A 57,671-nucleotide genomic window follows, 5' to 3' on the forward strand; every position below is an offset into this window, starting at 1 on the left:
AACCCAAAAAAGAATGGGGAAGGACTTGCGCCCTTCCCCATGCATTGCCTCTACCTGACACCGTTCACCGTGAACGGAAACGGCATCGGGAAGGACTTATGCCGCCAGTGCGCCCTTGGCCTTTTCGGCCAGCGCAGCAAAACCGGCTGCGTCGTGCACGGCGATGTCAGCCAGGACCTTGCGGTCCAGGGTGATGCCGGCCTTCAGCAGGCCGTTCATGAAGCGGCTGTAGCTCAGGCCGTTGATGCGGGCAGCCGCATTGATACGGGTGATCCACAGCGAACGGAAGTTGCGCTTCTTCTGCTTACGGCCGATGTAGGCGTACTGCTGTGCCTTGATGACGGCCTGCTTGGCAACGCGGAAGACCTTGCGACGGGCGTTGTAATAGCCCTTGGCCAGATCCAGAATTTTCTTGTGGCGGCGACGCGCCTGTACGCCACGCTTAACTCGTGCCATTTTTCAGTTCCTCAGAGGTAAGGGAGCATACGATCCAGACGGCCGGCGTCTTCTGCACGGACGTGGTTCGTCTGACGCAGGTTACGCTTACGCTTGGTCGCTTTCTTCGTGAGGATGTGGCTACGGTTGGCGTGGCCGCACTTGTACTTGCCCGAGGCGGTCTTGCGGAAACGCTTGGCCGCTGCCCGGTTGGTCTTGATCTTGGGCATTGCAATGTCCTTGATGGGGGTGACCCTGGTTTCTGACTGATCTGGCGGTGGCCATTGCCACTCTTTCCGTCCTGCCATGATCGGCGTACGACCCGTCCTGGGTGGGTCGAGCCGGGCATGATACAGGCAAATCCGCCCCGCCACCAGCCCTTTCAACCGTTTCCGTACATTGCCGCAAAAGCAAAGGGGCGCCCATGGCGCCCCTTCACCCTGAACCATTCAGCCAGGCGCCCCGAAGGGCGGCCTGCCAGGCCTCAGGTCTTCTTCTTCGGCGCGATCATCATCACCATCTGGCGCCCTTCCAGACGCGGACGGCTTTCGATGACGATGTCCTCGCCCAGATCGGCCTCGATGCGGTTGGCCATTTCACGACCCAGTTCCTGGTGGCTCATTTCACGGCCACGGAAACGGATGTTGACCTTGATCTTGTCACCGTCTTCAAGGAAACCACGCATCTTGCGCAGCTTGATCTGGTAGTCGCCCTCGTCCGTGACCGGACGGAACTTCACTTCCTTGATCTCGACCTGCTTGGTCTTCTTCTTGGCCTCGCTGGCCTTCTTCTGCGCTTCGAACTTGAACTTGCCGAAGTCCATGATCTTGCAGACCGGCGGATCGGCCTGCGGCTGGATTTCGACCAGGTCCAGGCCTTCATCTTCGGCCATGGACAGCGCTTCGTCGCGCGACAACACGCCGATCATTTCTCCGTCACTGCCGATCACGCGGACGCGCGGCACACGGATTTCCTGATTCCTGCGGTTCTGTTTGTTGTCAGGGGTGCTGATATTACGTTCTCCCAAGGGTATCGAACCGGCCCGGGTGCCTATGCCCCCGGACCGGACCTTTGCTTACGCGCCCTCGGCCTGCAGCCGTTCGATGAAGGCCTGCAGACTCATGCTGCCCAGGTCTTCGCCAGAACGCGTACGCACCGCCACAGCCCCATTTTCCTTCTCGCGGTCACCGATGACCAGCAGGTAAGGCACGCGCTGCAACGTATGCTCGCGGATTTTATAGCCGATCTTCTCGTTACGCAAATCCGAGCTGACGCGGAAGCCTTGCTCCGCAAGGGTTTGGGTCACGCCCGTGACGTATTCAGCTTGGGCATCGGTGATATTGGCCACCACTACCTGGGTCGGCGCCAGCCAGGCCGGGAACTGGCCGGCGTGGTGCTCGATCAGGATGCCCAGGAAGCGCTCCATCGAACCGACGATGGCCCGGTGCAGCATGACCGGGTGCTTCTTCTGGCTGTTCTCGTCCACGTACTCGGCGCCCAGGCGGCCGGGCATCATGAAATCGACCTGCATGGTGCCCAGCTGCCAGGTGCGGCCGATGGCGTCCTTCAGGTGGTACTCGATCTTCGGGCCGTAGAAGGCGCCCTCGCCCGGCAGCTCCTGCCATTCCACGCCACAGCTGGACAGCGCCGAGCGCAGCGCGCCTTCGGCCTTGTCCCAGGTGGCGTCGTCGCCCAGGCGCGATTCCGGACGCAGCGCGATCTTGATCTGGATCTCGTCGAAGCCGAAGTGCTGGTACACCGCCAGCGCCTGCTGGTGGAACGCGGTCACTTCCGATTCGATCTGGCTTTCGGTGCAGAACACATGGCCGTCGTCCTGGGTGAAACCACGCACGCGCAGGATGCCGTGCAGCGCGCCGGACGGCTCGTTGCGGTGGCAGGAACCGAATTCACCGTAACGGATCGGCAGGTCGCGGTAGCTGTGCAGGCCCTGGTTGAACACCTGCACGTGGCCCGGGCAGTTCATCGGCTTGACCGCGTAGGTGCGCTTCTCAGATTCGGTGAAGAACATGTTGTCCTGGTAGTTGTCCCAGTGGCCGGACTTCTTCCACAGGCTCACGTCCAGGATCTGCGGGCAGCGCACTTCGCCGTAGCCGCTGCTGCGGTAGACCTTGCGCATGTACTGCTCGACCACCTGCCACAGTGCCCAGCCCTTGGGGTGCCAGAACACCAGGCCCGGCGCTTCTTCCTGCAGGTGGAACAGATCCTGCTGCTTGCCGATGCGGCGGTGGTCGCGCATTTCGGCTTCTTCGATGCGCTTGATGTAGGCCTCGAGCTGCTTCTTGTCGGCCCAGGCGGTGCCGTAGATGCGCTGCAGCTGTTCGTTCTGCGCATCGCCGCGCCAGTACGCGCCGGAAATGCGGGTCAGCTTGAAGGCCTTCAGGAACCGCGTGTTCGGCACGTGCGGACCGCGGCACATGTCCACGTATTCCTGGTGGTAGTACATGCCCATGGCCTGGATGTCGTCGGACATGTCCTCGATCAGGCGCAGCTTGTAGTCCTCGCCACGCGCCTTGAAGATCTCGATCACTTCCGCGCGCGGGGTCATCTTCTTGATGACGTCGTAATCCTGGGCGATCAGTTCACCCATGCGCTTTTCGATGGCGGCCATGTCTTCCGGCGTGAACGGGCGCTCGGAATAGATGTCGTAGTAGAAGCCTTCGGCAATGACCGGGCCGATCACCATCTTCACGTCCGGGTACAGCTGCTTGACCGCGTGGCCAACCAGGTGGGCGCAGGAGTGGCGGATGATTTCCACGCCCTCCTCGTCCTTGGCGGTGATGATGCGCAGGCTGGCGTCCTTGGCGATCACGTCGCTGGCATCGACCAGCACGCCATCGACCGAACCGGCGATGGTGGCCTTGGCCAGGCCGGCGCCAATCGACTGGGCGACGTCCATGACGCTGACGGGGTTTTCGAATTCGCGGCGGCTGCCGTCGGGAAGGGTGATGTTGATCATCGATAGGGCTTCGTGCGGGGCCCGCGCTGCGGGCTGGAATGCAGTCCCGGGCGGACACCCGGGCAATAAAAAAGCGCCACGAGGGCGCCTGGAACAGGGCCTTCGGGGGCAGATCAGCGATGGGCGGTGGTAGTGCTCATGTCGCACGCTCGGCCGGCGCACGGGCGCGGGCCACCTTGTTCCAGAGAGTCAGGCACTGATCTTAAACCAGCGCACGACAAAGCCCAAGCGCCTGCGCGCAGGACTGAATGGGACCTGCTGGCGGGGTGAAATAGCAATGATTACCATGTGCGGTCGGCGCAGCCGATGCCCGCCCGCCCCGCTTGCCCAGGATCCCGTGATGCGCCACCCGCCTCGACCGGCCGCCGCCGGCCCCGCCTGTGTCCCGCAGCTGTCGGTCCTGCGCCAGCACGGGAACCGCCGATGATTACCGTGGCTCTGTCCAGCCTGGGCTTCTGCAGCCTCGGCCTGCTGGCGTCGATGTTCTCTGCCGTGGCCTTCTATGCCGCCTCGCCGCACTGCCGCTGGCCGCGCCTGCGCCGCGCCGGGCGCCTGGGCCGGCAGATCGGCCTGGTGGCGGCCGCTGCCGCGCTGTGGCTGTGGATGGCCGAACTGGGCTTCGCCACCGGACTGGTGGTAATGCTGTGCGCGTGGATGCTGACCGCCCTGCTGCTGCCGGCGCTGGCCGCCTGGCACCGGCCCGGCGTGGAGCCGCGCTGATGTGGATGCGCGCCTTCGCCGGCCTGCTGGCCGGATTCCTGCTGGCCGCCGCGGCCACCGGCCTGTTGACCTGGCTGCCACCCGGGCCGTGGACCAGCGCGCTGGTTCCGGGCCTGATCGCCTTCGTGCCCCTGTGGATGCTGGCGGCGTTGTGGGCCTTCAGCTTCCGCTCGCCCACCCGCGCCTGGCTGGTCCTGTCGGCGTGCGCCGCCGCCGGCTTCCTTGCCCTGTGGCTGCTGCGTCTGACCGGCGCGGTGCAGTGAGACTTTCCGCATGAAATTCAGTTCGCAGACCCTGCGCACCTTCACCACGCTGCATACCTGGGTCGGCCTGGTGGCCGGCTTCGGCCTGTTCGTGGCCTTCTACGCTGGCGCGCTGACCCTGTTCCACCACGATCTGCCGCTGTGGCAGACACCGGGCGCCGCCTCGGCCCTGCCGGCCGGGCTGGACGATGCGCAGTACCTGCTCGATGACGTGCTGGCCCAGCACGCCGAGGCCCGGCGCCATGTCGGCATGACCTTCCCCGGTGACGACCACCCGCGGCCGCTGGCCTACTGGCAGGCCGGCGATGGCAGCTGGCGCTACGCCTGGCCGGGCCATACCGGCGGCAGCGCCACGCCGCCGCAGACCGGCCTGGCCGAGCTGGTGAACGAGCTGCATTACAGCCTGGGCCTGCCGGTGGCCGGCCTGTACGTGATGGGCTTCGTCAGCCTGCTGTACGGCATGGCCCTGCTCAGCGGGCTGGTCATCCACCTGCCCAAGCTGCTGGGCGATCTGTTCGCGTTGCGGCCGGGCCGCAACCTGAAGCAGATGTGGCAGGACGCGCACAACGTGATCGGCGTGCTCAGCCTGCCCTTCCATCTGATGTTCGCGGTGACCGGCGCCCTGCTGTGCCTGGTGTTCATCCAGATTGCCCTGCTCAATCCGCTGATCTACGACGGCAAGGCGCTGCAGGCCGTGCCTGCGGCCATGGATACCGCACCAGTGCGCGAGGCCAGCGGCGTGCCGGCCGAACCGGGCAGCCTGCGCCTGCTGCATGCGCGCGCCGTGGAAGCCGCGCGCGCGCAGGGCGTGACCGATTTCGAACCGGCATACCTGAAGCTGGCCAACGGTGGCGACAGCCGGGCCACCATCGAGATCACCGGCGAATCCAGCGGCACGCTGGGCCCATTGGGTTCGGTCGCGCTGGACGTGGCCAGCGGCGAGGTCCTGGCCACCCAGTTGCCCGGGCGTCGCGATGCCAACCACGCCACGCTGAGCGCGGCCTATGCCCTGCACTTCGGCGAGTTCGGCAATGGCGTGGTGGTCTGGCTGTACTTCCTGCTGGGGCTGGGCGGCGCCTTCCTGTTCTATTCGGGCAACCTGCTGTGGATCGAATCGCGGCGCAAGCGGCGCCAGGTCGAGCAGCCGCGTTCGGGGGTGAACATGGCGCGGGCGACGGTGGGCGTGTGCATCGGCCTGTGCGTGGCGATCTCGGTCGCCTTCATCACCGCGCTGGTGCTGGAACGGGTGGCCCCGGCCAGCGTGGACCACGGTATCCGCTGGGCCTGCTTCGGCACGTGGGCGGCGTGCGCACTGTGGGCGGCACTGCGTCGCCCGGCCCAGGCCGCGCGTGAACTGCTGTGGGCCGCGGCGATCAGCACCGCGCTGGTACCGGTGGCGCATGGCGCGCTCAACGGCGATTGGCTGTGGTTGGCCGCCGGGCGTGGGCACTGGCCGCTGTTCTGGATCGACGTGGTGGCCCTGGCCATGGCCGCCGGCTTTGCGCGGTTGGCAGTGGCCAGCCAACGCCGCGCCCGCAGCGGCGACCCCAACAGCGTCTGGGCGAATTGATGAAACCGTCGGGCATGGCCCGGCGCGCTATGCCTCGCCCCGGTAGCGTCGAGCTTGCTCGACTGCTGTTGCTCCGCGCGAAAGGCAGTCGAGCATGGCTCGACTCTACAACGGCGGGTTTGTGGCCCACACGCATTACACGGCATATCGGGTCCGAGGGCGCGGCCCGGCGCTACCGGTCATCCGGCGTCGGGATAACGACTGACTTCGATCAGGTTGCCGTCCGGATCGCGGAAGTACACCGACTCGATCGGCCCCAGCGCGCCGGTCCGTGCAACCGGCCCCTCCTCCACGACAACGGCCTGTGATTGCAGGTGGGCCAGTACATCGGCCGTTGCCGCACGCGTGACCAGGCAGAGGTCGGCACTGCCCGGCATGGGGTGTGCGGCATGTGGCTGCAGTGGCGCACTGGCAGGGTGCAGATTGATCTTCTGCTGGCCGAACTGCAGCGCGGTGCGGCCGGCACCGAAGCGCACGACGTCCATGCCCAGCACGCGCTGGTAGAAATCGCAGCTGCGCTCGATATCGGCAACGGTAATGACCAGATGGTCGAGGCGGTCGATGATGATCATGCCCGCAGCTTAGCGCGACGGCCGCAGGCCCGATGTGCGCGGTTGGGCCGCTGGCCTTGCGCCATTCTGCCGGGCATGGTCCGGCGCGCTACGGCTCGCCCCGGTAGAGTCGAGCCATGCTCGACTGGTGTTGCTCTGCGCCCAGGGCAGTCGAGCATGGCTCGACTCTACAACAGCGGGTTCGTAGCCCACACGCATCCGACGACATACCTGGGCGGCTCAATCGCCGACGCGGGCCTTCTGCCACGGCGCCAGCATGGCATTGAGCAGGCTGGCCTGTTCGTCGTCGCCGGTCAGCTCCCACATGAACACGCCGGCCAGGCCCTGCGCACGCGCGAACTGCGCGCGCAGGCCGATCGAACGCGGGTCTTCGTAGCTGATGAACACCTTCTGTTCGGCGTTGTACAACCAGGGGCTCTGTGCCTGCGGCTGCCAGTGCTTCGCCCACCTGGGCTGGTCCAGATAACGCGCCTTGATCACCCGCCAGTCGCCGGCATCGACCGGTGCGCTGTAGGCCTGGTACAGACCGTCGGCGGCATCGCCGGTGACCTTGAAGCCGCGCCCATAGAACGGCACGCCCAGCACCAGCTTGTGCGCCGGCACGCCGTGTTCGCGGTAGTACTGCACCGCGCCGGCCACGTTGTTCCAGCGCCGCAGTTCCGGTGCCAGCGGGTCGGCCGGCACTTCATGCAACGGCGCATTGAAGGTGGACACCGCCGAGAAGCCCGTGCCCATGTCATAGCTCATCAGGTTGATGAAATCGAACACCGCGGCCAACGCCGGCAGGTCATAGCTCGCCGCCGGGTCGTAGGGCCCATCGGTCTGCAGGCGACCGGCGGCCAGCGCCGCGGTCAGCAGCATCGGCTGCCCTGCCTTGCGGCCGCGCGCATCCAGCGCCACGCGGAAGGCCTGCGCCAGCAGGGTCAGATTGGCGCGATCCTGCGGGCGATGGGCCAGCTCCTTCGGTCCACCGCTGACCGGGAATTCCCAGTCGATGTCCACGCCATCGAAGCTGCCTGCATGGCGTTCGAAGAACAGCGCCATGCATGAATCGACCAGGCGCTTGCGGCTGGCCGCGGTCAGCGCCGCGTCGGAGAACCCGCCTGCACCCCAGCCGCCGATCGAGATCAGCGTGCGCAGGTGCGGATGGGCTTTTTTCAGCTCGGCCAGCGCGGCGAAGTTCTGCGGCGCTTCCGCGCCGACCGTGCAGCGCCCGTCCTCGATGGTGGCGAACGCGTAGAACAGGTGGGTCAGGCGCTCGGCCGGAATGCGCGACACCGGGTAGCGCTCGGCCGAGCCTCCGGGATAGTACGCACCGAGAATGGGCGGCTGTGCCGGTGCGGCCCGTGCAACCGTGGGCAGTGCGCCGGCAATCAGCACGGCAAGGACGGCGACGGACTGGCGGAACATGGGATCTTCCAGATCAATGACGCAGCCACGTTAGCAAACGCTTGGCGCTGCGGCGCGGATGTCCGCTGATGTCGTCCGCTGGACATGCGCGGGTTGCCGCGAGCAGCCAGAGGCGGGGCCGGCCCGCGCAGAAAACCGGTCACTGCAGGACAGCATGCGACCCGTCTGCGCTATGGTGGCGCTGGAATTTCAACGGCGCATGGACATGACCGCAGACCACCCCACGGACGGCGAACTGCTTGACGACGAAACCCTGGAGAAGCTGCAGGCACTGGAAGCGCGTGCCTATGCAGCGTTCGACGACGGCGACCTGCGCGATGCAGCCAGCCTGTTCGGCGAACTCGTCGAACAGACGCCCGAGATTCCCCATCTGCACTACATGCGCGGATTGGCCCACAAATACCTGCGTGACTGGCACGCGTCGCTGCGCGACAACCTGCAGTCGGAACAACGGCGCGATGCGTTTGACGAAGCCACTGCATGGAATGCCGCTATTGCCGCGACCGGCGCCTGCGACTGGGCCGAAGCACGCCGGCAGTGGAACCGCTGTGGCATCACCCTGCCGGAAGGCGAAGGCCCGATCGAAGGCAACTTCGGCGTGGCCTGCGTACGCCTGGCGCCCTGGTCGGACGCCGAAGTGGTGTACATGACGCGCATCGATCCGGTGCGGGCACGCATCGACAACGTTCCACTGCCCGAAAGCGGCTTCCGCTTCGGCGACATCGTGCTGCATGACGGCGCATCGACCGGCCATCGCACCTACGGCGGACAGGACGTGCCGGTGTTCAACGCCATGCAGCGCCTGCAGCGGTCGGACATGGCGACCTTCACCGTGTTCGTGCACTGCGATTCAGCCGATGACGTCGCCGCCCTGGAGGCGATGACCCTGCCTGGCATCGGCATGGTCGAGGACTGGACTGCCAACATCCGCCGGTTGTGCCGCCGCTGCAGTTACGGCACCCCGCACCAGCACGACAACGAGGCCACGCCAGATGATGACGGCAGCTGGAAGCGCGAGCGCGATCTAGGCATCGCCGCCCAGGGCCGGGCTGCGGTGGAGAAGCTGCTGGCAACGTGGACAGCGGCGGGGCCGGGGCGCGTGCTGGAGGTCATCGAACAGCGCGAGCATCCGCTGAGTGATCCCGCGCCGGGCCAGGTCTGGTGGCTGGGCGAGGACGCGTAGCGTCGAGCTTGCTCGACTACTGTTGGCGCAATCTCAAGAGCAGTCGAGCAAGCTCGACGCTACCTGCAGAGGCCCGCCACATCAGGCTTTCAGAATTCTTCAGGCGGATTTCCAGCACTTCAGACGGCGCTCTGGCCGAATCAGGGCTCCCTTCAGCGGAGCCTTGCCGATGCGCACGATCACCCTTCTCATCCTGCTGCTGTGCACCACCCTGCCCTGCACCGCAGCCCCCTTGGATACGGCGCGCCTGAAGGCGCTGGAACAGGCCATCGCCCGCGATGAGCTCAAGCAGGTGCGCAGCGTGCTGCTGCAGGTCGATGGCAAGGTGGTCTACGAGGGCTACTTCAACGGTGCCGACGCGCAGACCCTGCATGACGTGCGTTCGGCCAGCAAGAGCGTGACCGCACTGCTGGTCGGCGCGGCCATCGGCCAGCACCGGCTTCCGGGCGTGCAGGCCCGCGTGTACGACTACTTCCCGGCCTACACCGCCAGCCACAGCGTTGACCCCCGCCTGCGCGCCACCACCGTGCAGGACCTGCTGACCATGAGCAGCCTGTGGGAATGCGACGACGAGAATCCGTTCTCGGCCGGCAACGAGGAGCGCATGTACGTGGGCGAACGCTGGCTGGACTTTGCCCTGGGCCTGCCGGTGAAGGGCTTCGCGCCGTGGATGCAGCGCCCCCAAGACAGCCCGCATGGCCGCGCGTTCGCCTACTGCACCGCCAATTCCTTCGTGCTGGGCGCGGTGCTCGAACGGGCCACCGGGCAGCCGTTGGCCGAATTCGCCGCCACCGCGCTCGAGCGCCCGCTGGGGATCACCGAGCGCCACTGGAACCGTTCGCCGGAAGGCATCGGCATGGGCGGCGGCGGGACCCGCTACCGCAGCCGCGATCTGGCCCGGCTTGGGCAGCTGGTGCTGGACCGGGGCCGTTGGCAGGGCCAGCAGCTGGTACCACAGGACTACATCGAGGCGATGGTGCAGGCGCAGGCGACCACCTCCGATGGCAGCGACTACGGCTACCAGTGGTGGGGCCTGAAACTGGACGCGCAGGGTGCACCGCGCACGGTGTGGGCGATGTCCGGCAACGGCGGCAACTACGTGTTCGTGCTGCCCGAACAACGCGCGGTGGCGGTAGTCACTACCCAAGCGTTCAACCGCAGCTTCGCCCACCCGCAATCGCGGCGCATCCTTACCGAGTTCCTGCTGCCGGCGCTGCACTGAGGCTGGCCAGGTCATCTGGCCGCCAGGCGGCGGCCAGTACCTGCGCGCGCTGGCGGGCGATGTCGGTATCCAGGCGCTGCAGCAGCGCCGGCCAACCGGGTGCGCCGCGCAGGGGCACGAACAGCGGCGTGGTACGCAGCCAGGCCACGTCGCGGAAACCGTCGTCGACGGCCCGCTGTAGTGCCGCCACGGCGTGGTCGGTCTGGCCCAGGGCCTGCAGCAGCAACGCCCGCTCGATGGCGGCATCGGGCCAGCCATCCCCTGCCCCTGCCTGGTCACCCAGCTGCTGCAGGCGCTGGCTGATCCACGCCGCCTGCGCCGGTTGCGCGCCATGCAGGGCCGCCAGGGTCTGGCCGAGCGACTGCTGCGGCCGCAGTTGCCGGCCCAGTTCGAAGGCCTGGGCCGCTGCTGCCGGGTCACCGGCCAACAGGGCCAGTTCCCCCTGCAGGCGGCGCAGCTGCGGGTGCGGCGTGCCACGTGCCAGGGCTTCGTCCAGCGCCTGCCGCGCCTGCTGCGGTGCGCCGGCCAGGTACAGGCTGCGCGGCCAGGCGATGTTCGAAAAGACATTGTCCGGGTACAGCTGGAAGTTGCGCGCGTGACGCTGCCCCGCCGCCTGGGTGAAGCCGAGCAGTTCCAGTTCGCGCGCGACCTGTACGTCACGGAAGCGCACGCGTTCGGGCGCCTTCAACGACAGGTTCTGGCGCAGCGCGGTGGCCAGCTCGCCGCGCTCCTGCTGCAGGTAGGCCAGCGACGCACGGCTGCGTTCGTCGCCAGGGTCCAGTTCGATGGCGTGGCGGTAGCCGGCCATGGCCTGGCGCATGTCACCCAGGCAATCCTGCGCGTAGCCCCAGAGCGCATGCGTGGCGGCCTCTTGCGGCGCCCGCTGGCGCTCCTGCTCTGCCAATGCCAGCGCCTCCCTTATCTGCGCAGGACTGCCATTGAACAGGCAGCCCTGCGCGGACAGAGCGCGTGACAGGCCGCGCCGGGCCGGCGCGGATTCCGGATCGGCCTGCAGGGCCTGCCGGTACAGGCTGATCGCCCGTTCGTTGTTGCTGGCCTGGCCGATGCCGGCGTAATAATCGGCACGCTGCAGCAGCGACTGCGCGGCGCCTGGTGGCGCGGGCCGTGACCAGAAGAACAGCCCTGAAGCGACGGCCAGCAGCGTGGCCGCCGAGGTAACCAGCGCGGTCCAGCGGCGCCAGCGGGCGCGCGGCGTGAGGGAAGTGACCGGCAGCGGCGGTGCACACAGCTGGTAGCCGCGCCCGCGCACCGAGCGGATGTAGCGGGGATTGCGGCCGTCGTCACCGAGCGCCTGGCGGAGCAGCTTCACCCGCTGGCTGATCGCGTCTTCGCCCACCACGGCCGGTGCCCAGACCTGGGCGGCCAAGGTGTCGAAATCCACGACGTCGGTGCCGTGGGCCAGCAGCACGTCCAACAGGGTCCAGCTCAGGCCGCTGACGGGCAATACCTCGCCGTCGCGGCTGACCCGTTGCGACGGGCGATCGATCTCCAGGTCGAGCAGGCGCAGGCTGTCCATGGGCGCAGCATAGCGGCAAGACCGGGGCGGAGCGCAGGCAAAGAAAAAGCGGGCCGAAGCCCGCTTTTTCATGATTGCGATGCCAGCGGTGGGGTGTCAACCAAGGTTGACACCTACCGGGGTGGCGGCGGTGTGGTGTCAACCACGGTTGACACCTACCGTCATCGACCGGAGGTCGATTACTCGGCGCTGGCGCCTTCGCCTTCTTCCACGGCCTTCATCGACAGGCGGATACGGCCCTGCTTGTCGACTTCCAGCACCTTGACCTTGACCACATCGCCTTCCTTCAGCACGTCGCCGACCTTCTCGACGCGATCGCTGGAGATCTGCGACACGTGGACCAGACCGTCCTTGCCCGGCAGGATGGTGACGAACGCACCGAAGTCCATGATCTTGGCGACCTTGCCTTCGTAGATGCGGCCCGGCTCGACGTCCGAGGTGATCTGCTCGATGCGGGCCTTGGCGGCCTGGGCAGCGATGGCATTGACCGAGGCGATGACGATGGTGCCGTCGTCCTGGATGTCGATCTGGGTGCCGGTTTCCTTGGTGATGGCCTGGATGGTCGAACCACCCTTGCCGATCACTTCGCGGATCTTGTCCGGGTGGATCTTGATGGTCAGCAGACGCGGCGCGTAGTCCGACAGCTCTTCGCGCGGAGCGGTCAGGCCGTGGGCCATTTCACCCAGGATGTGCAGACGGCCAGCCTTGGCCTGCTGCAGAGCCTGCTTCATGATCTCTTCGGTGATGCCTTCGATCTTGATGTCCATCTGCAGGGCGGAGATGCCCTCAGCGGTACCGGCCACCTTGAAGTCCATGTCACCCAGGTGATCTTCGTCACCCAGGATGTCGGACAGGACGACGAAGCGATCGCCTTCCTTGACCAGGCCCATGGCGATACCGGCCACCGGGGCCTTCACCGGCACGCCGGCGTCCATCAGGGCCAGCGACGAGCCGCAGACCGAGGCCATCGACGAGGAACCGTTCGACTCGGTGATTTCCGAGACGACGCGGATGGTGTACGGGAAGGCTTCCAGCGACGGCATGACAGCCAGCACGCCGCGCTTGGCCAGGCGACCGTGGCCGATTTCGCGGCGCTTCGGGCCCATCATGCGGCCGCACTCACCCACCGAGAACGGAGGGAAGTTGTAGTGGAACAGGAAGTTTTCCTTGTACTCACCGGCAACGGCGTCGATGACCTGGCCGTCACGGGCGGTGCCCAGGGTGATGGTCACGATGGCCTGGGTTTCGCCGCGGGTGAACAGCGAGGAACCGTGGGTACGCGGCAGCACGCCGGTCTTCACGGCGATCGGGCGGACGGTGTCCAGCGCACGGCCGTCGATGCGGACCTTGGTGTCCAGCACCGAGTCACGCATGGTGCGGTATTCCAGCTCGCCGAATTCCTTCGACAGCTCGGCCGGGTTCCAGCCCTCGGCGGCCACGCGGCCAGCCAGGCTTTCGACCACGTCCTTCTTGATCGCCGAGATGGCGTCGCGGCGCTGCAGCTTGTCGCGCACCTGGAAGGCTTCGCCCAGGCGCGGGCCGATGGCTTCCTTCAGGGCGCCGATCAGCACGTCGTTCTTGGCCGGGGCTTCCCAGGTCGACGGCTTGGTGCCGGCTTCGACGGTCAGCTCGTTGATCGCGTTGATGACCTTCTGCATTTCGCGGTGACCGAAGGTCACGGCGCCCAGCATCACTTCTTCGGACAGCAGCGCGGCTTCGGATTCAACCATCAGCACGGCGTTGGAGGTACCGGCGACGACCAGTTCCAGCTGCGAGTCAGCCAGTTCGCTGACGGTCGGGTTCAGGATGTACTCGCCGTTCTTGTAACCGACCTTGGCAGCGCCGATCGGACCCATGAACGGGGTGCCGGCCAGGGCCAGGGCAGCCGAGGCGCCGATCAGGGCCGGGATGTCGCCGTCCACGTCCGGGTTCAGCGACATGACCGTGGCGATGATCTGCACTTCGTTCTTGTAGTCTTCCGGGAAAAGCGGGCGGATCGGACGGTCGATCAGGCGCGAGATCAGGGTTTCCTTCTCGGTCGCACGGCCTTCACGCTTGAAGAAACCACCCGGGATACGGCCGCCGGCGTAGAACTTTTCCTGATAATCGACGGTCAGCGGGAAGAAGTCCTGGCCTTCGCGCGCGCTCTTGGCGGCGACGGCGGTGACCAGCAGTACGGTGTCGTCCATCTTGACGATGACGGCGCCGCTTGCCTGGCGGGCGACTTCGCCGGTCTCAAGCGTGACGGTGTGCTTGCCGTACTGGAAGGTTTTGGTGATTTTTGCCACGGAGGGTGTCCTTGGGGATGCTGTCTGCGAATTGGACCGTCGGCGACCCTTGCCGCCTGCGGGTGGCCGGATCGTTCCGGCCTGAATCGGGGATTGCGGTGCTACAAAACAAAACCGCGGCGCATCGCTGCGCCGCGGGGGATTCGTTGCTTAGCGACGCAGGCCAAGCTTTTCAATCAGGGCCTTGTAACGCTCGACGTCCTTCTTCTTCAGGTAGTCGAGCAGGCTGCGACGGCGGTTGACCATCTGCAGCAGGCCGCGGCGGCTGTGGTGGTCCTTCTTGTGGGTCTTGAAGTGGCCGGTCAGCAGCTCGATGCGGGCGGTCAGCAGGGCGACCTGCACTTCCGGGGAGCCGGTGTCAGCCGAGCTGCGCTTGTTGTCTTCAATGACCTTCTGGGTGTCGATCGACATTTCTTTTTTCTCTGTGATGCGTGGCCGGCAGGAACGCGCTTCGCGCACCGCCAGGCTCGCCGTGGACTACGAGGATGAAACCTGCCGGAGCAGGCTGCCGGAAAACGGCCGCGAAATTGTAACGGTCGGGGCCCGGCGGAACAAGGACCGGGGCTGAATGCGCCCCGCACCGGTTACAGGTTGAAGCGGCGCTGCGGCGCCAGCAGGCCACCGGCATCGACCTGGCCCAGACCCTGCGGGGTGCCGTCGGGCCCGTATACGGCCACCAGGCCCGGGGGCCAGGCGGCATCGCGCTGGCGCTGCCCGACACAGAAGCGGTGGGCCTGTTCGGCATCCAGCTCGACCCGGGGGTACTCGGCCAGGCCGGCCGCCAGCGGCAGCAGCAGCGCCTCCATGCCGGCCTCGTCGCCGGCCTCGACCATGGCGCGCAGCTGGTCCAGGGTCACCATCACCGGATCACGGAACGGTTCGACCCAGAGCCGGCGCAGCGCACTGATATGCGCGCCGCAGCCCAATGCCTCGCCCAGGTCACGGGCCAGGCTGCGGATGTAGGTGCCCGAGCCGCAGGTCACGCGCAGGCGCAGGCGCTCGGCCTGCTGCTCCAGCACCTCGATGGCGTGCACCTGGACCTCGCGCTCCGGCGCCTCGATGGCTTCACCGCGGCGGGCCTTCACATACAACGGCTCGCCGCCCTGCTTCAGCGCCGAATAGATCGGTGCGCGCTGGCGGATGCTGCCGGTCAACGGGGCCAGCGCGGCCTGCAGGGCGTCGGCGCTGATGGCCGGCACCGGGCGCTGCAGCAGCACCTGGCCTTCGGCGTCATCGGTGTCGGTGGTCTGGCCGAGCACGATCTCGGCGTCATAGGCCTTGGCAGACCCCAGCAGCAGGCCGGCGATCTTGGTCGCTTCGCCAAAGCACAGCGGCAGCAAACCGGTGGCCAGCGGGTCCAGGCTGCCGGTGTGGCCCCCCTTCTCGGCACGGAACAGGCGGCGCGCCACCTGCAGGGCGGCGTTGGAGCTCATGCCGGTCGACTTGTCGAGCAGCAGGATGCCATCCAGGCGGCGGAACTGAATTCGGGTCATGACAGCATTTCGTAGAGTCGAGCCATGCTCGACTGCCGCAGCGCGGTCTGCATCAGACATCGCGCAGCTGGAATGCAACAACGCCGGGCATGCCCGGCGTCGCGCGGTTATTCTTCGTCGCTCTTGCGACGCTTCTCTGCGGCCAGCGTATCGGGCAGGTCGCGCAGGATGTTGTCGATGTGCTCACCACGATCGACCGAGTCGTCGTAGTGGAAATGCAGTTCGGGCACGTGGCGCAGCTTCATCGCCCGGGCCAGGTCCATGCGCAGGCGATAGCCCAGCTCGCGCAGGCCCTTCACTGCTTCGGCCGAACGTTCCGGCATCAGCGCGGTGACGAACACCTTGGCATGGGCCATGTCGCGGGTGATTTCCACGTCGGACACGCTCACCGAGGGCAACCCGTGCTCGCGCACAGCGTTGTGCACCAGGGTGCCGAGTTCACGGCGCAGCTGGGCGGAGACACGGTCGGTTCGATGGAAGGTTTTGGGCACGCGGTCAGGCTCTTGATGTGAATGTGACCCGACCAAGGTCGGGCCCTACCAGGGATGGTAACCCGACCAAGGTCGGGCCCTACCAGGGGCGAAGACCCGACCAAGGTCGGGCCCTACCAGGGCGGTGACCCGACCAAGGTCGGGCCCTACCAGGGATGGTAACCCGACCAAGGTCGGGCCCTACCAACGGCGGTGACCCGACCGAGGTGGGGCCTTACCGGGGTGGCGGACCGGTCCGTGAGGACCGGCCCCTTGCAGCATTACAGGGTGCGCGGCACTTCGATACGCTCGAAGCACTCGATCTGGTCACCCGGCTTCACGTCGTTGTAGGCCTTCACCGCGATACCGCATTCGGTACCGTTGCGGACTTCCTCGACGTTTTCCTTGAAGCGGCGCAGCGATTCCAGCTCGCCTTCGAAGATGACCACGCTGTCGCGCAGCACGCGGATCGGCTTGTTGCGCTTGACCACGCCCTCGATGACCATCGAGCCGGCAACGGCGCCCAGCTTGGAGCTGCGGAACACGTCGCGGACTTCGGCGATACCGATGATCTCTTCGCGGATTTCCACGCCCAGCAGACCGGAGGCCACCTGCTTCACCTGGTCGATCACGTCATAGATGATCGAGAAGTAACGCAGGTCCACGCCGTTGGATTCGATGATGCGACGGGCCGAAGCATCCGCACGCACGTTGAAGCCGATGACGGTGGCCTTCGAAGCAGCCGCCGAGTTGGCGTCCGATTCGGTGATGCCGCCCACGCCGGAGTGGATCACGTTGATGCGGATGTCTTCGTTGGACAGCGCGACCAGTGCCTGGCTCAGCGCCTGCACCGAACCCTGCACGTCGGCCTTGATGACCAGGTTGAGGACCTGCTGGCCCTCGCCCTTGCCCAGGGTCGCCATGATGTCTTCCATGCGGCTGCCAGCGGTGGCCACCAGGCGCGATTCACGGCGCTTGGTCTCACGCTGCTGGGCAACGTCCTTGGCCAGGCGCTCGTCCTCGACCACCACGAAGTCATCACCGGCTTCCGGCACGCCGGACAGGCCCAGGACCTGCACCGGGATGGACGGCCCGGCGAATTCCGGCTGCTTGCCGGTTTCGTCGAACAGCGCACGCACGCGGCCGTACTGGATGCCGCACACCAGGTAGTCGCCCTTCTTCAGGCGGCCCTGCTGCACCAGCACGGTAGCGACCGGGCCACGGCCCTTGTCCAGCGACGATTCGATCACCACGCCCGAGGCGCGGCCTTCGTCGACAGCCTTCAGTTCCAGCAGTTCGGCCTGCACCGACACGGCGTCCAGCAGGTCATCGATGCCCAGGCCGGTCTTGGCCGAGATCTCCACCATCTGGATGTCACCGCCGAACTCTTCGGCCACGACCTGCTCGGACAGCAGCTCGTTCTTGACACGCATCGGGTCGGCGCCGGACTTGTCGATCTTGTTGATCGCCACGATCAGCGGCACACCGGCCGAGCGGGCGTGCTGGATCGCTTCCTTGGTCTGCGGCATGACGCCGTCGTCGGCCGCCACCACCAGCACCACGATGTCGGTCAGCTTGGCACCGCGGGCACGCATCGAGGTGAACGCGGCGTGGCCCGGGGTATCCAGGAAGCTGATGACGCCCTTGGGCGTATCAACGTGGTACGCACCGATGTGCTGGGTGATGCCGCCGGCTTCGCCGTGGGCAACCTTGGTACGACGGATGTAATCCAGCAGCGAGGTCTTGCCGTGGTCGACGTGGCCCATGATGGTGACCACCGGCGGACGCTGCACGGCTTCGCCCTGGTTTTCACCGGTCGAGGCCAGCAGTGCGTCTTCGGCGTCGTTGTCATTGGCACGGATCGCCTTGTGGCCGAGTTCTTCGGTCACCAGCGCAGCGGTATCGTGGTCGATGGACTGGGTGATGGTGGCCATCACGCCCATCTTGAACAGCGCCTTCACCACCTCGCCGCCCTTCAGCGCGAGCTTCTGCGCCAGGTCGGCCACGGTGATGGTCTCGCCGATCGCCACTTCACGCACGACCGGTGCGGTCGGACGCTCGAAGGCGTGCGGACCGGCGTTGTTGCCGCCACGCGACATGTCACGACGGCCGCCGCTCTGGTTGCGACCACCCGGACGACCACGGTTGTTGCTGTTGTTGCTGTTGCCACGACGCGCACGGTCGGCCGCCGACAGATGCATCTGGCCGGCAAAGCGATCGCCCGGGCCACGCTCGTTGCGCGGCGCGCTGCGGTTGTTGCGGTCGTCGCTGCGCGGCGGCGGCGGCGCACTGCGCGGCGCAGCCGGAGCGGCGGCCGGCGTGCGCGGCGGACGCGGCGCGGTTTCATCGATCGGTGCGCGCTTGGGCTTGGTGGCGGCAGCCGCCTCGGCAGCCTTGGCGGCAGCCGCGGCTTCTTCGGCAGCCTTCTTTTCGGCCTCTGCGCGTTCCTTGGCCGCAATCTCTTCCTCACGGGCACGGACGATGGCTTCGTCGCGCAGACGATCCTTCTCGGCCAGGGCCTGCTGTTCGGCAAGGTTGCGGGCGCGCGACTCTTCCAGCTTGCGCAGGATGTCGGCGCGCTCTTCGTCCGGTGTCATCGGGCGAGCACCATCCTTGACGTAGGTACGCTTCTGGCGCACCTCGACATTCACGGTCGTCTTGCTGCGACCGGAATTGACCGTCACTTCCTGCTGTTTCCGGCGGTTGAGGGTGATCTTCTTTGCAGACTGATCGGTCTCTTCCGGGGCCTGCTCGGGCTTGCCGTGCGAACGACGAAGGAAGCCCAGGAGCTTCACCTTCTCGGTGCTGGTCACGACCTGGTCGGGACCGCTGAACTTCATGCCGGCACCGGCCAGCTGTTCCAGCAGTTTCTCGACCGGTGTGTTGACCAGTTCGGCAAGCTTGCGGATGGTGGTTTGCTGCGACATTCGGATCCTATGATCTTGTGGGCGCCCCCCCGCAGATGGAGGTGGCGCGGATTCTACGCCCTGATCGGCTCAGGGCCCTGTTCATTGCCGGCTCATTCGCCGCGTTCCAGTCGGGCGATCTCCTCGGCACGCGCGGCCAGGATCAGCGCCGCGGCGCGCTCCTGGTCCAGCCCTTCAATGCCGAAGTCCATGACCTCGTCGGCGGCCAGGTCGGAAAGCTCCTCGCTGGTACGCACGCCGTGGCCGGCCAGCGCATACGCGGTGGCTTCGTCCATGCCCTTCAGGGACAGCAGGTCCTGCGCCGGCTGGCCGTCTTCAAGGCCTTCTTCGACTGCCAGGGCCTCATTGAGCAGCGCATCGCGGGCACGAGCGCGCAGCTCTTCGACGATGTCTTCGTCGAAACCTTCCACGGCCAGCAGTTCGCCGACCGGGACATATGCAATTTCTTCGACCGTGCCGAAGCCTTCGGTCACCAGGATGCCGGCGATTTCCTCGTCCACTTCCAGCTTGTCCATGAACAGCTGGCGGGCCGAAGCCTGCTCGGCTTCCGACTTGGCGGTGACCTGGTCCTGGGTCATCACGTTCAGCTGCCAACCGGTCAGGCGGCTGGCCAGGCGCACGTTCTGGCCACCCTTGCCGATGGCCTGGGCCAGACGGTCCTCGGCCACGGCCAGGTCCATCGAGTGCTTGTCTTCATCGACGATGATCGACTGCACTTCGGCAGGCGCCATGGCGTTGATGACGAAGTTGGCCGGGCTTTCGTTCCACAGCACGATGTCCACGCGCTCGCCATTGAGCTCGTTGGACACGGCCTGCACGCGCGAACCGCGCATGCCGATGCAGGCACCGATCGGATCGGTACGGGTATCGTGGGCCAGCACGGCGATCTTGGCGCGGTCGCCCGGATCGCGGGCACAGGCCTTGATTTCCACCAGGCCCTGGCCGACTTCCGGCACTTCCAGCTTGAACAGCTCGATCATGAATTCCGGAGCGGCGCGGCTGATGAACAGCTGCGGGCCACGGGGTTCCGAACGCACTTCGGCCAGGTAACCGCGCACGCGGTCGCCGGCGCGCAGCACGTCGCGCGGAATGCCCTTGTCCTTCGGAATGAAGCCTTCGGCGTTACCGCCCAGGTCCACGTAGATGTTGCCGCGCTCGGCGCGCTTGACCACACCGGTGATCAGCTCACCCACGCGGTCCTTCCACGCATCGACCACCTGCTGGCGCTCGGCTTCGCGCACGCGCTGCACGATCACCTGCTTGGCGGCCTGGGCGGCGATGCGGCCGAAATCGGGGTTTTCGATCTGCTCTTCGATGTAGTCGCCGACGTCCACGCCTTCGGCTTCGTCGACGGCGTCCATCAGGCGGATCTGCCGGTCCGGCGACTCCATGACCACGTCATCGGCCACCACTTCCCAGCGGCGGTAGGTTTCGTAGCTGCCATCCTTGTGGTCGATGACCACGCGGGTCAGCACTTCCTCGTCGGGATAGCGCTTCTTCGCTGCCGAGGCCAGGGCGGCCTCGATGGCATCGAAGATCACTTCACGCGGCACGCCCTTTTCGTTGGCGACCGCGTCCACTACCAGCAACAGTTCCTTGCTCATTGGCTCACTCCGCGCGCGGCTTCTTTGCCGCCGGCTCGTTGGAAGAAGAATTCTTGTCCGTCTTCGGACGCTTCGGCGCCGGGCCGGTCGGCTTGCTCGGGGCCAGGCCCAGGGCAACCCAGTCCGGCATGATCCGGGCCTTGTCGATGTTGTCTGCCGAGACCACCACTTCCGTCTTGTCGACGATGAAGGTGATGGTGTCTGCGGCCTCGTCGGTCGCCTCGATGCGGCCCTGCAGGCGACGACGGTTGTCCTGCGGCAGCTTCAGCACGACCTTGGCCATTTCGCCCAGGTGACGGCCGAACTGTTCCAGGTTGAACAGCGGGCGATCGACGCCCGGCGAAGACACTTCCAGCGTGTAGTTGCCGCTGATCGGGTCTTCCACGTCCATCTGTGCGGACACTTCGCGGCTGACCCGCTCGCAGTCGTCCACGTTGATGATGCGCTCGGGCTGCTCAGCCAGCGGCACGTCGATGTAAAGACGCAGGGTTGCACCGCCGGGGGCCGGCAGATATTCAACGCCCAGCAGCTCCAGGCCCAGCGACACAACGGTCGGGGCGAGCAGATTCGCGATGTCGGTTGCCTTGTCGCTCACAGCCTGCCTTGATCTCTTGGTTGGGTGCCGGCCACGGCCGGCGGGGAAACATGACGCCCCGGAAACGACAAAGGGCCCGCAGGGCCCCTTTTCCGGAAAGACTCCGGTGACTGGATTCCGGTTGCAGCGCCGTGTGTCAGCGCGCTGCGGCCCTCCTTCCGGGTCCGGACTCCCGATGGGAGACCGCCTTCAGGGGTAGTGCTAGGCCGCTGATGATAGCGGTTGCACCGCGCTGGTGCAAGGTACGGGCCAGGGGTCAGATCCCTTTTCCGCACCGGCAGTCGAGCATGGCTCGACGCTACAAGTACGCGGCCCCCAAAGAAAAACGCCCTCGAAGCAGGACTTCGAAGGCGCTCTCTTTACTTGGTAGCGGGGGCAGGATTTGAACCTGCGACCTTCGGGTTATGAGCCCGACGAGCTGCCAGACTGCTCCACCCCGCATCAGAAGCGGAATTATGAGCGATGGCTTCAAAACATGCAAGCCTTCCCTCATTCATCAAACCGGTTGGCGCCGATATGAAGTTGGTAGCGGGGGCAGGATTTGAACCTGCGACCTTCGGGTTATGAGCCCGACGAGCTGCCAGACTGCTCCACCCCGCACCGGAAGTGTTTGAACTGCTGCCCTGCTCTTTCGAGGAGGGCTACCGCAACGATGTTCTGGCTGAACCGCTGCAGTGACAACTCAGGCTGCGCATATTACACGAATCGCGCAGCTTTGTGTCAACTTTTATGCAAGATGCGCAAAAGCCTTCTGGCACCACAGCATGATCGGGTTCCAGGACAGGCCCAGGGCCAGCAGTGCCAGCGCGTTCACGCCCAGCACCACGCCCAGCACGCGGTCGTTGCTGCGCGGCATGGCCTCGCCCACCGGCTCATCGAAGTACATGACCTTGATGACACGCAGGTAGTAGAAGCAGCCCACCACGGCGCACAGCACGCCCAGGATGGCCAGCCACAGCAGGCCGCCGTTGACGGCAGCGCCCAGCACGGCCAGCTTGGTCCAGAAGCCCAGGAACGGCGGAATGCCGGCCAGCGACGCCATGATGCACAGCACCAGGCCGGCCATCCACGGGTTGCGGGCGTTCAGGCCCTTGAAGTCTTCGATGTTCTCGGCTTCAAAGCCCGCACGCGACAGGGCGATGATCGCACCGAAGGCGGCGGTGGACATGATGGCGTACGCCAGTGCGTAGAACAGCGCGGCGGCATAGCCCTGCGCGCCGCCACCGGCGATACCCATCAGCAGGAAGCCGATGTGCGAGACCGTGGAGAACGCCAGCATGCGCTTCAGGTTGCTCTGCGCGATGGCCATCAGGTTGCCCAGCACCAGCGACACCGCGGCCAGGCCGCCGATCAGCAGCTGCAGCTCGGTGGACAGCGGGCCCACGCCCATTTCCAGCAGGCGGTAGGCCATGCCGAACGCGGCCAGCTTCGGCGCCGAGCTGATGAACAGCGCGATCGGTGCCGGGGCACCCTGGTACACGTCGGGCAGCCACATGTGGAACGGCGCGGCACCGAGCTTGAAGGCGACGCCAGCGATCATGAACACCGCACCGGTGATCAGCAGCACGCGCTCTTCCGAGTGCGGGATGGCATCACGGATGACGTCCAGATGCAGGCTGCCGGTGGCGCCGTAGATCAGCGACATGCCGTACAGCAGCAGGCCCGAGGCCAGCGAACCGAGCACGATGTACTTCATCGCCGCTTCCGAGGCCAGGCCGTTGTCGCGGTTGCTGGCCACCAGAGCGTAGGAGCACAGGGCCAGCAGTTCCAGGCCCAGGTAGACCATCAGCAGGCTGCCGGCCGAAACCAGGATCATCATGCCGGCGGTGCCGAACAGGATCAGCACCGGAATTTCGCCCTGGAACAGGTTGCGGTCACGCAGGTAGCGCCAGCCGTACACCAGGGTCAGGCCGCTGAGCAGCACGATGCCGGTCTTCATGACGTCGGCGGCCGTGTCGCGCACGAACATGCCGTGGAAGACCTCGCCCTGCCCGCCCACGCCGGTAGCCAGCATGAACAGCACCACGGCCAGCGCCGCGAGCGAGAACAGATGGGTGACGATCTTGTTCCGGTTGCTGACGAACAGGTCGAGGATCATCAGGGCGAAAGCGCTGCCGATCAGCACCAGCTCGGGGGCGAGCGGTGGCAGGTCAGCGGCGGTCAATGGCAGCAGCGGCGAGGTGGTCATCATCAAATCCTGGAATTACAGCAGCTTGCTGGATGCGATCTGCATGGCCAGCTTGGCGATCGAGGGCTCCATCAGGTCGGTCAGCGGCTTGGGGTAGATGCCCAGAGCCAGCACGCCGACGGCGAACACGCCCAGCACCAGCCATTCGCGGCCGTTGATGTCCTTCAGTTCGGCCACGTGGCTGTTGGCCACTTCACCGAAGAAAATGCGCTTGTACAGCCACAGGGTGTAAGCCGCACCGATGATCAGGGTGGTGGCCGCGCCCAGGGCAATCCACGGGTTCCGCTGGAACGCCGACAGGATGACCATGAATTCACCGACGAAACCGCTGGTGCCCGGCAGGCCGGCATTGGCCATGAAGAACAGCATGGCGAAGGTGGCGAACCAGGGCATGACATTCACCACGCCGCCGTAATCGGCGATGCGGCGGCTGTGCATGCGGTCGTACAGCACGCCCACGCAGGAGAACATCGCACCGGACACGAAGCCGTGCGAGATCATCTGCACCATCGCACCCTGCAGGCCCAGGCGGGCGGCGTCGGCGTTGCCGGCCTCACGCACCAGCCACAGGGCAATGAAGGTGCCCAGGGTGACAAAGCCCATGTGCGCGATCGACGAATAGGCGATCAGCTTCTTCATGTCGTCCTGCACCAGGGCAACCAGGCCGACGTAGATCACCGCGATCAGGGACAGGGCGATGACCAGCCAGGCCCACTCGTTGGACGCGTCCGGCACGATCGGCAGGTTGAAGCGCAGGAAGCCGTAGCCACCGATCTTCAGGGCGATGGCGGCCAGGATGACCGAACCGGCGGTCGGCGCTTCCACGTGCGCGTCCGGCAGCCAGGTGTGCACCGGGAACATCGGCACCTTCACCGCGAAGGCGATCAGGAAGGCGAAGAAGATCCACGTCTGCTCGGTGGCCGACAGCTGCAGCGCGTACAGGTCGGCCAGCTGGAAGCTGCCGCCCTTCATGTACAGGTAGATCAGCGCCACCAGCATCAGCACCGAGCCGAGGAAGGTGTACAGGAAGAACTTCAGCGCTGCGTAGATGCGGCGCGGGCCGCCCCAGACACCGATGATCAGGAACATCGGGATCAGCATTGCTTCGAAGAACACGTAGAACAGCATCGCGTCGGTGGCAGCGAAGATGCCGACGGTGACGCCTTCCAGGATCAGGAAGGCCGCCACGTACTGGTTCACGCGCTTGTTGATCGCGCTCCAGGCACCGATCAGCGCGAGCACGCTGACCAGGGTGGTCAGCAGGATCAGCGCCACGGCAATGCCGTCCACGCCCAGGTTGTAGCCGATGTTGTACGCCGGGATCCACGCGTGGGTCTCGACGAACTGCAGGGCATCGATGCCCGGATCGTAGCCGGCCAGCAGCGGCAGGCTTGCCGCGAAGGTCAGCAGCGCGACGCCCAGCGACGCCCAGCGGGCGGTCTGCGCATCACGGATCGCAAGAATCAGGGCACCGCCGATGATCGGCAGCCAGATGAGGACACTGAGTAGGGGCCAGTTCGACACGTCTTCTTATTCCGTACAGGTCATCAACGCAGGTAATGCATCAGCACGCCCAGCAGGGCAATCAGGCCGATGATCATCGCGAAGGCGTAGTGATAGAGGAAACCGGATTGGGTACGACGCAGCACGCCGGCTGCAACGTCCACAACACGTGCCGAGAGATTGACCACGCCATCGACGATGTTGCTGTCGATCCAGCGCGACACCTTGCCGAGCTTGACGCTGCCGCCGGCAAAGCCATCGATCCACAGCTTGTCGAAGCCGTACTTGTTTTCCAGCACCGACACCAGCGGGGCGAAGGTCTTGCGTGCCTTGCCCGACAGGTCCGGCTTCCACAGGTAGAACAGCGCGGCCAGCAGGAAGCCCGCCAGGGTCAGCCAGAACGGCGGCAGCATCATGCCGTGCAGCGCGAACTTGACCGGACCGTGGAACTCTTCACCCAGGAAGGCCACGGTGTTCTTGGCCGGATCGTAGAAATCGACGATGCCGGTGAAGAACGTGTTGACCTGGCCCTTGATGGCCGCGTGCGCGTGGTGGCCGGCCCAGTCGGTGCCATGCAGCATCGGACCGATGCTGAAGAAACCGATGGCGATGGACGGAATGGCCAGCAGGATCAGCGGCAGGGTCACCACCCACGGGGTTTCGTGCGGCTCATGCGGACCGTGGCCATGGCCGTGGTCGTCATGGGCATCGCCGTGGTGCGCATCAGCATGATGGGCATCGGCCGCGTGGTGATCGTCATGGCCGTGGCCATGGTCGTCGTGGTGCGCGTCACGGAAGCGCTCCGGACCGTGGAAGGTCAGGAACAGCAGGCGGAAGCTGTAGAAGCTGGTGACCAGCACGCCACCCAGCACCGCCCAGTAGCCGTAGGTGGCCACCCAGGTGTGCTGCATGTGGGCGTGGATCTCGGCCGCCTCGATGATGGTGTCCTTCGAGTAGAAGCCGGAGAAGAACGGCGTACCGACCAGGGCCAGCGTACCGATCCACATGGTGATGAAGGTGATCGGCATGTACTTGCGCAGGCCGCCCATCTTGCGCATGTCCTGCTCGTGGTGCATGGCGATGATGACCGAACCGGCACCCAGGAACAGCAGCGCCTTGAAGAAGGCGTGGGTCATCAGGTGGAACACGGCGGCCGAGTAGGCCGACACGCCCAGTGCCACGGTCATGTAGCCCAGCTGCGACAGGGTCGAGTACGCGACCACGCGCTTGATGTCGTTCTGCACGATACCGATCAGGCCGGTGAAGAAGGCCGTGGTGGCACCGATGAACAGGATGAAGTTCAGCGCGGTCTGCGACAGCTCGAACAGCGGCGACATGCGGGTGACCATGAAGATACCCGCGGTGACCATGGTCGCGGCGTGGATCAGTGCCGAGATCGGGGTCGGGCCTTCCATCGAATCGGGCAGCCACACGTGCAGCGGAACCTGGGCCGACTTGCCCATGGCACCGATGAACAGGCTGATGCAGATGACGGTGGCGATCGACCAGACCACCGGCGCGCTCAGCAGCTGCATGCCGAACAGGGTGCCGTCCCAGATCTGCATCTTGGCTTCAGGGCTGGCCAGCACGCCGGCCTGCGAGAACACCTGCGAATAATCCAGGGTGCCGAACACCCACAGCACGCCGGCGATACCCAGCAGGAAGCCGAAGTCACCGACGCGGTTGACCAGGAACGCCTTCATGTTGGCGAAGATCGCGGTCGGGCGCTTGAACCAGAAACCGATCAGCAGGTACGACACCAGGCCCACCGCTTCCCAGCCGAAGAACAGCTGCAGGAAGTTGTTGCTCATCACCAGGGTGAGCATCGAGAAGGTGAACAGCGAGATGTAGCTGAAGAAGCGCTGGTAGCCCGGGTCTTCTTCCATGTAGCCAATGGTGTAGATGTGCACCAGCAGCGACACGAAGGTGACCACCACCATCATCATGGCGGTGAGCTTGTCGACCATGAAACCGACGTGGGCCGAGTACTGGCCGACTTCGAAGAAGGTGTACAGGTTCTGGTTGAACGGCTGCGCGCCGCCCCACAGCAGCTGGTACAGCGTGTACATCGACAGGGCGCAGCTGATGGCCACGCCGAGGATGGTGACGGTCTGCGCGCCGAAGCGCTTGACCTGGCGACCGAACAGGCCGGCGATGATGCTGCCGAACAGCGGTGCAAGCACCACTGCGATCAACAGACTCTTGGAGAGAGTGATTTCCATCTGTGGATCAGCCCTTCAACGAATCGACTTCGCCGACATTGATCGTGCGGCGGGTACGGAACAGGGTCACCAGGATCGCCAGGCCGATGGCGGCCTCGGCAGCGGCGACGGTCAGGATGAAGAACACGAACAGCTGGCCGGACGGATCACCCAGCTGGCGGGAGAACGCAACGAAGTTCACGTTCACCGACAGCAGCATCAGTTCGATCGACATCAGCAGCACGATGACGTTCTTCCGGTTCAGGAAGATGCCGGCCAGGCTGATGGCGAACAGCACCGCGCCCAGCGCAAGCATGTGGCCAAGGGTAATCACGGCTGGGTCTCCTCGCCGGCGGCCGGCTTGCTGTTGCTGTGCACGACCGGCTGTTCTGCGCCCATCTTGACCATGCGCAGGCGGTTGCCGGCCTTGACCATGGTCTGGTCGCCCGGGTTCTGGCTCTTCACGCCGGTACGGCGGCGCAGAGTCAGCATGACGGCGGCCACCACGGCCACGGTCAGGATGACGGCGGCGAACTCGAACGGCAGCAGGTATTCGGTGAACAGCGTGCGTGCCAGCCAGGTGATGTTGGAGCTGTCAGCCGCCAGCGCGGCAGCGTTGTCGGCCGGGAAGGCGTTGACCGCCCTGCCCTTCACGCCGATCAGGATGAGCATCTGCACCAGCATGGCCACGGCAACCACCAGGCCCACCGGCAGGTAACGCACCCAGCCTTCGCGCATCTTCGTGGGGTCGATGTCCAGCATCATCACCACGAACAGGAACAGCACCATCACCGCACCCACGTAGACCAGCACCAGCGCCACGCCGAGGAATTCGGCGCCCACCAGCAGCCACACGCAGGCAATGGAGAAGAAGGTCAACACCAGGCAGAGCACGGCGTGAACCGGGTTGCGCACGCTGATCACCGCACCGGCCGAAACCGTTGCCGCGATGGCGAACACCCAGAAAGCGATATTTACCCAATCCATCTCTCGACCTCAGCGGTAAGCGGCATCGGCGGCACGACGCTCGGCGATCTCGGTTTCGAGACGGTCGCCCAGGGCCAGCAGCTGCGGCTTGGTAACGATGTTTTCGCCACGCTTCTCGAAGTGGTACTCGAGGATGTGGGTTTCGACGATCGAGTCCACCGGGCAGCTTTCTTCGCAGAAGCCGCAGAAGATGCACTTGAACAGATCGATGTCGTAGCGGGTGGTACGGCGGGTGCCGTCTTCGCGCTTGGCCGAGTCGATGGTGATGGCCAGCGCCGGGCAGACCGCCTCACACAGCTTGCAGGCGATGCAGCGCTCTTCGCCGTTGGGGTAACGGCGCAGCGCGTGCAGGCCGCGGAAGCGCGGCGACTGCGGGAACTTCTCCATCGGGTACATCATCGTGTACTTCGGCTTGAAGCTGTACTTCAGCGTCAGCCAAAGACCGGCCAGCAGTTCGAGCAGCAGCAGGCTCTTGAAGTAATGGGTAATCCTGTTCATCACTTAGACGCCCTTTTGAATCACGCCGAAGAACACCATGACGGCGGTAACCGCGATCCACAGAATGGCCAGCGGAATGAAGACCTTCCAGCCCAGGCGCATGATCTGGTCATAGCGGAAGCGCGGGAAGCTGGCACGGAACCAGATGTAGGCACTGGCGAAGAAGAACACCTTGACGAACAGCCACGGTGCACCGCCCTTCCAGATCCAGTCGACCAGCGGCGAGATGTTGCCCAGGTCGACCCAGCCCTGGATCGGGCTCAGCCAGCCGCCGAGGAAGAAGATCGAGATCAGGAAGCTGATCAGGATCATGTTCGCGTATTCGGCCAGGAAGAACAGCGCGAAGGCGCCGCCGGAGTATTCGACCATGTGGCCGGCCACGATTTCCGATTCGCCTTCCACCACGTCGAACGGCGCGCGGTTGGTTTCAGCCACGCCCGACACCCAGTAGATGACGAACAGCGGGAACAGCGGCAGCAGGAACCAGTCGAAGAAGCCGGAGCTGCCGGCCTGCGCCATCACGATGTTGCTCAGGTTCAGGCTGCCAGCGGCGATCATCACGCCGACCAGGGCGAAGCCCATGGCGATTTCGTAGCTGATCATCTGTGCCGAGGCGCGCATCGCACCCAGGAACGCGTACTTCGAGTTGGATGCCCAACCGGCCAGGATGATGCCGTAGATGCCCAGCGAGGTCATCGCCAGCAGGTACAGCAGGCCGGCATTGGCGTTGGACAGCACGATCTGCGAATCGAAGGGCACCACCGACCAGGCCGCGAAGGCCGGGGCCAGGGTGATCAGCGGCGCCAGCAGGAAGATCGCCTTGTTGGCGCTGCTCGGCTGCAGCACTTCCTTGAACAGCAGTTTGAAGACGTCGGCGAAGGCCTGGAAGATGCCCATGCCCACGTACATCGGGCCGTGGCGGACGTGCATCCAGCCGATCAGCTTGCGTTCCCAGACCACGTAGAAGGCCACCGAGACGATCACCGGCACGGCGATCACCAGGATCTTCAGGATGATCCAGATCAGCGCGCCGATGTCACCCAGGGCAAGCAGCCACTGGTGCAGCGGGTCGACCGCGTTCAACAGCAATTCGTTCATGCAGCCACCACCGATACGCGAGCGGCACCCAGCGGCGCGGTCGCGCCGTGGCCCGATTCAATCCAGACCGAACCCGCAGCGACGCGGGCGTCGACCACCACCGGCAGGGTGGCCTTGCCGGCATCGGTGCCGACCTTGGCCATCTGCCCTTCCTGCAGCTGCAGGCGCGCGGCATCGTCAGCGTTCAGCACGATGCGCGGGGCGTTGTTCAGCGGGTGCGACTGCAACGCCGGCGCGCGGCGGACCACCGCATCGGTGCGGTAGATCGCAGCGGTCGAAGCCACTTCCAGACCTTCGCCGGCAACGGCCGGCTGGGCCGAAGCGGCCACGGCGACCGACACCGGGGCCAGGCTGGCGCGCAGGCCGGCCAGGTCGGTGAAGTCGAAACCGGCCAGGGCCATGTCACCGCCCAGCGCACGCAGCACGCGCCAGCCTTCACGTGCCTCGCCCGGCAGCTTGCCGCCGGCACGGGCCGACTGCTCGCGACCATCGAGGTTGGTCAGGGTGGCGTCGACTTCCGGCAGCGCGCCGATCGGCAGGATGACGTCGGCAACGTCGCGGGTGGAAACACAGGCGAACTGGCTGAAAGCCACCACCTTGGCACCGACCAGCGCCTTGCGCGCGGCCGGGGCGTCGGCGAAGTCCAGGCCCGGTTCCAGGCCGTACACCACGTAAGCCTGGCGCGGCTGCGCCAGCATGGCGGCCACGTCCTTGCCGGCCGGCAGCACGCCGGCGCGGGTCAGGCCCACGGCATTGGCGCCCTGCGGGATGCGGCACAGCTTGGCACCGGTGGCGGCAGCGAACTCACGCGCAGCGGCGCGGATCGCGGCGGCCTGCGGGTGGTTTTCGGCGATGCCACCGACGATCAGCACGGTGTTGGTACCGCCCTGCACTGCCGAACGCAGCTCGGCGTCGGCCAGCGCTTCGACGAACTTCGACGGTGCCACGATCTGCTTGCCGGCGATGCCGAAGGCGAAGTCGAAATCAACCGGGTTGATGACGTGGATCTTCGCGCCCTTGGTGGTCTGCGCCTTGCGCAGGCGGGCGTGCAGCAGCGGCAGTTCGTGGCGGATGTTGCTGCCCAGAACGACGATACGGTCGGCGCCTTCGATCTCGGCCAGCGGCAGGCCGAAGACTTCGGCGGTGGCGGCGTCGGAGAAGTCGCGGTTGTTGATGCGGTGGTCGATGTTGTTCGAGCCCAGGCCCTTGGCCAGGCGGGCCAGCAGCGCGCCTTCCTCGTTGGAGGTGGACGGATGCACCAGCACGCCCAGGTGGTCACCCTGGTGCGCCTTGAGGATCTCGGCGGCCGCGGCCAGGCCTTCAGCCCAGCTCACTTCCTTCCACTCGCCATTGACCTTGCGCAGCGGCTTGACCGCACGGTCTTCACTGTACAGGCCCTGGTGCGAATAGCGGTCGCGGTCGGACAGCCAGCACTCGTTCACCGCTTCGTTGTCGCGCGGCACGGTGCGCAGCACTTCGCCGCGACGCACGTGCAGGAACAGGTTCGAGCCCATGGCGTCGTGGTAGCCCAGCGATTCGCGCGCGGTCAGTTCCCACGGGCGGGCGCGGAACTGGAACACCTTGTTGGTCAGCGCGCCGACCGGGCAGACGTCAACCACGTTGCCGGACAGTTCGGTGGTCAGCGGCTTGCCGTCGTAGGTACCGATCTGCAGGTTCTCGCCGCGGTACATGCCACCCAGTTCATAGGTGCCTGCCACGTCGGCGGTGAAGCGCACGCAGCGGGTGCACTGGATGCAGCGGGTCATTTCGGTGGCGACCAGCGGACCCATGTCCTCGTCGGGCACCACGCGCTTGCGCTCGTTGAAGCGGCTGACCGAACGGCCATAGCCCAGCGAAACGTCCTGCAGCTCGCACTCGCCGCCCTGGTCGCAGATCGGGCAGTCCAGCGGGTGGTTGATGAGCAGGAACTCCATCACCGAACGCTGGAACTTGAGCGCCTTCTCACTGCGGGTGGCGACCTTCATGCCGTCCATCACCGGGGTGGCGCAGGCCGGCGCCGGCTTCGGCGACTTCTCCACGTCCACCAGGCACATGCGGCAGTTGGCGGCGATCGGCAGCTTCTCGTGGTAGCAGAAGCGCGGAATGGAGATGCCGGCCTTGTCGGCGGCCTGGATGATCATCGAGCCCTTGGGCACGACCAGCGACTTGCCATCGATCTCGATGGTGACGTGATCGGGTGGGACGCTCGGATTTACGGGTTGCGCGCTCATGCAGCGGCTGCCTCCACCTTCTTGCCGTCAACCATCGAATGACCGTTGACGATGTAGTACTCGAACTCGTCCCAGAACTGGCGCAGGAAGCCCTGGATGGGCCATGCAGCCGCTTCGCCGAACGCACAGATGGTGTGGCCTTCGATCTGGCCGGCCACTGCCTTCAGCTGGTGCAGGTCTTCCATCGTGGCCTTGCCGGCGACGATGCGCTCCAGCACGCGGTGCATCCAGCCGGTACCTTCGCGGCACGGGGTGCACTGGCCACAGGATTCCTTGTGGAAGAACTGGCTGATGCGGCAGGCGAACTTGACGCAGCACACGCTGTCATCCAGCACCACGACGGCGCCCGAACCCAGGCCGGAGCCCAGCGCACGGATGGTGTCGTAGTCCATCGGCAGGCCCTTCAGCTCGGCTGCGGTCAGCACCGGCATGGACACGCCGCCCGGAATCGCGCCCTTCAGGGTGCGGCCCGGACGCAGGCCACCGGCCATTTCCAGCAGGTCGTCGAAGGTGGTGCCCAGCGGCACTTCGAAGTTGCCGCCGTTCTGCACGCAACCGGACACCGAGAAGCACTTCGGGCCGCCGTTGCCGGTCAGGCTCAGACCCTTGAACCACTCCGGGCCGTTGCGGATGATCGCCGGCACCGAACCGTAGGTTTCGGTGTTGTTGATGGTGGACGGCTTGCCGTACAGGCCGAAGTTCGCCGGGAACGGCGGCTTGTAGCGCGGCTGGCCCTTCTTGCCTTCCAGCGATTCCATCAGCGCGGTTTCTTCGCCGCAGATGTAGGCGCCGGCGCCCAGGGCACCGTAGATGTCGATGTCCACGCCCGAGCCCATCACGTTCTTGCCCAGCCAGCCATTTGCATAGGCGTCGGCCAGGGCCTGTTCGAAGTGCTCGAACGGCTCGTGGTGGAACTCACCGCGCAGGTAGTTGTAACCCACGGTCGAGCCGGTGGCGTAGCAGGCGATCGCCATGCCTTCCACCACCGAATGCGGGTTGTAGCGCAGGATGTCGCGGTCCTTGCAGGTGCCCGGCTCGGATTCGTCCGAATTGCAGAGGATGTACTTCTGCATGTTGCCCTTGGGCATGAAGGACCACTTCAGGCCGGTCGGGAAGCCAGCGCCACCGCGGCCACGCAGGCCGGAGGCCTTGACCATCTCGATGACCTGCTCCGGCGGGATCTTCTCTTCGAGGATCTTGCGCAGGGCGGCGTAGCCACCGGTCTTCAGGTAGCTTTCGTACGACCACGGGGTGTCGTAATGCAGGGTGGTGTAGACCACCTGGTGCGGCAGCGGCGCGGGGCCGACCGGACCCTTGGATTCGTGGTGATGTGCCATGCCCTTACTCCAGCCCGTCCAGCAGCTCGTCGACCTTTTCCAGGGTCAGACGCTCATGGTAGTGACCGTTGATGACCATCATCGGTGCGCCACCGCAGCCCGCCAGGCACTCTTCCTCGCGCTTGAGGTAGACGCGGCCGTCCGGGGTGGACTGGCCGTGCTTGATGCCCAGCTTCTTCTCGCAATGGCGCACGATGTCTTCGGCGCCATTGAGCCAGCAGCTGATGTTGGTGCAGATGGCCACGTTGTTGCGGCCCACCTTCTCGGTCTCGAACATCGAGTAGAAACTGGCCACTTCGTAGGCCCACACCGGCGGCAGGTCCAGGTACTTGGCCACGCCGGCGATCAGCTCGTCGGTCAGCCAGCCCTCGTTCTGCTCCTGGGCCGCATGCAGGCCCTGCAGCACGGCAGAGCGCTTGCGGTCCGGCGGGAACTTGGACAGCCAGTGATCGATGTGAGCGCGGGTCTTGTCGCTCAGCACCACCATCGGGTCGACGTCGCGCGCCGCCTCGAAATTACCTGTCGCCTTCATCGGCCGACCTCAGCGAAATGCATAACGTGAAATTCCAGAGACTGCGGCGCCGGCTTGCGCCGGCTGCCTGCAGCGGGCGTTGGCGTGGCGGACGGCATTACCGGTCAACCTCGCCGAACACCAGATCGTAGGTACCGATCATGGCCACCACGTCGGCCAGCATGTGGCCGCGCACGATCGAATCGATCGAGGACAGGTGGGCGAAGCCGGGGGCACGCAGGTGCACGCGGAAGGGCTTGTTGGCGCCGTCGGAGACCAGGTAGCAGCCGAACTCACCCTTCGGGGCTTCCACCGCCGAATAGGTTTCACCGGCCGGCACGCAATAGCCTTCGCTGAACAGCTTGAAGTGGTGGATCAGCGCTTCCATGTCGTCCTTCATGTCCTCGCGCTTGGGCGGAGCGACCTTGAAGTTCTTCACCATCACCGGGCCCGGGTTGGCCTTCAGCCACGCCACGCACTGCTTGATGATGCGGTTGGATTCGCGCATTTCGGCAACGCGGACCAGGTAACGGTCGTAGCAGTCGCCTTCCTTGCCCAGCGGGATGTCGAAATCGACGGCATCGTACTTGGCGTACGGACGCTTCTTGCGCAGGTCCCAGGCAACGCCCGAGCCGCGCAGCATCACGCCGGTCATGCCCCACTGGTGGGCCAGTTCCGGGCTGACCACGCCGATGCCGACCGTACGCTGCTTCCAGATACGGTTGTCGGTCAGCAGGGTTTCGTACTCGTCAACGCGACCCGGGAACTCGTTGGTGAAGTTCTCCAGGAAGTCCAGCAGCGAGCCTTCACGCGAAGCATTGAGCTGCTTCAGCGCCTTGCCCTTGTGCCAGCGCGATTCCTTGTACTTGGGCATGTGGTCCGGCAGGTCGCGGTAAACACCGCCCGGACGGTAGTACGCCGCGTGCATGCGCGCGCCGGAGACCGCTTCGTAGCAGTCCATCAGCTCTTCGCGCTCGCGGAAGGCGTACAGCATGACCGCCATGGCGCCCAGATCGAGCGCGTTGGAGCCCAGCCACATCAGGTGGTTCAGGATGCGGGTGATTTCGTCGTACATGGTGCGGATGTACTGCGCACGCTCGGGCGCTTCGATACCCATCAGGGTTTCGATCGCGCGCACGTAGGCGTGCTCGTTGCACATCATCGACACGTAATCCAGGCGATCCATGTAGCCGATCGACTGGTTGAATGGCTTGGACTCGGCCAGCTTTTCGGTACCACGGTGCAGCAGGCCCACGTGGGGGTCGGCACGCATGATCGTTTCGCCGTCCATTTCCAGGATCAGGCGCAGCACACCGTGGGCGGCCGGATGCTGCGGGCCGAAGTTCATGGTGTAGTTGCGGATTTCCTGCCGGCTTTCGGCGGGGTTGCTGGCGAAGGCTTCGCCAGCCTGGTGTACGTGGCTCACTTCACTGCCTCCTGCGCGCGCTCACCTTCTGCGGTCTGCAGACGGGCGTCGTCGCGGATCACGCGCGGCACGCCGACCCGCGGCTCCACCGAGGTGACCGGTTCGTAGATCACGCGCTTCTTTTCTTCGTCGTAGCGGACTTCGACGTTGCCGATCAGCGGGAAGTCCTTGCGGAACGGATGGCCGACGAAACCGTAGTCGGTCAGGATCCGGCGCAGGTCCGGGTGACCTTCGAAGATCACGCCGTACAGGTCGAACGCTTCGCGCTCGAACCAGTTCAGGCCCGGCCAGATGCCGGTCAGCGAGGACACCACCGGCAGTGCTTCGTCAGGGGCGAAGCAGCGCAGGTGCAACATCAGGTTGTGCTGGTACGAGCGCAGCTGGGCGACCACGGCGAAACGCTGGGTCGGCATGTGCTGCGGGCGGGCGCCATCGGCACCGTTCTCTTCGCTGGGGAACTCGCCCCAGGCGAAGCGGCCCTGCGCCTTGCCTTCCACGCCACGGCTGAAGCCCTGCGAGGAAACGTCGGCGGTGTCCCATTCGTCCGAGCCGTAGCCCAGGTAATCGACGCCGCACAGGTCCACGGCCTGCTCGAAACCAAACTCGTCACGCAGCGCCAGGGCAGTGGCGTGCCACTGAGCCGCAGGCACCTCCAGCGTCACTTCGCCGCGGGGTTCGACCACGATGACCTTCGCACCAGCGAAACGTGCGGAGAGTCGGTCGATGAAGGATGCTTGCTCTGCCATGGGGGCTTGGCGCGCTCTTGTCAGGTGAAAAGGGTCAGCGGGCGATGGTCTGTGTACGCCAGATCTTCTTCTGCAGCTGCAGGATCCCGTACACCAGCGCCTCGGCGGTCGGCGGGCAGCCCGGGACATAGACGTCCACCGGCACCACGCGATCACAGCCGCGCACGACAGAATAGGAGTAATGGTAGTAGCCGCCGCCATTGGCGCAGCTGCCCATCGAGATGACCCACTTCGGGTCCGGCATCTGGTCGTAGACCTTGCGCAGCGCCGGGGCCATCTTGTTGACCAGGGTGCCGGCCACGATCATCACGTCGGACTGACGCGGCGACGGACGGAACACCACGCCGTAGCGGTCAAGGTCCAGACGCGCCGCACCGGCGTGCATCATTTCCACCGCACAGCAGGCCAGACCGAAGGTCATGGGCCACATGGAGCCGGTGCGCGCCCAGTTCAGCAGGGCATCGACACTGGTGGTGACAAAGCCCTTTTCCAGCAGGGGGTTGTCGCCTTCCGGCCGCAGGATGTCATCCACCCGCCCTTCCGGGACCGGGTTGTTCATGAGGCCATCGAGAGTCTGAATCACTCCCATTCCAGCGCTCCCTTCTTCCAGACGTAAATGAAACCGAGGAACAGCATGCCGACGAACAGGCCCATGGTGACGAGCGAACGGGCGCCCAGCTCCATGAAGACCTGGGTCCACGGCACGATGAAGATGATTTCCAGGTCGAAGACGATGAACTGGATCGCGATCAGGTAGTAGCGCACGTCGAACTTCATGCGCGCGTCTTCGAAGGCCTCGAAGCCGCATTCGTACGGCGACAGCTTTTCCAGATCGGGGCGGCGGGGGCCGAGGAATCGACCAATCAGCATCAGCGTGATGCCGATACCGGTGGCGACGATCAGAAACAGCAGAGACGGCAAATATTCGGCCAGCACAGCGATTCTCTCTTGCCTCTGCCGCCGCGCCTGCAGGCGCTTTGGCATGGGGGAGTGGACGGGAAACGGCTGGCGCATTGCGCGCCAGGAGAACCCGCTTTACTTACAAATGGTGCCCAAGAGGGGACTCGAACCCCTACGACCTAAGTCGCTACCACCTCAAGGTAGTGCGTCTACCAATTCCGCCACCTGGGCAAACGATCACATCAGACCAACATCCCGATGCGCCGCGTATTGTAACCGGCTTCAGTCTTTCTGGGAGCCTTCGGACGGCTTTTCTTCACCAGAAGTGGAAGTTTCCGCCTGAGCCGGCACAGTGGCGGCCGGAACCGGCGCCGCCGGGACCTCCGCAGCCTTCGGCGCAGCCGGCAGTTCACCCGCCGGGACGGCCGGGGCGCTGGCCGCCGGGGCGGACATCAGGCCCAGGTCCTGGTCGGCCGCCGGACGGGTGCCATGGCCGGCATACCAGGCCATGAACAGGCTGATGCCGAAGAACACCACGGCCAGCCACTTGGTGGACTTGGACAGGAAGTTGGACGCACCGCGCGCGCCGAACACAGTCCCCGAGGCGCCGGCACCAAAGCCCGAGCCCGCTGCCGCGCCCGAGCCACGCTGCATCAGGATCAGCGCGATCATGGCTACGGCCACCAGCACGTAGACGACATTGAGGATCAACATCAGCATTGGAAATCCGCCCTCGGACTGTTAGGCCGACGCTGAGCCGGCTGTCTTGACTAAATGTGTGCCGCCGCCTGCGCGATGGCCAGGAAATCTGCGGCCACCAGCGAGGCGCCGCCGACCAGCCCACCATCGACATCCGGCTGCGCGAACAGTTCCCCGGCATTGTCGGGTTTCACGCTACCGCCGTAAAGAATGGGCAGTGAATCGGCGATTCTAGCATCCATGCGCGCGACTTCGCCACGAATGAAGGCATGCACCTGCTGGGCCTGCTCCTTGCTGGCGGTCCTGCCGGTACCGATGGCCCAGACCGGCTCGTAGGCCACCACGGCGTTGGCAAACCCCTCGGCGCCGACAAGCGCCAGCACCGGTGCCAGCTGGCTGGCGATGACCGCCTCGGTCTGCCCGGCTTCGCGTTGTTCCAGGGTTTCACCCACGCACAGCACGGGCACCAGGCCGGCATGCAGGGCCGCGGCGAACTTGCGGGCGACCAGCTCGCTGCTCTCCTGGTGGTACTGGCGGCGCTCGGAGTGGCCGACCAGGCCGTAGCGGGCGCCGACCTCGTGCAGCATGGCGGCGCAGACTTCGCCCGTGTAGGCGCCCTTTTCATTGCTGCTGACGTCCTGGGCACCAAACACCAGGCCGGTCTCGCCGAAGTCCTCGACCAGCTCGCCCAGGTACGGCAGGGGCGGCAGGATGACCACCTCCACCCCGGCCTTGGGCAGCCCGGCGGCCACCTGGCCGAGCAGCTCGGTGGCGAATTGACGGCTGCCGTGCAGCTTCCAGTTTCCGGCGACGATCTTGCGGCGCATGGCGGTGGCTCCTGTATGAACTCAGCCGCCCATGATACCCGCTATGGCAAAAATCCGTTTCCGTGTAAGCGGTTACATGGATTTTCAGCCAACGGCGCAGCCCCTCGTGGCGGGGCGGTTGGGTTGGTCGCGAACGGCCCGGTTGGATTCGGTGGCTTGGCCGGGCGAGTGGGCTGCGCAGGGGACGCCGTGAATCCGTCCTTGGAGGCTCGGTCGCCGCATCCATGCGGCTCACGCCCCTGCGCACCCCACCCGCCCGGCCTCTGACACATCCCGGCGGCTCCGGCCGCCACGGAAAGAAAAATGAAGAGCAGGAGCAAGAGCAGAAGCGGCATCGCGGTTGGCTTCCGGGGTCAGATCCCTTTTCCACAGAAAAAGGGATCTGCCCCCTACCCGTTCGCCCCCTCACAGATTTCATCCACGCATGGCGTGGATCTACCGTGCCGACCAAGGTCGGCACCTACCGGAAGCAGGACTTACCCACCGTCATCAGGAAACTGTCAGGGGTGGGGCGGCGTGGGTGGGCAGGACCGCAGGCGCCATGGATGGCGCCTACGAGCCTACAGGGACGTACTTGCGGCGTGTCCTGCCCACCCACACCGCCCCACCCGACCAGCAGAAAACCAGAGCCGCTCTGGCTCTGGCTCTGGCCTCTGCGGGTGCAGGGTGCAACCCTGCAAAGAAAAAGGCCGCCTTTCGGCGGCCTTCTCATTACTTCAGCTTGATCTCGCGCAGGCGCTCTTCCAGGAAGCCGTGGGCGGTGATCGGCTCCGGGTAGCGGCTGGGGTTTTCCGGGGTGATGCACGAGGGCAGCACGTCGATCAGGAAGTCCGGGTTCGGGTGCAGGAAGAACGGCACCGAGTAGCGCGGCTGGCGCGCCAGCTCGCCCGGGGGGTTCACCACGCGGTGGATGGTGGACGGGTACACGTGGTTGGTCAGGCGCTGCAACATGTCGCCGATGTTGACCACGATGGTGTCGGCGTCCGAGGTGAACGGCACCCACGCGCCATCATGCGACTGCACTTCCAGGCCCGCTGCGCTGGCACCGACCAGCAGGGTGATGAAGTTGATGTCGCCATGGGCGCCGGCACGCACGTTCGGAATGTCGTCGGTGGTGATCGGCGGGTAATGGATCGGGCGCAGGATCGAATTGCCGAAGTTGGTCTTGTCGGCAAAGAAATCTTCCGGCAGGCCAATGTGCAGGGCCAGCGCCGACAGCACGCGCGAACCGAGGTTGTCCAGCGCCTGGTACAGGCCGTAGCCGCGCTCACGGAAGCCCTCGACCTCGGACGGCCACAGGTTCGGCGCCATCACGTCACGGTACTTGGAGTCATCGGCGATCTCGCGACCGATGTGCCAGAACTCCTTCAGGTCGAAGTGCTTGGAACCCTTGGCGGTTTCCACGCCGAACGGGGTGTAGCCGCGGGCGCCGCCGCTGCCAGCCACGTGGTACTTGCGCTTGACCTCGTCCGGCAGGGCGAAGAAGGCCTTGAAGACATCGTAGGCCGCGTCGATGTCGGCCTGCGGGATGCCGTGGTTGCGGATGCCCGCGAATCCCCATTGGCGGTAGGCCGCGCCCAGCTCGGCCACGAAGGCCTCGCGGTCGCTGTCGAAACGGGTGATGTCGAGGGTGGGGATCTGGCTCACAGCGGTTCCTGGCTTGTCGTGGGTCTGTTCGGCCCGACAGCTGTCTGTGGGCCACCTGAACATTGTGACAGATCGGCCCAATTCCCACACCGATACATTGAAACAAACCGATACAATGCGCCGCCCTTCGCGTCTTGACGCCCTCGTCACACGCGCCCTCCCTCGCACGCCTACCCCGTCGCCGCCATGGATGCTGCTTCCTTCAACACTCCCGCCCCGGGCGCCGAACGCCGCTGGCAGCGGCTGGCCTGGTGGTCGTTGTTCATTGCCGGCAATGCCGTGCTGGCGGCGCTGATCGCACTGGGCAACATTCCCGTGCGCGACAACCCCGGCGGCGCACTGGGCCTGACCTACCTGTCGGTCGCCCTGCCCGGCCACCTGCTGGCGCTGGGCGCGCTGGCCGGCCTGCTGCCGTTGGCGCTGGGCCTGTGGCCGCGGCGCGCGCGCGTTCTGACGGTTTCGGCCATCGTGATGCAGGGCCTGTGGCTGTGCCTGTTGCTGGTGGATGCCAAGGTCTTCGCCCTGTACCGCTTCCACCTCAATGCCATGGTCGCCAACATGGTGTTCGGCGGCGCCCTGCACGACCAGGTGAGCCTGTCCTGGAAGACCTGGCTGCAGGCGATCGCGATGATCAGCGCCCTGTTCGGCGCGCAGGCCCTGCTGGCCTGGGCCTGCTGGAAGCTGCTGCCGGCGGCGCGACTGCGGCGCCGGGTGCTGCAGGCCTGGGCGCTGGTGGCGATGTTGATGGCCGGCGGTCAGGTGGCCACGGCCTACTACGACGCACTGGGCGAACGTGCGGTCATCAGCCAGTGGAACTACCTGCCCTGGGCCCAGCCGATCACCGCCAAGAGCTTCATGCGGCGGCTGGGCGTGGTCAGCCAGCCGCAGGCCGGCCTGCCCGACCCGCGCCATGCGCAGCTGAACTACCCGCTGCAGCCGCTGCGCTGCCAGAGCCACCAGCGCCCGAACGTGCTGATGGTGGTGCTGGAATCGCTGCGCAAGGACGCACTGACCCCGCAGTTCATGCCCAATACGGCTGCGCTGGCGCAGTCTTCGCGCGTGTACCAACAGCACTTCAGCACCGGCAATGCCACCCGCTACGGGCTGTTCGGCCTGATGTACGGGCTGCCCGGCGGCTACTGGCCCACCATGCTGGCCGAGCAGCGCGGCTCGCAGCTGTTCAAGGTGCTGCAGCAGCAGGGTTACGACCTGCACCTGTACGGCAGTGCGCCGCTGTACAGCCCCGAATTCGACCGCACCGTGTTTTCCGATGTGCGCAGCCAGCTGCACCAGGGCCCGCGTGATCGCGATTCGGCCGGGCGTGACCGCGCCATCGTCGAATCGCTGCAGCAGGACATCGTGGCCAGCCAGGCGGGCAAGCGCCCTTGGTTCGGCTTCGTCTTCCTCGATTCCACCCATGCGCCGTACCACATGCCGGCCGACTACCCGGCGGTCGCCCAGCCCATGGCCGAGGACATCGACTTCCTGAAGTTCGGCCCGGACCACGACCCGACCCCCGAATTGAACCGCTACCACACCGCGGTGCACTACGCCGACAGCCTGGTCGGACGGCTGCTGGAAACGCTGCGTGCGCAGGGGCTGGACGAGGACACCATCGTGCTGGTCACCGGTGACCACGCCGAAGAGTTCAACGACCTGGGCCTGAACTACTGGGGCCACAACGGCAACTTCTCCGACTACCAGCTGCAGGTGCCGTTCGTGCTGCACTGGCCCGGGCAGGCGGCCGCGCAGGACGCCCGCACCAGCTCGCACGAAGACTGGGTACCGACGCTGATGCGCCACGGCCTGGGCTGCGAGAACGCGCTGGCCGACTACAGCACCGGCCAGGACCTGCTGGCCGAACCGCAGGGCACCCGTTCGCTGGTGGTGGAAAGCTGGTCGCAGCGCGCGGTGCGCCACGGCGATGCGATCCACGTGTTCGACAAGTTCGGCAACGCCACCACGCTGGACCGCCGCTACCACCCCTTGCCGCAGCAGGCGCCGGACCCGGCCAGCCTGCGCGCGGCCTGGGAAGCGCTGACCCGCTTCCGCAATCGTTGAACCACAGGACGGCTTCAACCATGACTCGCCCGCTGCGCATCCTGCACACCGAGGCCGCCACCGGAATGGGCGGCCAGGAGATCTACATTTTCCGCCACATGCAGACCATGCGTGCGCGCGGCCACGAGGTGGCACTGCTGTGCCAGCCCGGGGCGCGCCTGGCCGGGCTGGCCCGCGATGCGGGATTCACCGTACATACCCTGCGCATGGGCGGTCTGGCGCGCTTGCTGCGCGGCATCTGGTCAGTCGCACGCCTGGTGCGTCGTGAACGCTACGACGTGGTCAACACCACCAGCCGTCGCGATGCGTTGATCGCCGCCGCCGGCGCACGCCTGGGCGGCACGCCGCTGGTGGTGCGCTCGCGCCACCTGATGAGCCCGGTCAATTCATTGCTGACCTACACCAGGCTGCCGCACCGGGTGCTGACCGTCAGCAGCTTCGTCAAGCAGCTGCTGGCCGAACGCGGCGTGCCCGCGGCCCGCATCGGCATCGTGCCGCCGATCGCGGTGCCGCCGCAGTGGAGCGATGTCCGCAAGCCGGACCCGTGGCAGTGCCTGCAGGACGTGCGCGCCGAGGTGCGTGCCGAGCTGGGCTTCAGCGCCGACGATATCGTGGTGGGCTGCGTGGCCGTGCTGCGCGAACCCAAGGGCCATGCCGACCTGCTGCAGGCCATTGCACCGCTGTGCCAGGCCAACCGCAACCTGCACCTGGTGGTGGTGGGTGATGGCGAACCGGTGATGGCCCGCCTGCAGGCCCTGCGCGATGCACTGGGCCTGCAGCAGCAGGTCCACCTGCTGGGCTACCGCGATGGTGCCTGCCGGCTGATGGCCGGCTTCGACATCTTCGCGCTGGCGTCGCACAAGGAAGCGGCCGGCACGGTGTTCCTGGAAGCGGCATTCGTGGGCGTGCCGATCGTGGCCACGCGCGTGGGCGGTGTTCCGGAAATGGTGGTCGATGGCAGCCACGCGCTGCTGACGCGGCTGGGCGACCGCGCCGCATTGACCGCCGCGCTGCGCCTGCTGGTGGACGACCCCGAACGCCGCCGCCTGATGGGCCGTGCCGGCTGGGACTGGATGCGCAGCGCGCACCGGTTCACCCCGGCCGGCCACGGCGAAACCACCGAATACTATTATCACCAGTGGCTGAAGGAGCTGGGACATGGCTGACGCACGAACCGTACCGGTGCTGATGCACCATCACGTAAGCCCGTCGCCGGGCATGATCACCGTGTCGCCGGAAAATTTCGAGAGCCAGATTGCCTGGCTCGCACGCGAAGGCTGGACGTCGCTGACGCTGGACCAGTACGCCGGCTTCCTGGCCGGCAAGCCGGTACCACGCAAATCGATCGTGATCACCTTCGATGACGGTTACCTGGACAACTGGGTGTATGCCCACCCGATCCTGCAGAAGTACGGCATGCACGCGGTGGTGTTCGTGGTGACCGGCTGGATGGGCGAAGGCCCGGTGCGCGCGCATGCCGGCGTGGCCGACGCCGTGCTGCCGCCGACGCCGGACCACCGTGGCTGCGAGACGGCGATCTTCCAGGACAACCGCTGCGACGATGTGATGATGCGCTGGAGCGAAGCACGCGCCGCCATCGAGGCCGGCACCTTCGAGGTGCACTGCCATACCCACACCCATACCCGCTGGCTGCAGCGGCAGGACCTGGACCGCGCGCAGCGCCGCGATGGCATCGACCAGGACCTGGCGCGGGCGCGGCAGGTCCTGCAGGCGCAGCTGGGCGAAGTGTCCGACACCCTGTGCTGGCCGTATGGCGATTTCGACCAGGACCATATCGAGGTCGCCCGCGCGCACGGGTTCCGCTACCTGCACACCACCCATCCGTTCGGCCGCAACGTGGTTGGTGGCGATCCGGAACGCATCTATCGCTTCGCGATCCGCAACCGCCCGGCCAGCTGGCTGCGCAAGCGCATCGCGCAGAGTTACCACCCGCTGCTGGCGCCGCTGTTCAATGGCTTCAAGGCACGCCAGAAGAAAATGGTGCCTGGGCCCTAGGCATTGCCTGCGTTTGTGCGCGGTGGAAACGAAAACGCCCCGGTTTCCCGGGGCGTTCCGCATTCTGCAGGCTGAGCCGAAGGTCAGGCGGTTGCGGCGGACTTCACCGCAGCCGACAGCCGGTCCAGGGTGTCCTGCATCAGGGTGGCGTCGTCGGCTTCCACGGTGACGCGCACCACCGGCTCGGTGCCGGAGGGACGCAGGAACGCACGGCCCCGGCCACTGACGGCCTGCTGTGCTTCCACCAGTGCCGACTGCACGCTGTCGGCCTGCACGGTGGCCTTGGCCGAGACATCGCCCAGACGCACGTTGACGGTCTTCTGCGGCACCTTCGACAACGGCTGCAGCGCCTGGCGCAGGGTCTGCCCACTGCGCTTGAGCGCCACCAGCACCTGAAGCGCACTGACGATGCCATCGCCGGTGGTGGCGCGGTCCAGGCACAGCAGGTGGCCGGAGGCTTCGCCGCCGAGCACGCCATTGCCTTCGATCAGCGCCTGGTGCACGTAGCGGTCGCCCACGTTGCTGCGCTGGAACGGAATCTGCAGCTCGGCCAGCGCCTTTTCCAGGCCGTAGTTGCTCATCAGGGTACCGACCACCGGGCCACGCAGGCGGCCTTCGGCCTGCCACGCGCGCGCCAGGATGTAGAGCAGGTCGTCACCGTCGACCGGGGTGCCCTGGTCGTCGGCCATCAGCACGCGGTCGCCGTCGCCGTCGAAGGCGATGCCCAGGTCGGCGCCGGTCTCGCGCACCTTGGCGGCAAGGTTGTCGATGTGGGTCGAGCCCACGCCGTCGTTGATGTTCACGCCGTTGGGTTCGGCACCGATGCCGATGACGTCGGCGCCCAACTCGCGGAACAGCAGCGGCGCGATCTGGTAGGTGGCGCCGTGTGCGCAGTCCAGCACCAGGCGCACGCCACGCAGATCGAACGAACGCGGCACGCTGGCCTTGCAGAACTCGATATAGCGGCCCACCGCTTCACGCGCACGTGAGGCCTTGCCCAGCTGCTCCGATTCGGCCGTGGTGAACGGCACGTCCAGCGCCGCTTCCAGCGCCAGTTCGGTGGCGTCATCCAGCTTCTCGCCCTGGGCGGAGAAGAACTTGATGCCGTTGTCGTAATGCGGGTTGTGCGAGGCACTGATGACGATGCCGGCATCCACGCCCAGGGTACGGGTGAGGAAGGCCACGGCCGGCGTGGGCATCGGGCCCAGCAGCTGCACGTCGGCACCGGCGGCGACCAGGCCCGCTTCCAGCGCGGCTTCGAACATGTAACCGGAAATGCGGGTGTCCTTGCCGATCACCACGATCGGGCGACGCCCATGCGCGCCACGCTGGGCCACCAGCACGCGGCCCAGGGCATTGCCCAGGCGCAGCACGAAATCGGCCGAAATCGGGCTCTGGCCGACGCGCCCGCGGATGCCGTCGGTACCGAAGTACTTGCGGCCTCCCATCAAGCCACCTCCGGCCGCGGCTGACGGCCGAGCATGGCCAGCAGATCGGCCAGGCGGTCACGCATTTCGCGGCGGTCGCAGATCTGGTCGATGGCGCCGTGTTCGAGCAGGAACTCCGAACGCTGGAAGCCTTCGGGCAGCTTTTCGCGCACGGTCTGTTCGATCACGCGCGGGCCGGCGAAGCCGATCAGGGCCTGCGGTTCGGCGATGTTGATGTCGCCCAGCATTGCAAACGAGGCCGACACGCCACCGGTGGTCGGGTGGGTCAGCACCGAGATGTACGGCAGGCCGGCCTCGCGCAGCTTGCCCAGCGCGGCCGAGGTCTTGGCCATCTGCATCAGCGAGAACAGGCCTTCCTGCATGCGCGCGCCGCCACTGGCGGAGAAGCACACGTAGGGGGCGCCGATTTCCAGCGCGGTTTCGGCGGCCAGCGCGAAGCGCTCACCCACCACCGAGCCCATCGAACCGCCCATGAAGGCGAAATCGAACGAGGACGCCACCAGCGGACGGCCCTTGAGCAGGCCGCGCATGGCAATCAGCGCGTCGTACTCGCCGGTGTTCTTCTGCGCGATCTTGATGCGCTCGCTGTACTTCTTCTGGTCCTTGAACTTCAGGAGGTCGGTCGGCCCCAGGCGCGCCGCGATCTCGGTGGTGCTGTCCGCGTCAAACAGCGCGGCCAGACGCGCGCGCGCGCGGATCGCCATGTGGTGGCCGCACTTCGGGCAGACCTCCAGGTTTTCTTCCAGCTCGGGGCGGTACAGCGCGCTGCCGCAGCTGCTGCACTTTTCCCACAGGCCCTCGGGGACGCTGCGCTTCTTGCTGGGGGTGTTGTCGGTGCGGATGCCGGACGGCATCAACTTGCTGAGCCAACTCATGCGGGAGGACACTTCCGTTCAGGGCGGCCCGAAGGCCGCAAAGGCCGACAGTCTAGCGCCGCTCCCCCTGCCCGTGCACCCCCGCGTGATTGCCGGGGGTTCGGGAAAAAACCATGCTGTGACGTACGTTTAGCGCGACAAGGTCGCGCGGGCAGCGCCAGGCACGCCCCAGCACCAGCGCCAGCACCAGCGCCAGCGTCAGGCGTCCAGGGCCTGGCGCAGGGGCGCCAGGAATGCGTGCGCCTGCTGCGCCGCCTGTTCCGGCGAGGCGGCATCGGCCAACGCTGCCACCAGCGCACTGCCGACCACCACGCCGTCGGCCTGCACGGCCATGGCCGCGGCACTGGCGGCATCCTTGATGCCGAAGCCGGCCACCACCGGCACCGTCGCCCCGGCGCGCAGGGCCTGCAGGCGCGCGCTTGCGGCCTGGCTGTCCAGACGTTCGGAGGCGCCGGTAACGCCGGCGAAGCTGACGTAATACAGATAGCCGCGTGCCAGCGACAGCAGGGTCTGCGCACGCGCATCGCTGGTGGTGGGCGAGGCCAGCAGCACCAGCGCCAGCCCGGCCGCATCGAAGGCCTGCTTCGCCTCGCCGGCCTCTTCCGGCGGCAGGTCGACCAGCAGCACGCCATCCACGCCGGCCTGCACGGCCGCCTGCGCGAACGCCGCGTAACCGTGGATCTCCACCGGATTCAGGTAGCCCATCAGCACCACCGGCGTCTGCGTGTCACGCTGGCGGAACTCGGCCACCGCCTGCAGTACGTAGCGGCTGCCTGCGCCGCGCGCCAGCGCGCGTTCGGAACTGCGCTGGATGGTCGGGCCGTCGGCCATCGGGTCGGAGAACGGCACGCCCAGTTCGATCACATCGGCACCGGCCTCGACCAGCGCATGCATGACCGGCACGGTGGCTTCCAGCGATGGGTCGCCGGCGGTAATGAAGGGAATGAGGGCCTTGCGGCCGGCGGCACGCAGGCGGGCAAAGCAGGCATCGATACGTTCAACGGACATTTCAGCTACATCCTTCAATCAATTCAACGGCGCCACTGGCGCCCCAGTACATCCTCGATACCACGCCATCGACGATCTCCACGCGGATCGCCAGGTCCGACCCCGGGTCCTGCCAGAGCAGGCTTTCGCCGGCTTCCGCATCAGCCCCGTAAGGCTGGACACTGGTGCCGGCGGGCAGCCGCTGCAGGGCCTGCGCACGGGGCATGTCCAGGTGCAACCCGAACGGGCCGGGCTGCAGCACCACCTGGCCGGAATCATCGATGGGCGCCAGGTCGAAGCGCACCACATCGTCGTCCTGCACCAGCATCGACACACCTTCGGGCAACAGACCGCGCTCGTAGTACTCGCAGCGCCCCTGGGTGGCTTCGTGCAGGCCGGCGGAGTGCCATTCGCTCTCCCCCTGCAGTTCGCTGAAGCGCTGGCCGACCAGCACATCGCCGGCATGGTCCAGCGCTACGGACACCACCGCAGGTGCTTCGTCTGCGGCCGGCGCGGCGGCGGGTGCAGGAGCGGGGGCGTCGTCGATGGGGCGATGCGCCAGGTCGTCATCGTTGCTGGCCGGGTGCTGCGCGTCGGCGATCGCCGCCGGGGTGGCCGCTGCCGGCGCCAGCACCGGCGGCTCGGGTGGCGCGCAGCCGCCCAGGCCGACGGCCAGCGCCAGCACGCCGCCATGGCGCAGCACGCCGTTCACAGCACCAGACCCTCGCGCGCGGCGATGGTGTGCACATCCTTGTCGCCACGACCGGACAGATTGCACAGCACGATCTGGTCGCGCGGGCGCTCGCGCGCCAGCTTGATCGCCTGCGCCAGGGCATGGCTGGATTCCAGTGCCGGCAGGATGCCTTCGGTGTGCGCCAGCAGGTGGAAGGCCTGCAGCGCTTCCTCATCGGTGATGCCCAGGTAGCGTGCGCGGCCGCTGTCGGCCAGGAACGCGTGCTCCGGACCGACGCCGGGGTAATCCAGGCCGGCCGACACCGAATGGGTTTCGATGATCTGGCCATCGTCGTCGCACAGCACATAGGTGCGGTTGCCGTGCAGCACGCCCGGGCGGCCGGCAGCGATGGACGCGGCGTGGCGGCCGGTATGGATGCCGTCGCCGGCGGCTTCGGCACCGACGATCTCGACCTGGCGATCGTTGAGGAAGGCATGGAACAGGCCGATGGCATTGCTGCCGCCACCCACGCAGGCGGTGATCGCGTCCGGCAGGCGGCCGTACTCGGCCAGCATCTGCTCGCGCGCCTCGCGGCCGACGATGGCGTTGAAGTCACGCACCATGCGCGGGTACGGATCGGGGCCGGCCACGGTGCCGATGATGTAGAAGGTGTCCTGCACGTTCGTTACCCAGTCGCGCATGGCTTCGTTGAGTGCATCCTTCAGCGTGGCCGAGCCGGAGGTGACCGGCACCACGGTGGCGCCCAGCAGCTTCATGCGGTAGACGTTGATCTTCTGCCGCTCGATGTCGGTGGCACCCATGTAGACCACGCATTCCAGGCCCAGGCGCGCGGCGACGGTGGCACTGGCCACGCCGTGCTGGCCGGCACCGGTCTCGGCAATGATGCGCTTCTTGCCCATGCGCGCGGCCAGCAGCGCCTGGCCGATGGTGTTGTTGATCTTGTGCGCGCCGGTGTGGTTCAGGTCTTCGCGCTTGAGCAGGATCTGCGCACCGCCGACGTGGTCGCTCAGGCGCTGGGCGTGGTAGATCGGGCTGGGCCGGCCCACGTAATGGGCCAGATCGCGGTCGTAGGCACGCTGGAATTCCGGGTCCTGGCGGGCCTGGTCGTAGGCCTGGGCCAGTTCCTGCAGCGGGCCGACCAGGGTTTCGGCAACGAAACTGCCGCCGTAGCGGCCGAAGTGGCCCTGGGCATCCGGGAAGGCGTGGTAGTCGGCAATGGGGGAGGCAGACATGGAAGCGACCGCTGGTTCGAGACAGGTGGATACTCTAGCGCACGGATCCTGACCGGAATATCGATATTATCTGGCGTGTACTGTCAGGAAATCTCACATGAGCACCTCCCTGCTGCCGCCGCTCAACGCCCTGCGCGCCTTCGAAGCCACCGCCCGCCTGGGCGGGGTGGGTCGCGCTGCGCAGGCCCTGCATGTGACCCATGGTGCGGTGAGCCGGCAGTTGAAACTGCTGGAAGACCACCTGGGTCTGGCGCTGTTCCAGCGCTCCGGGCGCGGCCTGCGCCTGACCGACGCCGGTCAGCGCCTGCAGGCGGCGTGCGGCGAGGCATTTGCCGGCATCGAGCGCTGCGTGCGCGAACTGCGCCGGCCCGCCGCCTCCCCTGCCCTGGTACTCGGCTGCAGCGGCAGCGTGCTGGCACGCTGGATGATTCCGCGGCTGCCCGCGCTGCAGGCGGCGCTGCCCGGGGTGAACCTGCAATGGTCGGCACTGGATGGAGCCTTCACCGAGGCGCAGGCGGCACTGGACGCGGTGCTGCTGCTGGCCGAAGGGCCCTGGCCGCGCGGCTGGCAGGTACGCGAACTGGCACCGGAACGGGTGGGCGTGGTGGTGGCGCCTTCACACCCGGCCGCGCAGCGCCTGCGCCACGCCGCGCCGTCGGCCCTGCTGCTCGAACGCGTGCTGCACACCCATTCGCGCCCGCAGGCGTGGCCGGGCTGGGCGCAGTCACATGGGCTGGATGCAGACCATCTGCAGTTCGGCACCGGCTTCGAACATCTGTACTACCTGCTGGAAGCAGCGGTGGCTGGGCTGGGCCCGGCGATCGCGCCGGAACCGCTGGTGGCCGAAGACCTGGCCGCCGGGCGACTGATTGCCCCGTGGGGGTTCTCAGCGACCGGCGGGTTCTGGGTGCTGGCCTGGCCGGATGGGCCGGTTGACCCGCGCGTGGAAGCGCTGGCCGAGTGGGCCATGCAGCAGCTGTAGAGTCGAGCTTGCTCGACTGGACCCACGGCAGTCGAGCAAGCTCGACTCTACAGCCAAGGCAGTCGAGCAAGCTCGACTCTACGGCGACGGCAGTCGAACGAGTTCGACGGTAGAGCGCGGTTGCTGTCGAGCAAGCTCGACGTCAGGGCGCGGTCGGCGCCGCCAGGCGCTGCTGCAGATCTTCGCGCAGGCGCGACAGTTCCACTTCGGCCTGCTGGCGCTGCTGCATGCCTTCGCGATGGATGCTGCGCACTTCTTCCACGGTGGCGATCAACTGGTCGTGCACGTGGCGCAGGGTGGCCACATCGATCACCCCACGCTGGTTGCTGCGCGCGGTATCCACCGAGGCCTGGCGCAGCAGATCGGCATTGCGGCGCATCAGCTCGTTGGTGGCATCGTCGATCGAGGTGGCCAGTTCGGCCGCGTTCTTCTGTTCGCCCAGCGAGAGCTGGATCGCGAACTGGCGCTTCCACGAAGGAATGGTGATCTCGCGCACCGTGTTGAACTTCTCGATCAGCTGCAGCGCGTTGGCCTGGATCAGGCGGATCATCGGCAGCGACTGGTCGGCGGCATGCTGCATCAGCAGCAGGTCGGACACGCGCTTTTCGATCAGGCGGATCGCGTTGTCGATCTCGCTCTGGCGGATGCGCTGCTGCGGGTCGTCAGTGCCCTGCCCGGCCAGCTGTTCGGCCTGCAGTTCGGCCAGCCGCTGCTTGCCGGCGGCGGCGTACAGGCCCAGCGCATGGCGTTCTTCGCGCACGATGTCGTGCATGCGGTCGAACTCGCCCACGCGCTTGCCCATCAGCGTCTGCTGCGCGCCGACATCGCCCAGCAGTTGTTCAATCTGCGCGTTGGTGTCGCTGAACTTCTGCACCAGCTCGCCCTTGGACGCACGCAGGCGGTCGATCAGGCCGCCGATGATCGGCACCTTCGATCGCTGGGCAAAGCCGTCCAGCTTCAGGCTGCGCGCGATGCGCACGACTTCGCCCAGTTTCTCGCCACTGGCGTCCAGATCGCGGTTGCGCACCTGGTCCAGCAGCTGGCTGGAGAACGCGGCGGTGCGGGTGGCGGCTTCACGACCGAACACCTGCAGGTTGCCGGGGCGCAGGTCGTCCAGTTCCTGGCGGATCTGCGCGATGCGCGGCAGGTCGTCCGCCACCAGGCCCAGGGCCTGCAGCGTGCTTTCATCGATCGTGGCGGGGGTGGCGGCGCTCGGCACGAGGCCGCCGTTGATGTGGCTGTCCTGGGTCATCGGGCAGTCTCCTTGCAGATGGGTAAGCGGCAGCGGCGGCCGGCTCAGCGCAGTCTAGCCTGAGCGGCGGCCACTTCGTGGTCGATCTGGGCCTGCAGGTCGGCGGCCTGTGCGGCCTGCGCGGCACGGGCCTGGGCCTGGCCGGCCAATGCGGCCTGCCGCCAGGCCGGCAGCAGGGTGTCGTGGATGTGGGCAAATCGCTGCAGCAGCGCCTGGTCCTGCTCGTTCAACAGTTGCCATTGCCCTGCATCCAGCGCGCGCAGGGCCGACAGGCGCTGCAGGTGGTGCACGCGCGCGGCCAGCCCGGCCTGCGCGCGTGCGGGCAGCGTCGCCAGCAATGGCTGCGCGGCATCGGCCCAGTGCTGCAGTGCCTGTGCAGCGGCCTGGGCGTGGGCGATGGCGGCCTGGCGCTGCTGCAGGTGCCCCTGCAGGCGCTGCGCCTGTTCGCGCGCCTGCAGCACCAGCACCCCCAATTGCGACTGCAGTGCCTGCGCCTGCGCCTGGCGGGTGACGTCGCGGCCCAGCAACCTGCCCCACCAGCTTTCCTGGCGCCGCAGCCGCGCCGGATCGGCGCCCTGTACTGCCAGAGCGATGCGCGCCAGCGCCTGCACGAGGGCGTGTGCATCACCGACGACAGGTGTCGGCTCGCCGGCCTGCAGCGCACGCAGCAGCGGCGCGCCATAGTCGGCCAGCGCCGTGGCATCGGCGCTGGCCGGCAACTGCGGCGTGGGCAGGGGCTGGCTCACGGCAGCGGCGGTGGCCGCGGCGTATCATCGGCGCCGCTTTCCGGTGGCAGCGACTCACCATAGAAGTGGCGCATCAGGGCTTCGTCCAACGCGCGTTCTTCCGGCGTGGACGCGCGGCGTACGCGCGGGCGCCGGCGCAGGTCGGCCACCGGTTCGGGCTGCACCTGCTGCCGCGCCCAGCCGGCAAAGGCCGCCAGCGTCTGCGACAGCTGCACCTGCTGCTCCTGCGAGGACACCAGCACCTGCAGCAGCGGTGCCAGGCCCGCCTGCAGGTCTTCGGCCAGCGGTGCGGCCTGCACCACGGCCGGCGCGGTGGTTGGCGCAGGCGCGGGGCGCGCCTCGGCCAGGCGGTGCAGCGCCTCCAGCAGCGCCGGCCACGGTGCCGGATCGGCGGGCGGTGCCGGGGCCTGCGCGGGCGCTGGAGGCGGCAGCTGCAGCGCGCTGGCGATGTCGGCCAACTGCGCCACCACCCGCCCACCCACATCCCCATCGTCGGCGCCCATGGCCTTGTTGCGCAGGAAATCGCGCTTGATCTGCGCCCAGCGCTGCGCCTGCGCGTCATCCAGCACGCCACGCAGTTCGGCCAGCTTCAACAGATTCTCTTCGGCACCGGTGGTCAGCAGCTGCGCCTCGCCCAGGTAATGGTCGGAAACCAGCTGCTGCAGCTCGTCCTCGTTCATCACCGGCGAAATCTTCTCTGCCAGCTTGTTCATGTTGCGGTAGCTGCCCTGCAGCCGGAACGGCGGCTCGGTGCGGTAGCGATCATCCTGCGCGGCACTGGCGATGTACTGCTGGTTGACCCGGTAGACCACGTCGCGCACCCGCAGCATGCGCTGCAGGGTGGCGGTGATCTCGTTCACCTCGGCCCCGCTGTAGGCATGGCTGAGGCCGTTGGTGGACACATCCTTGCCCATCGCCCGATCAACCAGCAGGTACAGATCGGCCATGTCGCGCGTGGCCAGCGGCGCCAGCACCGGGTTGGAGGTGAGGCTGTTCTCGATGTAGCTGAGGGTAAACGCCGCTTCCATGCCACCCAGCACATCGCCCAGGTTGTAGATGTCGGCGCGGTTGGCCAGCATGTCCGGAATCTTGAACACTTCGCCGGACTCGGTGTACGGGTTGCCGGCCATCACCACGCAGAACTTCTTGCCGCGCATGTCATAGGTGCGCGTCCTGCCCCGCCACACGCCTTCGATGCGGCGCGTGCCATCGCACAGTGAAATGAACTTCTGCAGGAACTCGGGATGGGTGTGCTGGATGTCATCGACATACAGCATGGTGTTGTTGCCCATTTCCAGCGCCAGGTTCAGCTTTTCCAGCTCCTGCCGCGAGGTGGCGTCGGGCGCCTGCTGCGGGTCCAGCGAACGCACTTCATGGCCCAGCGCCGGCCCGTTGATCTTCATGAAGACCAGGCCCAGGCGGTGCGCCACGTATTCCATCAACGTGGTCTTGCCGTAGCCGGGGGGCGAAATCATCATCAGCAGGCCCATCAGGTCGCTGCGCTTGTTCTCGCCCACCGTGCCCATCTGCTTGGCCAGGTTGTCGCCGATCACGCCCAGGTAGACGTCGTTGATGAGCTTGTTGCGCACGAACGAGGACAGCGGCCGCGGCTTGAACTCAGACAGGCGCAGGGTGTCGCGTTCGCGGGTGATGATGCCCTGGCGCACGCTCTGGTAGGCGTGGAAGGACGGCACGAAGCGCTGCAGGTGGTGCTGCAGGCGCGACTGGAAATCGTCCAGGGTCAGCACCAGGATGCCGCCGTGGATGCGCGGATGCTCGCCCAGCAGCCCCTTCACTTCGGCGCGCAGGATGGCCTCGCTGGCCCGCGTGCGCAGTTGCCGCTGTACCAGCAGCAGCGCAGCGGCTTCGTCGACGTAGCCGGCATGGGCGGCCTGCGCCGGCAGCCCGGCCAAGGCACGCAGCCACTGCCCGGCCAATGCCCAGCGCGTGGCCAGCGGGTCCTGGCTGCGCTGCAGCGCGCGCTCGAACGCATCGCGCTGGCCGGCCTGCTCCAACTGTTGGGACAGCGCGTCCAGCAGGGCCTGGGCGTGGCGGCTGATGCTGAACACCGGCTCGCCATCGTGCAGCTCATCGGCCAGGTAGGCCGCGGCATCGGCGGCCATGTCGGCGTCGAACGCAAGGCCGTGTGCCTGTGCGTGGTCATGCAGGGCCTGCGCCATTTCCGCGCGCAGCGCCAGCCGCCCTTCGTCCGAACCGAACAGACGGGCAATGGTGTCGGCGCCGGCCTGGCGGCTGGGCCACTGCGCCACGGCATCCTCGCGCTGCTGCGCGGCCCAGAACAACAGGGCCAGCGCGCGCACGCGCGGCGCATGCCGCAGCGGCCCGGCGGCCTGCTGCAGCGGCAGCAGCGCACGCAGGATCAGCGCGGCGTCGTGGTCGTGGATGCCGCGTTCGTAGCCTTCGCGGTAGCGCGGCGCTGCGAACGCGCGCACACGCTGGTCCAGCGCATCCGGTTCGGCGGCATCGTGCAGCAGCTGCGGCAGATCCAGGCCGCCGCGCCCTGCTTCTGCTTCGCGCAGCAGGCAGCCGGCCAGGTACTCGCCGCGATAGATGGCTTCGGATTCCGAGTCCAACGTGACCGGCCAGAACGGCTTCAGCGCGTCCAGTTCCGGGTCGTGCAGGGTTTCCAGGAAGTCGGTGCCGGTGAGATGGATGGCCAGGGTGTCGCCACGCGGCAGCAGGGTCAGGTCGAGCGCCTGGGTGTTCACGCTGAAGCGATGGCGCGGCCCCAACCGCACCACATTGCCGCCGGCTTCGTACAGATCGCTGCGGTCACGCAACTGGCGCACGGCCTGGTCGCGCACGCCCTTCAGGCGCGCCTCGATATCGTCGGCCTTCACGTTGTCGCGCAGCGCACGCAGGCGCTCGGCCAATTCGCGCAGCTTGAGGATCAGCGGGTCGCCGGCGAAGAAGGCATTCAGTTCGTCGGCACTGGCGAAGCGCTCGGTGCGCTTGGCCAGGCCGTCGAGGATGCGGTTGGCCGCATCGAGCACCGAGCGCGCCTTGCGCTGGCGGTCATCCAGCAGCGCCTGCTTGTGCGTGTCGAACGCTTCCACCAGCTCTTCGCGCTTGCTGAGGATGTCGCCGAGGAACTGCTCGTGCTCGCCGAACTGGCTTTCCAGTTCTTCCAGCTGCACCAGCAGGCGCGACAGCTGGTCATCGGCCTTTTCCGGATCGCTGGCCATGGCCAGCGCACTGGTGATCGACTGCGAGAACAGGGCGAACTGCGCGGCAAACTGCGCCACCGATTCGGCGCTGCCCAGGGTCTTCCTGCGCTGTTCGGCACGCGCGCGGGCCTGGTTCAAGCGGCCATACAGGGTGGAAATGGCTTCCACCACGCGCGTGCGCGCGGTGGCGTCGTCCACCTTCAGGCCCGCCATCAGCTGCGACAGCATGTCCAGGTCGGCGGCCATGTCACGCAGCCCCTGCAGCTGTTCGTCCAGCTGGCGCGCACTGGCGGCCTGCTGGGCCGCTTCATCCAGCGCCTGCAGGCGCGCGGCCAGCGGTGCCAGGGCTGCATCGCCGGCCAGGAAGCTGCCGGTGGCCGCACCCACCCGCTCGTGGGCCTGCACCAGTTCGGCGCCCATCGCTTCGATGCGGTCGGTGTCGATGTAGCGCAGTTCGCGCAGGGTCAGCAGCCGCCCGCGCAACGCGGTGATCGCGTTCAGCGCCTCGACGAAGGCCTGCACCTCGTTCCAGTTCTCCGGCTGCAGGCGGCCCAGCAGCGTCTTGTAGGCGGCTTCCGCCTCGGCCATGGCCTGCGCCGACTGCTGGCGGATCGACTGCACTTTCTCGTATTCGTCCAACACCGATTCGCCGGTGGCGCTGATCTGCCGCAGCAGGGCCTCGGCGCCGTCGCAGGCCTCATCTCCCAGCCAGTGGTGGGCGTCGAACAGGCGGCGGGTATCGGCCACCAGGCGCTGGTAGCGCTGCACCGACACATCCTGGCCGTCGATCTCGCGGGCCAGGTTGAACAGGTTGGAGATGCCGCGCACCAGTTCGGCGTTGCCGATGCGGCCCATGAAGGTGTTGCCCGGCGGTCGGCTGGCAGCGAATTCGTCACTGCTGAACGGCGTCTGCCAGACCTGCATCGGGTGGATGCGGGTGGGTTCGGTGCCTTCGGCGTTGAACAGCACCATGCGCCCATCCTGCATGAACGCGTAGCCGTGGCCGAACACCGGGTTCTGCAGCACGCGCTGGATGGTGTTGTACACGAACAGCGCCGAGCGGCCGCCTTCGCGCTCATAGAAGATGTACAGCACGTCCTCGCCGTTGGGCGAACGGATGCTGCGCTTGAACTGCATGCCGGCCATGGAGGCATCGAAGGCCTTGTGCTCGCCGCCCTGCAGGTAATAACCACCGGGGAAGATCACGCCGTGGTCTTCGGGCAGCTGCACGCAGGCCTGCACGATGGCATCGTTGCGCACGATGGCGCCGGTGAGCGTGTTGTAGATCAGGCCGCGCCAGATGGTTTCGCGATACGGCAGCACCTTCAGCAGCAGCAGCGAGCCGACCCGGGCGAACTCGAACTGCGCATCGTCCAGCGACTGGGTGCTGTCTTCCACCGGCTCGCTGTAGATGCCCTGCCCGGTCTCGGTGTTGTTTTCCACCTTGATGGTCAGGTCGCCACCGGTGGTTTCCACGAACAGGGTGTCGAGGATGTTCAGGTGCGAATGGCGGCCGTTCACCGCCAGGTCGCGGGTGGCCTTGGTCCATTCGAAATCGAACGGCGGCGGCAGGGCGATGTCACGCTCGCCGCGCGCATCCAGGTAGGTCAGTTCGCCATCGCGCGACAGCGCCCAGCGGAACACGCGCACATCGCTGCTGCGTTCGCCGATCTGGAACGAGGCCAGCAGCTTGTCGCCCACCACGATCAGCTGCAGCAGGCGCGCGTGCTTGTAGTAGGCATAGAGTTCGTTGAAGTCGTGCACGAAGCCGGGCTGGTCGAGGAAGCTGCCCTTCAGCTCCAGCGCAGCCACGTCGTAGCCATCGGGGCCCTGCACCAGGCGGTACAGACCGAACACATCCTCGATGCGGGTCTGGGTCTTCAGCCCGATGAACACGTTGTAGCCGAACAGCAGGCGATCGGGGCCGACCTGCACGATGTCGCGGCCGACGCAGTTGTTCTCGCTGCGGATGCGGAAGCGACCGACCACCTCCAGGCGGCTGTCGCCGAACTCGGCCAGGCGCTCCCGGTTCAGGGTATCGGCCAGGGCCTGCAGACGCTGGCCCTGTTCGACCAGGCGACGGCGCAGGACTTCGTAGGCACCGCCCTGGGCCACGGCCTGGTCG

The 57,671-nt window shown here is 66.5% G+C and carries 48 protein-coding genes and 3 tRNA genes (1 of these 51 only partly in view); 9 read left to right on the forward strand and 42 right to left on the reverse strand.

What is annotated here, in order from left to right:
• Nucleotides 1–96 precede the first annotated feature (96 nt).
• The 4 genes from rplT to thrS form a co-directional block, all read right to left on the reverse strand.
• Nucleotides 97–456 carry a 50S ribosomal protein L20 gene (gene rplT / locus C1933_RS13495; RefSeq protein WP_005410435.1) on the reverse strand — a complete coding sequence of 120 codons (360 nt, stop codon included), beginning with the start codon at nucleotides 454–456 and terminating at the stop codon, nucleotides 97–99.
• Between the two features lie 11 nt (nucleotides 457–467).
• The gene (gene rpmI / locus C1933_RS13500; RefSeq protein WP_002811096.1) at nucleotides 468–665 is read right to left on the reverse strand and encodes a 50S ribosomal protein L35; all 198 of its coding nucleotides are present in this window, start codon (nucleotides 663–665) and stop codon (nucleotides 468–470) included.
• Between the two features lie 254 nt (nucleotides 666–919).
• The gene (gene infC / locus C1933_RS13505; protein WP_108750197.1) at nucleotides 920–1,462 is read right to left on the reverse strand and encodes a translation initiation factor IF-3; all 543 of its coding nucleotides are present in this window, start codon (nucleotides 1,460–1,462) and stop codon (nucleotides 920–922) included.
• Between the two features lie 48 nt (nucleotides 1,463–1,510).
• On the reverse strand, nucleotides 1,511–3,412 hold the full coding sequence (gene thrS / locus C1933_RS13510; RefSeq protein ID WP_108750198.1) for a threonine--tRNA ligase: 1,902 nt from the start codon (nucleotides 3,410–3,412) through the stop codon (nucleotides 1,511–1,513).
• Nucleotides 3,413–3,835: 423 nt separating this feature from the next.
• On the opposite strand from thrS, the gene C1933_RS13515 reads away from it, so the two are divergent.
• From C1933_RS13515 to C1933_RS13525, 3 genes are read left to right on the forward strand one after another with little or no spacing between them, the layout of a single operon-like run.
• Nucleotides 3,836–4,132, forward strand: coding sequence for a hypothetical protein (locus C1933_RS13515; RefSeq protein WP_108750199.1), 297 nt, complete (start codon nucleotides 3,836–3,838; stop codon nucleotides 4,130–4,132).
• On the forward strand, nucleotides 4,132–4,395 hold the full coding sequence (locus C1933_RS13520) for a hypothetical protein (protein WP_108753679.1): 264 nt from the start codon (nucleotides 4,132–4,134) through the stop codon (nucleotides 4,393–4,395). Before C1933_RS13515 ends, C1933_RS13520 begins: the two co-directional genes overlap by 1 nt.
• 10 nt (nucleotides 4,396–4,405) lie before the next feature.
• Nucleotides 4,406–5,965: a PepSY-associated TM helix domain-containing protein gene (locus C1933_RS13525; RefSeq protein ID WP_108753680.1), complete on the forward strand. Its 1,560-nt coding sequence runs from the start codon at nucleotides 4,406–4,408 to the stop codon at nucleotides 5,963–5,965.
• A 179-nt stretch (nucleotides 5,966–6,144) separates the two neighbouring features.
• Here C1933_RS13525 and C1933_RS13530 read toward each other — a convergent pair whose 3' ends face one another.
• Nucleotides 6,145–6,537 (reverse strand): VOC family protein, encoded by a 393-nt coding sequence (locus tag C1933_RS13530; RefSeq protein WP_108753681.1) that lies wholly within the window; start codon nucleotides 6,535–6,537, stop codon nucleotides 6,145–6,147.
• Between the two features lie 219 nt (nucleotides 6,538–6,756).
• Nucleotides 6,757–7,947, reverse strand: coding sequence for a glycoside hydrolase family 18 protein (locus tag C1933_RS13535; protein ID WP_108753682.1), 1,191 nt, complete (start codon nucleotides 7,945–7,947; stop codon nucleotides 6,757–6,759).
• 199 nt (nucleotides 7,948–8,146) lie between these two features.
• Here C1933_RS13535 and C1933_RS13540 point away from each other — a divergent pair, with 199 nt between their 5' ends.
• Together C1933_RS13540 and C1933_RS13545 are read left to right on the forward strand one after the other, a co-directional pair.
• Nucleotides 8,147–9,130 carry a hypothetical protein gene (locus C1933_RS13540; RefSeq protein WP_108754845.1) on the forward strand — a complete coding sequence of 328 codons (984 nt, stop codon included), beginning with the start codon at nucleotides 8,147–8,149 and terminating at the stop codon, nucleotides 9,128–9,130.
• Between the two features lie 169 nt (nucleotides 9,131–9,299).
• Nucleotides 9,300–10,352, forward strand: coding sequence for a serine hydrolase (locus C1933_RS13545; RefSeq protein ID WP_108753683.1), 1,053 nt, complete (start codon nucleotides 9,300–9,302; stop codon nucleotides 10,350–10,352).
• Here C1933_RS13545 and C1933_RS13550 read toward each other — a convergent pair.
• The 28 genes from C1933_RS13550 to C1933_RS13685 form a co-directional block, all read right to left on the reverse strand.
• Nucleotides 10,321–11,889 carry a winged helix-turn-helix transcriptional regulator gene (locus C1933_RS13550; protein WP_108753684.1) on the reverse strand — a complete coding sequence of 523 codons (1,569 nt, stop codon included), beginning with the start codon at nucleotides 11,887–11,889 and terminating at the stop codon, nucleotides 10,321–10,323. The genes C1933_RS13545 and C1933_RS13550 overlap by 32 nt on opposite strands.
• Before the next feature lie 179 nt (nucleotides 11,890–12,068).
• Nucleotides 12,069–14,177, reverse strand: coding sequence for a polyribonucleotide nucleotidyltransferase (gene pnp, locus C1933_RS13555; protein WP_108750207.1), 2,109 nt, complete (start codon nucleotides 14,175–14,177; stop codon nucleotides 12,069–12,071).
• A gap of 150 nt (nucleotides 14,178–14,327) precedes the next feature.
• The gene (gene rpsO, locus C1933_RS13560) at nucleotides 14,328–14,588 is read right to left on the reverse strand and encodes a 30S ribosomal protein S15 (RefSeq protein WP_005410445.1); all 261 of its coding nucleotides are present in this window, start codon (nucleotides 14,586–14,588) and stop codon (nucleotides 14,328–14,330) included.
• A 173-nt stretch (nucleotides 14,589–14,761) separates the two neighbouring features.
• The gene (gene truB, locus C1933_RS13565) at nucleotides 14,762–15,670 is read right to left on the reverse strand and encodes a tRNA pseudouridine(55) synthase TruB (RefSeq protein WP_108753685.1); all 909 of its coding nucleotides are present in this window, start codon (nucleotides 15,668–15,670) and stop codon (nucleotides 14,762–14,764) included.
• A 107-nt stretch (nucleotides 15,671–15,777) separates the two neighbouring features.
• Nucleotides 15,778–16,161, reverse strand: a complete 384-nt coding sequence (gene rbfA, locus C1933_RS13570; RefSeq protein ID WP_108750209.1) for a 30S ribosome-binding factor RbfA — start codon at nucleotides 16,159–16,161, stop codon at nucleotides 15,778–15,780.
• A gap of 260 nt (nucleotides 16,162–16,421) precedes the next feature.
• On the reverse strand, nucleotides 16,422–19,067 hold the full coding sequence (infB, locus tag C1933_RS13575; RefSeq protein WP_108753686.1) for a translation initiation factor IF-2: 2,646 nt from the start codon (nucleotides 19,065–19,067) through the stop codon (nucleotides 16,422–16,424).
• 92 nt (nucleotides 19,068–19,159) lie between these two features.
• Nucleotides 19,160–20,671 (reverse strand): transcription termination factor NusA, encoded by a 1,512-nt coding sequence (nusA, locus tag C1933_RS13580; protein ID WP_108750211.1) that lies wholly within the window; start codon nucleotides 20,669–20,671, stop codon nucleotides 19,160–19,162.
• Between the two features lie 4 nt (nucleotides 20,672–20,675).
• Nucleotides 20,676–21,266 (reverse strand): ribosome maturation factor RimP, encoded by a 591-nt coding sequence (rimP, locus tag C1933_RS13585; protein WP_108753687.1) that lies wholly within the window; start codon nucleotides 21,264–21,266, stop codon nucleotides 20,676–20,678.
• Nucleotides 21,267–21,630: 364 nt separating this feature from the next.
• A tRNA-Met gene (locus tag C1933_RS13590) sits at nucleotides 21,631–21,707 on the reverse strand.
• Between the two features lie 82 nt (nucleotides 21,708–21,789).
• Nucleotides 21,790–21,866, reverse strand: a tRNA-Met gene (locus tag C1933_RS13595).
• A gap of 127 nt (nucleotides 21,867–21,993) precedes the next feature.
• Nucleotides 21,994–23,454, reverse strand: a complete 1,461-nt coding sequence (gene nuoN, locus C1933_RS13600; protein ID WP_108753688.1) for an NADH-quinone oxidoreductase subunit NuoN — start codon at nucleotides 23,452–23,454, stop codon at nucleotides 21,994–21,996.
• A 15-nt stretch (nucleotides 23,455–23,469) separates the two neighbouring features.
• Nucleotides 23,470–24,978 carry an NADH-quinone oxidoreductase subunit M gene (locus C1933_RS13605; protein WP_108750214.1) on the reverse strand — a complete coding sequence of 503 codons (1,509 nt, stop codon included), beginning with the start codon at nucleotides 24,976–24,978 and terminating at the stop codon, nucleotides 23,470–23,472.
• A 23-nt stretch (nucleotides 24,979–25,001) separates the two neighbouring features.
• On the reverse strand, nucleotides 25,002–27,179 hold the full coding sequence (gene nuoL, locus C1933_RS13610) for an NADH-quinone oxidoreductase subunit L (protein WP_108753689.1): 2,178 nt from the start codon (nucleotides 27,177–27,179) through the stop codon (nucleotides 25,002–25,004).
• Nucleotides 27,180–27,186: 7 nt separating this feature from the next.
• Entirely contained in the window at nucleotides 27,187–27,492 is a 306-nt protein-coding gene (gene nuoK, locus C1933_RS13615) for an NADH-quinone oxidoreductase subunit NuoK (RefSeq protein ID WP_006381125.1), read from the reverse strand.
• Complete coding sequence (locus C1933_RS13620) at nucleotides 27,489–28,145, reverse strand: NADH-quinone oxidoreductase subunit J (RefSeq protein WP_108753690.1); 657 nt, start codon at nucleotides 28,143–28,145, stop codon at nucleotides 27,489–27,491. The genes nuoK and C1933_RS13620 overlap by 4 nt, the downstream gene beginning before the upstream one ends.
• A 9-nt stretch (nucleotides 28,146–28,154) precedes the next feature.
• Nucleotides 28,155–28,643 (reverse strand): NADH-quinone oxidoreductase subunit NuoI, encoded by a 489-nt coding sequence (gene nuoI / locus C1933_RS13625; protein WP_108750217.1) that lies wholly within the window; start codon nucleotides 28,641–28,643, stop codon nucleotides 28,155–28,157.
• A gap of 3 nt (nucleotides 28,644–28,646) precedes the next feature.
• Nucleotides 28,647–29,741, reverse strand: coding sequence for an NADH-quinone oxidoreductase subunit NuoH (gene nuoH / locus C1933_RS13630; protein ID WP_108753691.1), 1,095 nt, complete (start codon nucleotides 29,739–29,741; stop codon nucleotides 28,647–28,649).
• Nucleotides 29,738–31,972, reverse strand: coding sequence for an NADH-quinone oxidoreductase subunit NuoG (gene nuoG, locus C1933_RS13635; RefSeq protein WP_108753692.1), 2,235 nt, complete (start codon nucleotides 31,970–31,972; stop codon nucleotides 29,738–29,740). The genes nuoH and nuoG overlap by 4 nt, the downstream gene beginning before the upstream one ends.
• The gene (nuoF, locus tag C1933_RS13640) at nucleotides 31,969–33,309 is read right to left on the reverse strand and encodes an NADH-quinone oxidoreductase subunit NuoF (protein WP_108750220.1); all 1,341 of its coding nucleotides are present in this window, start codon (nucleotides 33,307–33,309) and stop codon (nucleotides 31,969–31,971) included. The genes nuoG and nuoF overlap by 4 nt, the downstream gene beginning before the upstream one ends.
• Nucleotides 33,310–33,313: 4 nt before the next feature.
• Nucleotides 33,314–33,841, reverse strand: coding sequence for an NADH-quinone oxidoreductase subunit NuoE (gene nuoE / locus C1933_RS13645; RefSeq protein ID WP_108750221.1), 528 nt, complete (start codon nucleotides 33,839–33,841; stop codon nucleotides 33,314–33,316).
• 97 nt (nucleotides 33,842–33,938) lie between these two features.
• A complete protein-coding gene (locus tag C1933_RS13650; RefSeq protein WP_108753693.1) occupies nucleotides 33,939–35,246 on the reverse strand; it encodes an NADH-quinone oxidoreductase subunit D in 1,308 nt (435 codons plus the stop codon).
• The gene (locus tag C1933_RS13655) at nucleotides 35,243–35,992 is read right to left on the reverse strand and encodes an NADH-quinone oxidoreductase subunit C (protein ID WP_108753694.1); all 750 of its coding nucleotides are present in this window, start codon (nucleotides 35,990–35,992) and stop codon (nucleotides 35,243–35,245) included. Before C1933_RS13655 ends, C1933_RS13650 begins: the two co-directional genes overlap by 4 nt.
• 34 nt (nucleotides 35,993–36,026) lie before the next feature.
• Complete coding sequence (locus tag C1933_RS13660) at nucleotides 36,027–36,581, reverse strand: NADH-quinone oxidoreductase subunit B (RefSeq protein WP_079222612.1); 555 nt, start codon at nucleotides 36,579–36,581, stop codon at nucleotides 36,027–36,029.
• Nucleotides 36,572–36,928 carry an NADH-quinone oxidoreductase subunit A gene (locus C1933_RS13665; protein WP_079222613.1) on the reverse strand — a complete coding sequence of 119 codons (357 nt, stop codon included), beginning with the start codon at nucleotides 36,926–36,928 and terminating at the stop codon, nucleotides 36,572–36,574. Before C1933_RS13665 ends, C1933_RS13660 begins: the two co-directional genes overlap by 10 nt.
• 110 nt (nucleotides 36,929–37,038) lie before the next feature.
• Nucleotides 37,039–37,123 (reverse strand) — tRNA-Leu (locus C1933_RS13670).
• Between the two features lie 51 nt (nucleotides 37,124–37,174).
• Nucleotides 37,175–37,612 carry a preprotein translocase subunit SecG gene (secG, locus tag C1933_RS13675; RefSeq protein ID WP_108750224.1) on the reverse strand — a complete coding sequence of 146 codons (438 nt, stop codon included), beginning with the start codon at nucleotides 37,610–37,612 and terminating at the stop codon, nucleotides 37,175–37,177.
• Nucleotides 37,613–37,662: 50 nt separating this feature from the next.
• Nucleotides 37,663–38,418 carry a triose-phosphate isomerase gene (tpiA, locus tag C1933_RS13680; protein WP_108753695.1) on the reverse strand — a complete coding sequence of 252 codons (756 nt, stop codon included), beginning with the start codon at nucleotides 38,416–38,418 and terminating at the stop codon, nucleotides 37,663–37,665.
• Between the two features lie 711 nt (nucleotides 38,419–39,129).
• Complete coding sequence (locus C1933_RS13685) at nucleotides 39,130–40,065, reverse strand: 2-oxoglutarate and iron-dependent oxygenase domain-containing protein (RefSeq protein ID WP_108753696.1); 936 nt, start codon at nucleotides 40,063–40,065, stop codon at nucleotides 39,130–39,132.
• Nucleotides 40,066–40,251: 186 nt separating this feature from the next.
• Between C1933_RS13685 and C1933_RS13690 the strand changes: the two genes are divergently transcribed.
• Genes C1933_RS13690 through C1933_RS13700 form a run of 3 tightly spaced genes read left to right on the forward strand, consistent with a single transcriptional unit; the run spans nucleotide 40,252 to nucleotide 44,142 of the window.
• On the forward strand, nucleotides 40,252–42,126 hold the full coding sequence (locus C1933_RS13690; RefSeq protein WP_108753697.1) for a sulfatase-like hydrolase/transferase: 1,875 nt from the start codon (nucleotides 40,252–40,254) through the stop codon (nucleotides 42,124–42,126).
• A gap of 20 nt (nucleotides 42,127–42,146) precedes the next feature.
• Complete coding sequence (locus C1933_RS13695) at nucleotides 42,147–43,292, forward strand: glycosyltransferase family 4 protein (protein ID WP_108753698.1); 1,146 nt, start codon at nucleotides 42,147–42,149, stop codon at nucleotides 43,290–43,292.
• Nucleotides 43,285–44,142: a polysaccharide deacetylase family protein gene (locus C1933_RS13700; protein ID WP_108753699.1), complete on the forward strand. Its 858-nt coding sequence runs from the start codon at nucleotides 43,285–43,287 to the stop codon at nucleotides 44,140–44,142. The genes C1933_RS13695 and C1933_RS13700 overlap by 8 nt, the downstream gene beginning before the upstream one ends.
• 83 nt (nucleotides 44,143–44,225) lie before the next feature.
• On the opposite strand, the gene glmM is transcribed toward C1933_RS13700, so the two are convergent.
• The 5 genes from glmM to trpB form a co-directional block, all read right to left on the reverse strand.
• Nucleotides 44,226–45,590: a phosphoglucosamine mutase gene (gene glmM, locus C1933_RS13705; protein WP_108753700.1), complete on the reverse strand. Its 1,365-nt coding sequence runs from the start codon at nucleotides 45,588–45,590 to the stop codon at nucleotides 44,226–44,228.
• The gene (accD, locus tag C1933_RS13710) at nucleotides 45,590–46,465 is read right to left on the reverse strand and encodes an acetyl-CoA carboxylase, carboxyltransferase subunit beta (RefSeq protein WP_108750230.1); all 876 of its coding nucleotides are present in this window, start codon (nucleotides 46,463–46,465) and stop codon (nucleotides 45,590–45,592) included. Before accD ends, glmM begins: the two co-directional genes overlap by 1 nt.
• A 198-nt stretch (nucleotides 46,466–46,663) precedes the next feature.
• A complete protein-coding gene (gene trpA, locus C1933_RS13715; RefSeq protein WP_108753701.1) occupies nucleotides 46,664–47,473 on the reverse strand; it encodes a tryptophan synthase subunit alpha in 810 nt (269 codons plus the stop codon).
• Nucleotide 47,474: 1 nt separating this feature from the next.
• Complete coding sequence (locus tag C1933_RS13720) at nucleotides 47,475–48,164, reverse strand: hypothetical protein (RefSeq protein WP_108753702.1); 690 nt, start codon at nucleotides 48,162–48,164, stop codon at nucleotides 47,475–47,477.
• Nucleotides 48,161–49,378 (reverse strand): tryptophan synthase subunit beta, encoded by a 1,218-nt coding sequence (trpB, locus tag C1933_RS13725; RefSeq protein WP_108750233.1) that lies wholly within the window; start codon nucleotides 49,376–49,378, stop codon nucleotides 48,161–48,163. The genes C1933_RS13720 and trpB overlap by 4 nt, the downstream gene beginning before the upstream one ends.
• A 97-nt stretch (nucleotides 49,379–49,475) precedes the next feature.
• On the opposite strand from trpB, the gene C1933_RS13730 reads away from it, so the two are divergent.
• A complete protein-coding gene (locus tag C1933_RS13730; RefSeq protein WP_108753703.1) occupies nucleotides 49,476–50,360 on the forward strand; it encodes a LysR family transcriptional regulator in 885 nt (294 codons plus the stop codon).
• 142 nt (nucleotides 50,361–50,502) lie between these two features.
• Here C1933_RS13730 and C1933_RS13735 read toward each other — a convergent pair whose 3' ends face one another.
• The 3 genes in view from C1933_RS13735 to C1933_RS13745 are tightly spaced (at most 44 nt apart) and all read right to left on the reverse strand, a layout consistent with a single transcriptional unit that may run on beyond the window.
• The gene (locus tag C1933_RS13735) at nucleotides 50,503–51,612 is read right to left on the reverse strand and encodes a toxic anion resistance protein (RefSeq protein ID WP_108753704.1); all 1,110 of its coding nucleotides are present in this window, start codon (nucleotides 51,610–51,612) and stop codon (nucleotides 50,503–50,505) included.
• Between the two features lie 44 nt (nucleotides 51,613–51,656).
• Nucleotides 51,657–52,358: a hypothetical protein gene (locus tag C1933_RS13740; protein ID WP_108753705.1), complete on the reverse strand. Its 702-nt coding sequence runs from the start codon at nucleotides 52,356–52,358 to the stop codon at nucleotides 51,657–51,659.
• On the reverse strand, nucleotides 52,355–57,671 hold the 3' portion of the coding sequence (locus C1933_RS13745; protein WP_108753706.1) for a DNA repair ATPase. The gene runs 56 nt beyond the window's last position; only the last 5,317 of its 5,373 coding nucleotides appear in the window; its start codon lies off the right edge, out of view — the gene reads right to left on this strand; it ends in the stop codon at nucleotides 52,355–52,357. Before C1933_RS13745 ends, C1933_RS13740 begins: the two co-directional genes overlap by 4 nt.

It is taken from the genome of Stenotrophomonas sp. ZAC14D2_NAIMI4_6 (assembly GCF_003086875.1).
GTDB lineage: Bacteria > Pseudomonadota > Gammaproteobacteria > Xanthomonadales > Xanthomonadaceae > Stenotrophomonas.

Coding starts and splice junctions, on each gene's coding strand:
- nuoE (WP_108750221.1), bottom strand. CDS start 33,841: ATGAAGGCGACAGGTAATTTCGAGGCGGCGCGCGACGTCGACCCGATG.
- trpB (WP_108750233.1), bottom strand. CDS start 49,378: ATGTCTGCCTCCCCCATTGCCGACTACCACGCCTTCCCGGATGCCCAG.
- nuoF (WP_108750220.1), bottom strand. CDS start 33,309: ATGGCACATCACCACGAATCCAAGGGTCCGGTCGGCCCCGCGCCGCTG.
- nuoN (WP_108753688.1), bottom strand. CDS start 23,454: ATGACCACCTCGCCGCTGCTGCCATTGACCGCCGCTGACCTGCCACCG.
- C1933_RS13540 (WP_108754845.1), top strand. CDS start 8,147: ATGGACATGACCGCAGACCACCCCACGGACGGCGAACTGCTTGACGAC.
- C1933_RS13525 (WP_108753680.1), top strand. CDS start 4,406: ATGAAATTCAGTTCGCAGACCCTGCGCACCTTCACCACGCTGCATACC.
- truB (WP_108753685.1), bottom strand. CDS start 15,670: ATGACCCGAATTCAGTTCCGCCGCCTGGATGGCATCCTGCTGCTCGAC.
- thrS (WP_108750198.1), bottom strand. CDS start 3,412: ATGATCAACATCACCCTTCCCGACGGCAGCCGCCGCGAATTCGAAAAC.
- C1933_RS13660 (WP_079222612.1), bottom strand. CDS start 36,581: ATGGGAGTGATTCAGACTCTCGATGGCCTCATGAACAACCCGGTCCCG.
- nuoI (WP_108750217.1), bottom strand. CDS start 28,643: ATGAACAGGATTACCCATTACTTCAAGAGCCTGCTGCTGCTCGAACTG.
- C1933_RS13515 (WP_108750199.1), top strand. CDS start 3,836: ATGATTACCGTGGCTCTGTCCAGCCTGGGCTTCTGCAGCCTCGGCCTG.
- C1933_RS13535 (WP_108753682.1), bottom strand. CDS start 7,947: ATGTTCCGCCAGTCCGTCGCCGTCCTTGCCGTGCTGATTGCCGGCGCA.
- accD (WP_108750230.1), bottom strand. CDS start 46,465: ATGAGTTGGCTCAGCAAGTTGATGCCGTCCGGCATCCGCACCGACAAC.
- C1933_RS13520 (WP_108753679.1), top strand. CDS start 4,132: ATGTGGATGCGCGCCTTCGCCGGCCTGCTGGCCGGATTCCTGCTGGCC.
- rplT (WP_005410435.1), bottom strand. CDS start 456: ATGGCACGAGTTAAGCGTGGCGTACAGGCGCGTCGCCGCCACAAGAAA.
- C1933_RS13530 (WP_108753681.1), bottom strand. CDS start 6,537: ATGATCATCATCGACCGCCTCGACCATCTGGTCATTACCGTTGCCGAT.
- nuoL (WP_108753689.1), bottom strand. CDS start 27,179: ATGGAAATCACTCTCTCCAAGAGTCTGTTGATCGCAGTGGTGCTTGCA.
- C1933_RS13620 (WP_108753690.1), bottom strand. CDS start 28,145: ATGGATTGGGTAAATATCGCTTTCTGGGTGTTCGCCATCGCGGCAACG.
- nusA (WP_108750211.1), bottom strand. CDS start 20,671: ATGAGCAAGGAACTGTTGCTGGTAGTGGACGCGGTCGCCAACGAAAAG.
- nuoH (WP_108753691.1), bottom strand. CDS start 29,741: ATGAACGAATTGCTGTTGAACGCGGTCGACCCGCTGCACCAGTGGCTG.
- secG (WP_108750224.1), bottom strand. CDS start 37,612: ATGCTGATGTTGATCCTCAATGTCGTCTACGTGCTGGTGGCCGTAGCC.
- C1933_RS13700 (WP_108753699.1), top strand. CDS start 43,285: ATGGCTGACGCACGAACCGTACCGGTGCTGATGCACCATCACGTAAGC.
- C1933_RS13690 (WP_108753697.1), top strand. CDS start 40,252: ATGGATGCTGCTTCCTTCAACACTCCCGCCCCGGGCGCCGAACGCCGC.
- C1933_RS13655 (WP_108753694.1), bottom strand. CDS start 35,992: ATGGCAGAGCAAGCATCCTTCATCGACCGACTCTCCGCACGTTTCGCT.
- C1933_RS13730 (WP_108753703.1), top strand. CDS start 49,476: ATGAGCACCTCCCTGCTGCCGCCGCTCAACGCCCTGCGCGCCTTCGAA.
- trpA (WP_108753701.1), bottom strand. CDS start 47,473: ATGTCCGTTGAACGTATCGATGCCTGCTTTGCCCGCCTGCGTGCCGCC.
- rpmI (WP_002811096.1), bottom strand. CDS start 665: ATGCCCAAGATCAAGACCAACCGGGCAGCGGCCAAGCGTTTCCGCAAG.
- rpsO (WP_005410445.1), bottom strand. CDS start 14,588: ATGTCGATCGACACCCAGAAGGTCATTGAAGACAACAAGCGCAGCTCG.
- C1933_RS13550 (WP_108753684.1), bottom strand. CDS start 11,889: ATGGACAGCCTGCGCCTGCTCGACCTGGAGATCGATCGCCCGTCGCAA.
- nuoG (WP_108753692.1), bottom strand. CDS start 31,972: ATGAGCGCGCAACCCGTAAATCCGAGCGTCCCACCCGATCACGTCACC.
- C1933_RS13735 (WP_108753704.1), bottom strand. CDS start 51,612: ATGACCCAGGACAGCCACATCAACGGCGGCCTCGTGCCGAGCGCCGCC.
- C1933_RS13695 (WP_108753698.1), top strand. CDS start 42,147: ATGACTCGCCCGCTGCGCATCCTGCACACCGAGGCCGCCACCGGAATG.
- tpiA (WP_108753695.1), bottom strand. CDS start 38,418: ATGCGCCGCAAGATCGTCGCCGGAAACTGGAAGCTGCACGGCAGCCGT.
- infB (WP_108753686.1), bottom strand. CDS start 19,067: ATGTCGCAGCAAACCACCATCCGCAAGCTTGCCGAACTGGTCAACACA.
- C1933_RS13545 (WP_108753683.1), top strand. CDS start 9,300: ATGCGCACGATCACCCTTCTCATCCTGCTGCTGTGCACCACCCTGCCC.
- glmM (WP_108753700.1), bottom strand. CDS start 45,590: ATGGGAGGCCGCAAGTACTTCGGTACCGACGGCATCCGCGGGCGCGTC.